43 protein-coding genes and 2 riboswitches (2 of these 45 only partly in view) are annotated in these 57,671 nt (G+C 34.2%); of the genes, 35 read left to right on the top strand and 8 right to left on the bottom strand.

Annotation, left to right across the window (positions count from 1 at the left end; all coding sequences use genetic code 11):
- Positions 1-798, bottom strand: partial view of an electron transfer flavoprotein subunit alpha/FixB family protein gene (locus tag M0M44_RS07595; protein ID WP_248729220.1) — the 5' portion only. The gene continues 171 nt to the left of window position 1, outside the view; 798 of the gene's 969 nt are visible here — the first part of the coding sequence; it begins with the start codon at positions 796-798; its stop codon lies beyond the left edge, outside the window.
- A gap of 127 nt (positions 799-925) precedes the next feature.
- The gene (locus M0M44_RS07600) at positions 926-1,672 is read right to left on the bottom strand and encodes an electron transfer flavoprotein subunit beta/FixA family protein (RefSeq protein WP_248729221.1); all 747 of its coding nucleotides are present in this window, start codon (positions 1,670-1,672) and stop codon (positions 926-928) included.
- Positions 1,673-2,173: 501 nt separating this feature from the next.
- On the opposite strand from M0M44_RS07600, the gene M0M44_RS07605 reads away from it, so the two are divergent.
- From M0M44_RS07605 to M0M44_RS07625, 5 genes are all read left to right on the top strand, one after another.
- Entirely contained in the window at positions 2,174-3,151 is a 978-nt protein-coding gene (locus M0M44_RS07605) for a pyruvate dehydrogenase complex E1 component subunit beta (RefSeq protein WP_008466560.1), read from the top strand.
- A gap of 69 nt (positions 3,152-3,220) precedes the next feature.
- Positions 3,221-5,722, top strand: coding sequence for a DUF5686 family protein (locus M0M44_RS07610; protein ID WP_248729222.1), 2,502 nt, complete (start codon positions 3,221-3,223; stop codon positions 5,720-5,722).
- Between the two features lie 154 nt (positions 5,723-5,876).
- Entirely contained in the window at positions 5,877-6,476 is a 600-nt protein-coding gene (locus M0M44_RS07615; protein WP_248729223.1) for a DNA-3-methyladenine glycosylase family protein, read from the top strand.
- Positions 6,477-6,587: 111 nt separating this feature from the next.
- The gene (locus M0M44_RS07620) at positions 6,588-7,118 is read left to right on the top strand and encodes an inorganic diphosphatase (protein ID WP_111288276.1); all 531 of its coding nucleotides are present in this window, start codon (positions 6,588-6,590) and stop codon (positions 7,116-7,118) included.
- 113 nt (positions 7,119-7,231) lie between these two features.
- The gene (locus tag M0M44_RS07625) at positions 7,232-9,751 is read left to right on the top strand and encodes a sodium-translocating pyrophosphatase (RefSeq protein WP_248729224.1); all 2,520 of its coding nucleotides are present in this window, start codon (positions 7,232-7,234) and stop codon (positions 9,749-9,751) included.
- 92 nt (positions 9,752-9,843) lie between these two features.
- Here the strand turns inward: M0M44_RS07625 and M0M44_RS07630 are convergent, their stop codons facing one another.
- Positions 9,844-10,458: a deoxynucleoside kinase gene (locus tag M0M44_RS07630; RefSeq protein ID WP_095928085.1), complete on the bottom strand. Its 615-nt coding sequence runs from the start codon at positions 10,456-10,458 to the stop codon at positions 9,844-9,846.
- Entirely contained in the window at positions 10,458-11,273 is an 816-nt protein-coding gene (locus M0M44_RS07635) for a hypothetical protein (protein ID WP_248729225.1), read from the bottom strand. Before M0M44_RS07635 ends, M0M44_RS07630 begins: the two co-directional genes overlap by 1 nt.
- A gap of 213 nt (positions 11,274-11,486) precedes the next feature.
- On the opposite strand from M0M44_RS07635, the gene M0M44_RS07640 reads away from it, so the two are divergent.
- The 3 genes from M0M44_RS07640 to M0M44_RS07650 all read left to right on the top strand — a co-directional run bounded on the left by M0M44_RS07640 (position 11,487) and on the right by M0M44_RS07650 (position 17,466).
- Positions 11,487-12,374, top strand: coding sequence for a GLPGLI family protein (locus M0M44_RS07640; RefSeq protein WP_248729226.1), 888 nt, complete (start codon positions 11,487-11,489; stop codon positions 12,372-12,374).
- Positions 12,375-12,422: 48 nt separating this feature from the next.
- Complete coding sequence (locus M0M44_RS07645; RefSeq protein ID WP_248729227.1) at positions 12,423-15,110, top strand: TonB-dependent receptor; 2,688 nt, start codon at positions 12,423-12,425, stop codon at positions 15,108-15,110.
- A gap of 91 nt (positions 15,111-15,201) precedes the next feature.
- Positions 15,202-17,466 (top strand): hypothetical protein, encoded by a 2,265-nt coding sequence (locus tag M0M44_RS07650; protein WP_248729228.1) that lies wholly within the window; start codon positions 15,202-15,204, stop codon positions 17,464-17,466.
- 109 nt (positions 17,467-17,575) lie between these two features.
- Here the strand turns inward: M0M44_RS07650 and metK are convergent, their stop codons facing one another.
- Positions 17,576-18,826: a methionine adenosyltransferase gene (gene metK / locus M0M44_RS07655; protein ID WP_035645622.1), complete on the bottom strand. Its 1,251-nt coding sequence runs from the start codon at positions 18,824-18,826 to the stop codon at positions 17,576-17,578.
- 551 nt (positions 18,827-19,377) lie between these two features.
- Between metK and M0M44_RS07660 the strand changes: the two genes are divergently transcribed.
- From M0M44_RS07660 to M0M44_RS07710, 11 genes are all read left to right on the top strand, one after another.
- Complete coding sequence (locus M0M44_RS07660) at positions 19,378-22,224, top strand: TonB-dependent receptor plug domain-containing protein (RefSeq protein ID WP_248729229.1); 2,847 nt, start codon at positions 19,378-19,380, stop codon at positions 22,222-22,224.
- Positions 22,225-22,561: 337 nt separating this feature from the next.
- Positions 22,562-22,738, top strand: coding sequence for a hypothetical protein (locus tag M0M44_RS07665; protein WP_248729230.1), 177 nt, complete (start codon positions 22,562-22,564; stop codon positions 22,736-22,738).
- An 87-nt stretch (positions 22,739-22,825) separates the two neighbouring features.
- Positions 22,826-24,130, top strand: a complete 1,305-nt coding sequence (locus tag M0M44_RS07670; protein ID WP_248729231.1) for an O-acetylhomoserine aminocarboxypropyltransferase/cysteine synthase family protein — start codon at positions 22,826-22,828, stop codon at positions 24,128-24,130.
- A 240-nt stretch (positions 24,131-24,370) separates the two neighbouring features.
- Positions 24,371-25,459 (top strand): homoserine dehydrogenase family protein, encoded by a 1,089-nt coding sequence (locus M0M44_RS07675; RefSeq protein ID WP_248729232.1) that lies wholly within the window; start codon positions 24,371-24,373, stop codon positions 25,457-25,459.
- 647 nt (positions 25,460-26,106) lie between these two features.
- Positions 26,107-26,307: a hypothetical protein gene (locus M0M44_RS07680; protein WP_248729233.1), complete on the top strand. Its 201-nt coding sequence runs from the start codon at positions 26,107-26,109 to the stop codon at positions 26,305-26,307.
- A gap of 190 nt (positions 26,308-26,497) precedes the next feature.
- Positions 26,498-26,605: riboswitch (SAM riboswitch) on the top strand.
- A 77-nt stretch (positions 26,606-26,682) separates the two neighbouring features.
- The gene (locus M0M44_RS07685) at positions 26,683-27,666 is read left to right on the top strand and encodes an alpha/beta fold hydrolase (RefSeq protein ID WP_248729234.1); all 984 of its coding nucleotides are present in this window, start codon (positions 26,683-26,685) and stop codon (positions 27,664-27,666) included.
- Between the two features lies 1 nt (position 27,667).
- A complete protein-coding gene (thrA, locus tag M0M44_RS07690) occupies positions 27,668-30,082 on the top strand; it encodes a bifunctional aspartate kinase/homoserine dehydrogenase I (RefSeq protein ID WP_248729235.1) in 2,415 nt (804 codons plus the stop codon).
- A gap of 78 nt (positions 30,083-30,160) precedes the next feature.
- Positions 30,161-30,586, top strand: coding sequence for an OsmC family protein (locus M0M44_RS07695; protein ID WP_248729236.1), 426 nt, complete (start codon positions 30,161-30,163; stop codon positions 30,584-30,586).
- A 119-nt stretch (positions 30,587-30,705) separates the two neighbouring features.
- Positions 30,706-31,878, top strand: coding sequence for a trans-sulfuration enzyme family protein (locus M0M44_RS07700; RefSeq protein ID WP_248729237.1), 1,173 nt, complete (start codon positions 30,706-30,708; stop codon positions 31,876-31,878).
- 161 nt (positions 31,879-32,039) lie between these two features.
- The gene (locus tag M0M44_RS07705) at positions 32,040-32,543 is read left to right on the top strand and encodes an RDD family protein (RefSeq protein WP_248729238.1); all 504 of its coding nucleotides are present in this window, start codon (positions 32,040-32,042) and stop codon (positions 32,541-32,543) included.
- 121 nt (positions 32,544-32,664) lie between these two features.
- On the top strand, positions 32,665-33,075 hold the full coding sequence (locus M0M44_RS07710; RefSeq protein ID WP_008466594.1) for an RrF2 family transcriptional regulator: 411 nt from the start codon (positions 32,665-32,667) through the stop codon (positions 33,073-33,075).
- Positions 33,076-33,172: 97 nt separating this feature from the next.
- Here M0M44_RS07710 and M0M44_RS07715 read toward each other — a convergent pair whose 3' ends face one another.
- On the bottom strand, positions 33,173-33,955 hold the full coding sequence (locus M0M44_RS07715) for a sulfite exporter TauE/SafE family protein (RefSeq protein ID WP_248729239.1): 783 nt from the start codon (positions 33,953-33,955) through the stop codon (positions 33,173-33,175).
- A 311-nt stretch (positions 33,956-34,266) separates the two neighbouring features.
- Here M0M44_RS07715 and M0M44_RS07720 point away from each other — a divergent pair, with 311 nt between their 5' ends.
- The 14 genes from M0M44_RS07720 to M0M44_RS07785 all read left to right on the top strand — a co-directional run bounded on the left by M0M44_RS07720 (position 34,267) and on the right by M0M44_RS07785 (position 52,811).
- Positions 34,267-35,169 carry a sulfite exporter TauE/SafE family protein gene (locus M0M44_RS07720; RefSeq protein ID WP_248729240.1) on the top strand — a complete coding sequence of 301 codons (903 nt, stop codon included), beginning with the start codon at positions 34,267-34,269 and terminating at the stop codon, positions 35,167-35,169.
- Positions 35,170-35,196: 27 nt separating this feature from the next.
- Entirely contained in the window at positions 35,197-35,907 is a 711-nt protein-coding gene (locus M0M44_RS07725) for a phosphoadenylyl-sulfate reductase (protein WP_248729241.1), read from the top strand.
- A 147-nt stretch (positions 35,908-36,054) separates the two neighbouring features.
- A complete protein-coding gene (gene cysD, locus M0M44_RS07730; RefSeq protein ID WP_057117574.1) occupies positions 36,055-36,954 on the top strand; it encodes a sulfate adenylyltransferase subunit CysD in 900 nt (299 codons plus the stop codon).
- 112 nt (positions 36,955-37,066) lie between these two features.
- Complete coding sequence (locus tag M0M44_RS07735; RefSeq protein WP_248729242.1) at positions 37,067-38,311, top strand: sulfate adenylyltransferase subunit 1; 1,245 nt, start codon at positions 37,067-37,069, stop codon at positions 38,309-38,311.
- An 82-nt stretch (positions 38,312-38,393) separates the two neighbouring features.
- Positions 38,394-40,484, top strand: a complete 2,091-nt coding sequence (locus M0M44_RS07740; protein ID WP_248729243.1) for a HEPN domain-containing protein — start codon at positions 38,394-38,396, stop codon at positions 40,482-40,484.
- A complete protein-coding gene (gene cobA, locus M0M44_RS07745; RefSeq protein WP_248729244.1) occupies positions 40,477-41,250 on the top strand; it encodes a uroporphyrinogen-III C-methyltransferase in 774 nt (257 codons plus the stop codon). The genes M0M44_RS07740 and cobA overlap by 8 nt, the downstream gene beginning before the upstream one ends.
- A 127-nt stretch (positions 41,251-41,377) precedes the next feature.
- Positions 41,378-41,959, top strand: a complete 582-nt coding sequence (locus M0M44_RS07750) for a precorrin-2 dehydrogenase/sirohydrochlorin ferrochelatase family protein (RefSeq protein WP_248729245.1) — start codon at positions 41,378-41,380, stop codon at positions 41,957-41,959.
- A 97-nt stretch (positions 41,960-42,056) separates the two neighbouring features.
- Positions 42,057-43,109, top strand: a complete 1,053-nt coding sequence (locus tag M0M44_RS07755; protein WP_248729246.1) for an NAD(P)/FAD-dependent oxidoreductase — start codon at positions 42,057-42,059, stop codon at positions 43,107-43,109.
- Between the two features lie 510 nt (positions 43,110-43,619).
- Positions 43,620-43,736, top strand: a riboswitch (SAM riboswitch).
- Between the two features lie 342 nt (positions 43,737-44,078).
- Positions 44,079-45,083 (top strand): homocysteine S-methyltransferase family protein, encoded by a 1,005-nt coding sequence (locus M0M44_RS07760; RefSeq protein WP_248729247.1) that lies wholly within the window; start codon positions 44,079-44,081, stop codon positions 45,081-45,083.
- 333 nt (positions 45,084-45,416) lie between these two features.
- Positions 45,417-48,092 (top strand): methionine synthase, encoded by a 2,676-nt coding sequence (gene metH, locus M0M44_RS07765; protein WP_248729248.1) that lies wholly within the window; start codon positions 45,417-45,419, stop codon positions 48,090-48,092.
- 77 nt (positions 48,093-48,169) lie between these two features.
- Positions 48,170-49,126, top strand: a complete 957-nt coding sequence (gene metF, locus M0M44_RS07770) for a methylenetetrahydrofolate reductase [NAD(P)H] (protein WP_248729249.1) — start codon at positions 48,170-48,172, stop codon at positions 49,124-49,126.
- A 113-nt stretch (positions 49,127-49,239) separates the two neighbouring features.
- Entirely contained in the window at positions 49,240-49,893 is a 654-nt protein-coding gene (locus M0M44_RS07775) for a class I SAM-dependent methyltransferase (protein WP_248729250.1), read from the top strand.
- A 172-nt stretch (positions 49,894-50,065) separates the two neighbouring features.
- Complete coding sequence (locus M0M44_RS07780) at positions 50,066-51,289, top strand: dicarboxylate/amino acid:cation symporter (RefSeq protein ID WP_248729251.1); 1,224 nt, start codon at positions 50,066-50,068, stop codon at positions 51,287-51,289.
- Positions 51,290-51,410: 121 nt separating this feature from the next.
- Positions 51,411-52,811 (top strand): pyridoxal phosphate-dependent decarboxylase family protein, encoded by a 1,401-nt coding sequence (locus tag M0M44_RS07785; protein WP_248729252.1) that lies wholly within the window; start codon positions 51,411-51,413, stop codon positions 52,809-52,811.
- 91 nt (positions 52,812-52,902) lie between these two features.
- Here M0M44_RS07785 and M0M44_RS07790 read toward each other — a convergent pair whose 3' ends face one another.
- On the bottom strand, positions 52,903-55,023 hold the full coding sequence (locus M0M44_RS07790) for an outer membrane beta-barrel family protein (RefSeq protein ID WP_248729253.1): 2,121 nt from the start codon (positions 55,021-55,023) through the stop codon (positions 52,903-52,905).
- Positions 55,024-55,406: 383 nt separating this feature from the next.
- Positions 55,407-56,303 carry a gliding motility-associated ABC transporter ATP-binding subunit GldA gene (gene gldA / locus M0M44_RS07795; RefSeq protein WP_248729254.1) on the bottom strand — a complete coding sequence of 299 codons (897 nt, stop codon included), beginning with the start codon at positions 56,301-56,303 and terminating at the stop codon, positions 55,407-55,409.
- 148 nt (positions 56,304-56,451) lie between these two features.
- Here gldA and M0M44_RS07800 point away from each other — a divergent pair, with 148 nt between their 5' ends.
- Both M0M44_RS07800 and M0M44_RS07805 read left to right on the top strand, forming a co-directional pair.
- Positions 56,452-57,036, top strand: a complete 585-nt coding sequence (locus M0M44_RS07800; RefSeq protein WP_248729255.1) for an outer membrane beta-barrel protein — start codon at positions 56,452-56,454, stop codon at positions 57,034-57,036.
- A 223-nt stretch (positions 57,037-57,259) separates the two neighbouring features.
- A protein-coding gene (locus tag M0M44_RS07805) for an outer membrane beta-barrel protein (RefSeq protein ID WP_248729256.1) crosses the window boundary here: on the top strand, positions 57,260-57,671 show its 5' portion. 176 nt of this gene lie beyond the right edge of the window; the window shows 412 of its 588 coding nt (coding positions 1-412); the start codon lies at positions 57,260-57,262; the stop codon falls past the right edge of the window.

Here is a 57,671-nt window from a genome sequence, read left to right on the forward strand (position 1 = left end):
TCCAGAAATACCAATTGCAATATATAAGTTTGTTGCTACTGGTTTTCCTGTTTGTCCAACGTGTTCGCTATGAGGTCTCCATCCTAAATCTGAAACTGGTTTAGAGCAAGCAGTTGCAGCACCAAGTACAGCAGCAAGATTTTCAACTAATCCCCAGTTTTCTGGACCTTTTAATCCACGTCCGCCAGAAACTACGATATCAGCGTCAGCGATAGAAACTTTTCCAGAAACTTTTTCTACAGATTCTACTTTTATTCCAAAGTCATTGTCTCCAACTGTTGGATTAAAGTCTTCAGCAGCAGCGGCTCCTGCGCTTTCAAAAAGACCGTAAGAGTTTTTGGCTAAACCAAGAACTTTTACATCTGTATCGATTTGAGTAATATTGAAAGCTTTGTTTGAGAAAGCATTTCTTTTTACTTGAAATGGAGAAGTGCTAATTGGCAATCCAACCACATTTGAAGCAAAACCAGCTTCTAGGCCTACCGCAACTAGTGGAGAAAGGTAAATACTATCTGTTGTAGAAGAAAGTAAAACTACTTTTGTCCCTTCTTTTTGAGCAGCTTGTTTGATAACATCAGCATAAGCTTTTGCATTAAAACCAGCTAATTTATCATTGCTTACTTTTAGAACTTTATCAACTCCGTATTTGCCTAATTCGCTTACATCGCTAATGTTTACAGTCAAAGCTGTAACAGTTGTTCCTAATGATTCAGCTACTTTTTTAGCGTAAGAAGCTAATTCGAAAGCAACTTTCTTAAATTTTCCTTCTGCAGATTCTGCATATATTAATATTGACATAACAATTTTGATTTTAGATTTGTGATTAACGATTTCAGATTTGTGATTAACGATTTCAGATTAACTAATTTTTTGATTCTAAATCTGCAATCAAAAATCGTTAATCTTAATTCATCAATAAAATATTTTAAATCACCTTTGCCTCGTTGTGTAATAAATTGATTAACTCATCTAAATTATCTGCAGAAACTAGTTTTACTGCCGATTTTGGGGCTGGTTTTTCAAATTTCACCGCTTTTGTATTTACAGTAGCATCAACTGGCTCAAGAATAGTAAGAGCCTTAGTTCTTGCCGTCATAATTCCTCTCATGTTTGGAATACGTAAATCTTTTTCTTCAACAAGACCTTTTTGACCTCCAATGATTAAAGGAAGAGTCGTGCTTACTGTTTCTTTTCCGCCGTCGATTTCACGGACCGCTTTTACATTATTTCCGTCAATTGTAAGAGATGTACAAGAGTTTAAGAAATTAGAACCTAAAATACCAGCGATCATTCCAGGAACCATTCCTCCGTTATAATCTAAAGATTCTTTTCCTGCAATTACAAGATCGTAACCTCCATTTTTAATAACTTCTGCTAATTGTTTTGCAACAAAAAATCCGTCAGTTGGATTTGCATTTACACGAATAGCTTCATTTGCGCCAATTGCTAATGCTTTACGTAAGGTTGGCTCAGTATCAGGACCTCCAACGTTTACAACCGTTACATTTGCACCTTGTTGTTCTTGGAACCAGATAGCACGTGTAAGACCAAATTCGTCGTTAGGGTTAATTACATATTGTACTCCATTAGTGTCAAATTCTGAATCACCGTTGGTAAAGTTAATTTTTGAAGTAGTATCAGGCACATGGCTGATGCAAACTAGTATTTTCATAAGTATATATTTTGAATTTATAATATGCTTTTACAAATTTAGAATTTAATTTGGAATAATTATACTATGCGTGCATAATATTTTTTAAAACTATTACGATTTCGCAGATTGTTCAGTTTTGGGTGATTTTCATCGTAATCTAAAAATAAAATAATATTCATTTTGTCTGATTGTTAGGAATTTTGCAATAACAGGCAATTGGAATATGAATTATTTTTGTCTGATAAATACTATTTTTTAGTTTTTTGCGTTTTGATGAATGAATTTTGGAGAGACAAAGAATTAAACAAATAGATAAAAGTTTGTCTGAAAAATATTTTAGAGCGATTAAGTGTGGTTTTTACGTTATTATATCGATTTCGTAATTATCACAATAAAGATTAAAAAGTTAAAACGGGAGAACAGATAGAAGTTCATGCGATTTTAAATTCAATTTATGCTTTTAAGTTATTTAAAATATTTATTTTTGCTCTTCAGAAAATTCAACATACAATATAAAATATGAGAACAATACAATTTAGAGAGGCCATTTGCGAAGCGATGAGTGAAGAAATGCGTCGCGATGAATCCATATATTTAATGGGAGAAGAGGTTGCAGAATACAATGGAGCTTACAAAGCTTCTAAAGGAATGCTTGCTGAGTTTGGTGAAAAGAGAGTAATTGATACTCCAATCGCTGAGCTTGGATTTTCAGGAATTGCAGTAGGTTCTGCAATGAATGGAAACCGTCCTATTGTAGAATATATGACATTCAACTTCTGTTTAGTTGGTATTGATCAAATTATAAATAACGCTGCTAAAATGCGTCAAATGACAGGAGGACAGTTCAATGTGCCTATCGTTTTCCGCGGACCAACAGCTTCTGCTGGTCAATTAGGAGCTACTCACTCACAAGCTTTAGAAAACTGGTTTGCTAACACTCCAGGTCTTAAAGTTGTTGTTCCTTCAACTCCTTATGATGCAAAAGGACTTTTAAAATCAGCTATCCGTGATAACGATCCAGTTATTTTTATGGAATCTGAGCAGATGTACGGAGACAAAGGCGAAGTGCCAGACGGAGAATACACAATTCCTCTAGGTGTTGCTGATGTTAAACGTGAAGGAACAGATGTAACGATTGTTTCTTTCGGAAAAATCATCAAAGAAGCTTTTATCGCTGCTGATGAATTAGCTAAAGAAGGAATTTCTTGTGAGATTATCGATTTAAGAACAGTTCGTCCAATGGACAAAGATGCAATCCTTAAATCTGTTAAAAAAACAAATCGTTTAGTAATTCTTGAAGAAGCTTGGCCAGTTGCCAGCCTTTCTTCTGAAATTTCTTATATCGTTCAAGAGCAAGCGTTTGACTTCCTTGATGCGCCAATTCAACGTATTACAACTGCAGATACTCCTGCACCTTATTCACCAGTATTGCTTAAAGACTGGTTGCCAAATGCAGGTGATGTAGTAAAAGCAGTTAAAAAAGTATTATACAAATAATACAAATACAAAATACTCATAAAACTTCATCAGACAACATGGATTGGTGAAGTTTTTTTTTACTTTATAATGAACAAATTAACTCTACTTCTCTTATATATTGTATTTGCATTTGCGAATGTTGTTACTGCACAAACTAAAGTGAGTGGAATTGTTTTGGACAAATCGAATCAGCCAATACCTTTTGCAAATGTGGTTTTTAAAGGTTCTAATATTGGAATCGTTTCAAATGAAGACGGACGTTTTTATTTAGAATCGCCCAATACCTATACTGCACTCTTGGTTACTTCGGCGGGATTTTCAGATAAAGAAGTTCCTTTAGAAAAAGCAGTTAATTATAATTTTAAAATTGTTTTAGGCGAAGCCGAAGCGCTAAACGAAGTTGTAATTTATACGGGGAAAACTTCTAAAAAGAACAATCCGGCATTAGATATTTTGAGAAAAATCTGGGAAAGAAAACGTAAAAATGGACTTTATCAGTTTAATCAATATCAAATGCAGAAGTATGAAAAAGTAGAATTTGACATGAACACTATTGATAGTGCATTCATGAAAAACAAGCTTTTTAAAGGAATGGAGTTTATCTTTAATCATGTTGATACTTCAGATGTTACAGGAAAAACGTATCTGCCAATTTTTATCAACGAATCTGTTTACGATGTTTACGGTGATAATAAATTAAAGAAAGTAAAAGAAAATATAACAGGAAATAAAATGTCTGGTTTTAACGGAAATCAGCAGATTTTATCTTTTGTAAAAGACCTTTATTCGGAGTATAATATTTACGATAATCACCTTAAATTTTTTGATAAAAGTTTTACAAGTCCACTTTCAAGAACAGGAATTGATGTTTACAATTATGTCTTAAAAGACAGTGCATTTGTAGATAAAAAATGGTGTTATAATATTGTCTTTTATCCTAGACGTAAAAACGAATTAACTTTCAAAGGAGATTTTTGGGTTAACGATACCACTTTTGCGATCAAAAAAATTAATATGGGTGTAACCAAAAGTGCCAATATTAACTGGGTAAAAGATATTTATATCGAACAGGAATTTGATGTGCAAAACGACTCAATTTTCCTTTTGACGCGTGATTACATGATGTCTGATTTTGCTTTAAATAAAAAAGAAAAATCAAAAGGAGTTTACGGTAAAAGAACAACTTTATATCGCAATCATAAATTCAATATTCAGAAACCAGAGAAGTTTTACAAAGAAGAAGTCAATTTTATTGATAATGCAGTTTATGATCGACCGCCAGAATTTTGGGAAGAAAATCGTTTTGAAAAATTAAACAAAGACGAACAGGGAATTTATAAAATGCTCGATACACTACAAACGGTCAAGCGATTTAAGCAGTTGTATAATCTCGTCTCTATTTTAGGAAGCGGTTATGTCGAGTTTAAAAACTTCGATTACGGGCCAATTTTTTCAACTTTTGGATATAATGAAGTCGAAGGTTTAAGACTGAGAGTGGGAGGAAGGACCTATTTTGGACCAAATGATCCTTGGCGTATTCAGGCTTATACAGCTTACGGATTTGATGATAATAAATTCAAATACGGAGTTTCTGGAAAATGGATGGTTGACAAGAAAAACCGTATTATTATCTCTGGAGGAAATAGGCGTGATATTGAACAAATTGGCGCAAGCTTAACTACAACAAATGATGTTTTAGGACGAAGTTTTGCTTCTTCTGCCTTGTTTACAACGGGAAGTAATGGTAAGCTAACCAATATTAATCTGAGTAATGTTTCGGTTGAAATGGAGGCCAAAAAGAATTTTATAGTTCAGGCAGGTTTTTCGTATCGTACATTAGAATCGGCATCAAAAACATTTAGTTTAGATTATTATTCGACTTTACCAACTCCTGAAAATCCAGCTGGTGTTATTGAAAGTGCAGTAAAACAATCTGAAGCAAATATTCAATTTGAATATATGCCTAACCGTAAAACTATTGGTTATGGTGTCGAAAGAGATTTAGTTGATAGTCCTTTTAGCCATTTCTTTGTGAATTTTAGTTATGGTTTAAAAGGAGTTTTTGACAGTGATTTTGCTTACGAAAAAATTCAAGTTTTTTACAGACAACCAATTATTATTGGACCTTTAGGAAGAACAAATATTACAGTTGAAACAGGAAAAACATTTGGTACAATTCCGTTAGGTTTGATGAGTGTAATTCCTGGTAACCAGACTTATTTTACTATTGAAAATACATTTAGTAACTTGAATTTCTACGAATTCGTTACGGATCAATATACTACTTTACAATGGAATCATGATTTTGGAGGAAGATTGTTTGCTAGAATTCCGTTTATGAGAAAATTGAATTGGAGAGAGTTCATTGGAGTTAGAGCAGTACACGGAACAATTTCTGATGCTAACCGTGCTATCAATGCTTCGGGATTACCTTATAACGCTCCTGAAAAAGTATATTATGAATACCATGCAGGAATTGGTAATATTTTCAAAGTTTTCCGTATTGATTTTTCTTGGAGAGGAAATTACCTAGATATGCCAGATGCTCACAAATTTGCAGTAAAAGGATCTTTTGGTTTTTATTTCTAATTGTATTTAAGTGAAAAGATTCAAAGTTATAGAGTCGCAAAGGTTTAAATCTTTGCGACTTTTTTTGTAGGGGAAAAAAAACTTAGCGATTTGGCATCTTTGCAAGAACTAATTTCATTTTTCTTATTTTTGATTTACTTTCAAATCCAAAACCATGCAAGAAGCCATTGATTTTCTTTCCTCTAAAAATCCAATATTTCTTGAAATCATAGAAAAATACGGATTGCCTCCAATTCCAAAACGTCCTCCAGGTTTTGAAACTTTGGTCTTGCTTATACTAGAACAGCAAGTTTCTATCGATTCGGCGAAAGCCACATTTTTAAAAATCAAAGCTTACAAAACTTGCAATCCTGAAAACATGGCGGTTTTGTCTGATGAAGAATATCGAAATTTGGGAGTAAGCCGTCAGAAAACAAAATACATCAAAATCTTAGCAGAAGCAGTTTTAAATAAGGATTTGGATATTGAAGGTCTAGCATCAAAATCGGCAATACAAGTCCGCGAAGAACTAATTAAATTAAAAGGAATCGGCAATTGGACAATCGATATTTATTTAATGTTTTGTCTGGAAGAGCCCGATTTGATTCCGCTTGATGATATTGCAGTAATCAATACCATCAAAGAATTACTTAATATTCATGATAGACAAGAAATGGAAATCCATGCAGAACAATGGAGTCCGTATCGATCTTATGCTACTTATTTACTTTGGCATTATTACCTGAAAAAAAGAAATAGAACAATTAGTTATTAAATGCTTGTTTTTTAAACCCTAATGCCGATAATTTAACCTTGTTTTTTATTGTAGAACTAGATTCTTTAGTTATTTTTGCAACCGAAATTATAGAAATAATAAAAAACGAAAATGACCGCAGACAAATTAACGACTTTCGATGTATTAATCGAAATACCAAGAGGAAGCAGAAATAAATATGAGTACGATTTTGAAATCAAAAGAATGCGTTTTGACAGAATGTTATTCTCTTCAATGATGTACCCAGCAGATTACGGATTTATTCCAGAAACTTTAGCTTTAGACGGTGATCCTCTTGACGTATTAGTTTTGGTAAACGAACCAACTTTCCCTGGATGTGTTATGGAAGTTAAGCCAATCGGTGTGTTCCACATGGCAGATGATAAAGGACCAGACGAGAAAATTATTTGTGTACCAGTTTCAGATCCAATTTGGAATTCATTAAATGATCTTTCTGATATCAACCCACACTTAGTAAAAGAAATCGAGCACTTTTTCCAAGTTTACAAAGATCTTGAGAACAAAAAAGTAGATGTAGAAGGTTGGGGAGACGTAAAAGAAGCTTACGACATTATCGCTGAGTGTACAAAACGTTTTGATGACATTGAAAATAAACCGGCTGGATTATTTAGTATTAAATAATTTTAACCGCATTCTAATATAAAAAAAGCAATACTGCCGTCAGGAGTATTGCTTTTTTGTTTAAATTCGTTTTAGTTAGATTGTTGACTATTAACCAAAACCATTAAAATATTATGAATGCATTTATGATTTACCTGCCCATTATAATGGCAGTTTTAGGATTACTTTTCATGGGAATAAAAAGGACTTGGGTTTTAAAACAAGATGCTGGAGACGGTAAGATGAAAGAGATTTCAGATTACATCTACGAAGGAGCCTTAGCCTTTCTAAAAGCCGAATATAAATTATTAACCATCTTTGTAATTATCGCCAGTTTAGCTTTGGCAGGAATTACTTTTATTCCAGGAGTAAAAACACATTTATTAATCGTAATAGCATTTATTTTTGGTGCTTTATTTTCAGCTTATGCTGGAAATATCGGAATGAAAATAGCAACTAAAACAAACGTTAGAACTACTCAAGCAGCTCGTACAAGTTTGCCACAGGCTTTAAAAGTTTCTTTTGGCGGTGGAACTGTCATGGGACTTGGCGTTGCGGGTTTAGCTGTTTTGGGCTTAACATCCTTTTTTATCATTTTCTTTCATTTATTCTCTGATGGAGTTTGGAAAGATACAGATACCATGACAGTTGTCTTGGAAACTTTAGCGGGATTTTCATTAGGAGCAGAATCAATTGCTTTATTCGCCAGAGTTGGAGGAGGAATCTATACTAAAGCAGCCGATGTTGGAGCCGATTTAGTGGGTAAAGTTGAAGCTGGAATTCCAGAAGATGATCCTCGTAATCCTGCTACAATTGCAGATAACGTAGGAGATAACGTGGGAGACGTTGCAGGTATGGGAGCCGATTTATTTGGGTCGTATGTAGCAACAGTTCTTGCCGCAATGGTACTAGGAAATTATGTTATAAAAGATATGGGCGGAAGTATTAATGATGCTTTCGGTGGAATCGGCCCAATTTTGCTTCCAATGGCAATTGCTGGTTTTGGGATTATATTTTCTATTATAGGAACACTTTTAGTGAAAATTTCAGATGATAATGCAAAAGAAGCACAAGTTCAAAAAGCCTTAAATATAGGAAACTGGGTTTCTATTGTTTTAACAGCCGTAGCTTGTTTCTTCTTGGTACAGCATATGCTTCCAGAAACGATGCAGATGAGTTTCTTTGGAGAAGGATCAAAAGCTATTTCGTCAATGCGTGTTTTCTACGCTACATTAGTTGGATTAGTTGTTGGTGGAGCGATTTCATCAGTAACAGAATATTATACAGGGTTAGGAACAAAACCAGTTTTGGCAATTGTTCAAAAATCATCTACAGGAGCAGGAACAAACGTAATTGCTGGTTTAGCAACAGGTATGATTTCGACTTTTCCAACGGTATTATTGTTTGCTGTGGCAATTTGGATTTCTTATGCTTTAGCAGGATTTTATGGAGTAGCTTTAGCGGCTTCAGCCATGATGGCAACAACTGCTATGCAATTAGCAATTGATGCTTTCGGACCTATCTCAGATAATGCTGGAGGAATTGCTGAAATGAGCGAACTGCCAAAAGAAGTTCGTACTAGAACCGATATTTTAGACTCAGTTGGAAATACAACAGCAGCGACAGGAAAAGGATTTGCAATTGCTTCTGCAGCCTTAACTTCATTGGCATTATTTGCAGCATACGTAACTTTTACAGGAATTGACGGAATCAACATCTTTAAAGCGCCAGTTTTGGCCATGTTATTTGTTGGAGGAATGATTCCAGTGGTTTTCTCCGCTTTGGCAATGAATTCTGTTGGAAAAGCGGCAATGGATATGGTGTACGAAGTTCGCCGCCAGTTCAAAGAAATTCCTGGAATTATGGAAGGAACAGGAAAACCAGAATACGGAAAATGTGTTGAGATCTCTACCAAAGCGGCTTTACGAGAAATGATGCTTCCAGGGATTTTAACGATTGGTTTCCCAATTTTAATTGTTCTTTTAGGAAAATTAGTTTACTCAGACAACAATCAGTTAATTGCTGAAATGTTAGGAGGATATATGGCTGGAGTTACGGTTTCTGGAGTGCTTTGGGCAGTTTTTCAAAACAATGCTGGAGGTGCTTGGGACAATGCGAAAAAATCTTTTGAAGCAGGAGTTATGATTAACGGAGAAATGACTTATAAAGGCTCTGATGCACATAAAGCTGCAGTAACTGGAGATACAGTTGGCGATCCGTTTAAAGATACTTCTGGACCTTCTATGAATATCTTAATTAAATTAACTTGTTTGATTGGATTGGTAATCGCTCCAATTTTAGGAGAAGGACATTCTTCATCAGATATTGCAGGAAAAGCTTCTTGCTGTGCTAAAACAGAAATGCATTCTGGAGTTTCTAAATGCGGTGATATGTCGGGAATGACAAAAGAAGAATGTATTAAAATGTGTAAAGAAAAAGGCTGTTCTGAAGAAGAAACAGCAAAATGTTTAGCTCATTTTGATTCAAAAGGAAAATACTCTCATACAGAGAGTCAATCAGTTCGCGTAGAGGTTAAAAACATAAACGGAAAAACGACTGGAACTGTTACTAAAACAGAAAATGGCAAAACAACAACCGAAGTTTTTGAAGGAACTGAAGAAGAAGTTTTGGCAAAAGTTGAAGCTGCAAAATAACAACTTTGACAAAGCTCCTTAAAATAGAAAATGCCTCTAAAGAAAATTTAGAGGCATTTTTTTATTTCGTGTAAATCTGTGTAATTAATGTTTTAAAACAATCCGTTCAATTCCGCATCAATTCTATTAATGATATCACCCAAATCTTCAGGATTGTCAACAAAATTGATATTATCCACATCAATAATCAAGAGTTTTCCTTTAGTGTAAGTCTGAATCCAAGCTTCGTATCTTTCGTTCAAACGGCTTAAATAATCGATCGAAATAGAGTTTTCATATTCGCGTCCGCGTTTATGAATTTGTCCTACTAAATTAGGAATAGAACTTCTTAAATAAATCAATAAATCTGGTGCTTTAACCAAAGATTCCATTAATTCAAATAACGAAGTGTAATTTTCAAAATCACGACTCGTCATTAAGCCCATCGCGTATAAGTTAGGAGCAAAGATATGAGCATCTTCGTAAATCGTTCTGTCTTGAATGATTCTTTTTCCGCTTTCGCGAATTTGCTGCACTTGACGGAAACGGCTATTAAGGAAATAAATCTGAAGATTAAATGACCAGCGCTCCATTTGATGGTAGAAATCATCCAAGTACGGATTATCAACTACATCTTCATAATGAGGTTCCCATTTGAAGTGTTTCGCCAATAATTTGGTCAGAGTGGTTTTTCCTGCGCCTATGTTTCCTGCTATTGCTATGTGCATTACGGTGTTACGATTTTATAATTTGATATATCTGTAGCTGTAAAAATAGATAAAATTTGGTCTTTGTAATAAAAATTGTCAAAGGTTTTTTCTAAAATTTTAATCTCAGAAATTACCTCTGGATTCGACTTATTCATACCTTTAAAGTACAGTAAACGATTCTTACTGAAAAGATATTGTGAAGGACTAATTATAACAATTTTATCAAAATCACCTATTGCGCCTAATGAAGTGATTTTTCCAAAAATATCACAAGAATACCCATTGTTTTTTTTGTCAATCCAATAGAAGGTATTAAAATCGGTTTGATAATATTGAATTGGTTCAGTCAACGGAATTGAAACCGTTTTGTATTCATTTTTTAGATAATCAAAAAGCCCAATTTGCTGATTTAAAGCATTGTAAATCCATAACTGGTTTTGCGTAGACATTCCGATGGCGCTTACTACAATTGGCGCTGCATTCTGCGAAAAGTTAATTTCGGTCATTTTATTCAATTGATTGTCTAGTAAAACAACACTATTGAAATCTTCATAAAACAACACAATTTTTAACGGATTCTGAAGATCGACTTTTGTTATTTTTCCCAAAGAAACATTTTTGTATTCGAAGATTTCTTTTCCTTTAATTTTGCTAAAAACGTTGTTCGTAATTTGATAGGAATATCCAAAAGAATCATATCCTAAAAATTCGTCAGAAGTGTTTTTATACCGCGAAATTAAAGTCGGATTTATGCTCAAGTCCTGAGCTGAAAGCGCATGAAAAGTGCAGAAAAGAAATATGGAAAATAAAATTTTTTGCACGTTTCTATACATTAGAAAATTAATTTACAAGAGCACCAAATTACAAAAAACTCTCCTTAAAATTTCAATTTTGAGACTTAAACCTTTTTTAAATCTAATAGTCTAAAAAATAAGCGGTTCTATCTATGCCTTAATGCCGTTTATATATTTAGTTTTTTGAATTTTAAAATAAATAATACATTTGAATGTAATCTTTATCCGATTTACTCACTTAAAGAAAATAAAATGAAAAAGATATTTTTTTATATGACTGTACTGCTTGTTTCTGTACAAATTCAAGCGCAAAAAGATTTTCAAGGAATGGCTGTTTACGAGTCAAAAACACAAGCGCCAAAGTTTGAGGGAATGCGCGGGAATAGAGATATTACCCCAGAAATGCAGAAAAACATGGAAGAGCGTATGAAAAAAATGCTCGAAAAAACATTCATTTTAAACTTCGATAAAACAGCGTCTATTTACAAAGAAGAAGAAAAACTAGAAACACCTGGTCAGCAGGGCGGTTTTCGCATGATGTTCGGTTCGCTTACTGGTGGAGGTGGCACTTTCTACAAAGATGTAAAAACAAAAACGTATACGGTCGATAAAGAGTTTATGGGTAAAGAGTTTTTGGTTGTGGACTCCCTTCCAAAATTAGAATGGAAATTGGAGCAGGAAACCAAACAAATTGGTGGTTACAATTGCTTCAAAGCGACAGCCGTAAAACAAGCCAGCAAAACCGATTTTAGAAACTTCAGGCCTAAAAAGGATGAAGATAAAAAAGAGGAGGCTAAAAAGACTTCAGGAGATACCAAAACGAATTTTGCTGATAATTTTGAAATCCCAAAAGAAATTGTTGTTACGGCGTGGTATACACCAGAAATTCCGATCAATCAAGGACCAGAAAATTACTGGGGACTTCCTGGTTTAATTTTAGAAATCAACGATGGAACTACTACGATTTTATGTTCTAAAATTGTTTTAAACACAAAAGATAAAGTGGAAATAAAACCTTCTAAAAAAGGAAAAGTAATTTCTCAGAAAGAATACGACGAAACAGTAATTAAAAAAATGGAAGAATTTAGGGAGATGAACCGAGGCAGAGCAGGCGGACCTCCTCCTCCAATGGGAAGATAAAATACAAAGAAAATAAATTCCAAATTCCAAACTTCCAATATTCTTATCATGAATAAGACCATTTTTTTATTTGCCTTACTTTTTACTTCTCTTTCCTTTTCGCAAAGTGTTCGTTTTGATGGTTTGATTCAGGACGAACAAAAAAATCCGTTAGAAATGGCTAATATCATGGCGATTAACAATGGCACCAAGGCAATGGATTCATACGGAATCACCAATGATAAAGGAAAGTTCCAGCTCACTTTAAAACCTAATTCGGCTTACACTATTAAAATAAGTTATTTGGGAATGAAATCTAAGGAAATTGCTGTAGTTACCAAGGCTGAGAACGTGACTCAAACTATTGTTATGGATGGTGCGGGAATCGAATTGGAAGGTGTAGAAATTGTTCGAGAAATGCCTGTTTCTATAAAAGGCGATACAATTGTTTACAATGCAGATTCTTTTAAATCGGGAACAGAAAAAAAGCTTGAAGATGTTCTGAAGAAATTGCCAGGAGTTGAGGTAAATGCCGATGGCGAAATCGAAGTGGAAGGAAAAAAAGTCAGTAAATTGATGGTTGAAGGAAAAGATTTTTTTGACGGAGATACCAAATTAGGCGTTAAAAATATTCCAGCCGATGCTATTGATAAAGTGCAGGTTTTAAGAAATTATAATGAAGTCAGCCAATTAAAAGGTTTAGAAAATGATCAGGAAAATGTTGCAATGAATATCAAATTAAAAGAAGGAAAAAAGAACTTTTGGTTTGGAGATGTGACTGCTGGAATTGGAGTGGCAGAATTGGATAGTCGGTATATTATTAATCCGAAATTATTCTATTACAGTCCAAAATACAGTATTAATCTAATCACCAATTTTAATAATATAGGAGAATTGCCACTTACTGCACAAGATTATTTTAAGTTCACAGGCGGATTTAAAAATATGATGAAAAAAGGCGGAAGCAGTTTTAATGTTTCTTCAAATGATTTAGGGATTTCGTTGCTTCGAAATAATCGCGCTAAAGAAATCGAAACCAAATTTGGAGCAACAAACTTCGCTTATTCTATAAATAAAGCTTGGAACTTAAGTGGTTTTGGAATTCTTTCGACTTCAAAAACAGATTTAGAAACTAAATCTCAAACCACGATTCTAGATTCTGGAGATCAGCAGAAACGTGATGAAATGACGCATCAAAAGAATAATTTGGGGCTTTTTAAACTGAGCTCGACTTACAAGCCAAACGATAAATTTCAGTTTGATTATGATATCTTGACCAAATTGTCAAAGCAGAATGAAGATACAGATTTGCTTCGTGAATCGGTTGTCGATAATGTTTCGGCGGTTGAGACCATTTTAACTGAAAAAAAACAAGATCCAACTTCTATCAATCAGAATTTGAGTTTGTATTATACGCAAAGCAGTAAAAATATTTTTGCTTTTGAAATGCAACATTTGTATCAAGACGAAAATCCATTTTATAATGCCAACTTAAGATCGCAACCTTTTGATTTATCAGGATATATTACAGGACAAAATCGAAATGATTTGAATCAAGATCGTTTTGTCAAAACCAATAAACTCGATGCCAAATTGGATTACTATTATATGGTAACGCCAAAAAGCAATTTTAATATTACGGTAGGAAATACCTATTCGTATCAAAACTTCAATTCTCACATTTTCCAAATGCTAGATAATGGAGATAAAAATGACTTAAATGATCCTGAAAACAATAATGATGTCGATTATCGTTTTAATGATGCTTTTTTAGGTTTTCATTATAAAATGCTAACAGGGAAATTTACATTTACGCCAGGTGTTAGTTTGCATACCTATCAGATGACAAATGGACAATTGGGAAGCGATTATTCTCAAAGCTTTACTAAAGTTTTGCCTGATTTTTTTGCCTTATATCAAATCAAAAAATCGGAAACGCTTACCTATAATTTCTCTTTGACAAACGATTTTACCGATATTAATCAATTAGCTTCGGGTTATGTTCTGTCAGATTACAGCAGTCTTTTTCGCGGAAATCGTTTCTTAGAAAATGCGACTTCGCAAGTGCATTCTCTTCGTTATTTTAAATATAATATGTTCAATTTTGAGAATATTTTTGCCAATGCAACCTATACAAGAAAAGTTGATGCCATTAAGACAAAAGCCAATTTTGACGGAATTAACCAATCTTCAGTTCCATACAATTCTAATTTGGCAGACGAAACTTTTTCTGGAATGGGAACTTATGGGCGTTCTTTCCTCAAAAACTATAAAGCATCTGCAAGTGCAAGTCTTAACTGGTCAAAATTCAACAATATTCAAAATGAAAAATTAGCAACGACCGAGAGTTTTGTGCAAAGCTATACTGTTAAAGCTTCAACAAATTATAAAAAGCTTCCAAATATAGAATTTGGTTATAATCTTTTGGTTAACAAATACAGTGGTTCAACTTTTTATACTGACAAACCATTTGCAAGATTGGACTATTATTTCTTGGATAGTTTTTCTTTTGTTTCTGAATACGAATTTTATCATTACTATAATGGAGATAAAACGGTCGATAATGAATATGATTTCTTAAGCGCGAGTTTGGTTTATCAAAAAAAGAATAGCAAATGGGAATATAAAATTTCGGCAGCTAATTTATTAAATACGACTTATCTTAATGACGATAGCTTTTCTCAGTTCTCTACACGAGTTTCTCAATATACGGTTCAGCCGCGTTACATCATATTTTCTATGAAATATAATTTGTAGTATTTTTGTTGCAACATTGTGTTTTTTGTGATTTGTTTAATGAAGAATCAAATATCTTTGTGATATATTATTAACGACAAAAAACGTAACCATGCGCAATTTTATCTGGAGTGTATCGCTCCTGTTTGCTGGAATTTCTATCTCTTTCGCCCAAACAAATGGCATCGAAAAAGGAACTTATTTATCTACAAATAAAGGAGCAAAGATTAAGTTAAATTTATTAGATGATAATAAATACGAACTGGTTTTTTATTCGGGAGGTTATGAGATTAAAGGCGATTCGCTAGTTTTTTTAAAAAGCACAGAGAATAAAACAAATAGATTTGATCTTGTTTTTGCTAAAGATAAAAAGGCAAAAAAAATTAAGATTAAATTCTTGAATCCATCTTATTATTCTTTTTATATTGGAACCCAAAAAGGAGTAGAATCGGTACAATATCAGAGACTTTCTGATATAAAAACGAAAGTAGATCCTGATTATATCAAAACAGATTTAGATTTTGAAATCGAGAAAACCGACTTCATTTATTTGGTTTACGAAGACTATGATGGAAAAAGTGATGTAAGTAAATATGCATTGCCAAAAGATGTTTCGGAAGTGACAATCAACTATGATATGGCAGTTTTGAGCGATTTAAATCTTGTTGGATCTTTTGATAAAGGAACAAAAGAATTGAAAGTTTCTGATCAATACGGAAAAGATCCTTTGGTATTTATAAACGAAAAAGAGGAGAAACCAGCTAAAGCTCCAACAGTTGTTCCTATAGAAAATCAAACCATAAAAAATTGGACTTATCCAGGAAAAGAAAATACTTTAATAAATGACGATTTTGGTTCTGGAGTAGCTGTGGATAGTGCAGCTGTAATAGTCGATGCTGCTGCCGTTGATGCTACAATTCCTCCGCCAGCATATACCAAATATGATTTTAAATTAAAAGTTGAAAACAATCTAAAAAAAGCAATAGAATCTACAAAAACTGCAAATAATAAATTTTTGGTTGTTGTAGTTGACAACAAGGATAAGACTGCAAAAGAAAATTTTGATGCTTTTGTAAAAGAGCAAGAAACACAGACGGGATATAATATGTACGATTCTTATAATGCTCTTTATGATATCTACAATTATTATTTGGCAGGAGCCGATGATAAGAAATGGCTTAAAAACAATAAAATTGCAAGTGACCAAAGTGTAATTATTTTAAATGGAGAAGGAAATCAGCTTGCTGTTGCAAAATCAGATTTAGCTACGCAACAATATCAATTTAGTTATTATGGAGATTTCTATAGAAAACTTCAGCGAGCAAATGCCTTCCTTTCTGTAGATAAAGTTTTAAAGAACAAAAAAGCTTCAGATTCAGATTTAATCGCAGCTTTTAATAAGGCAGCCTTGTTAGAAACATCTTACGATTATGATTCAGATTATGCAGTAAACGATCCTAATTCGACTGAATTTGTAATTACAAAAACGGCTTTAAACCAAAAAGAGGTGGCTCAAACGTGGAAAAAGTTAATTGAAGCACATCAAAAAGATAAAGTTGCAAATATGTATTTGGTAGAAACGATTATTAAAGAAATCAAAAACCAAGGATTTACAAAACAGCTTTTTAATACAGATAGAATTCTAAACGATACAGATTTCTTAGCAATCGATTATTTGCTAAATCACTCAGATGATATTGAAAGTAATCGTGCAGAATTTAATAGTAAACAAGGAGAACTTCATACTATTGGAAATGTGGTTTCTGAAGTTTCAGATGCATTGCAGCAAAATCTATATCTTTCTCAAGATGGAGTTTCTGGAGAAATGAATAAAGAAAAAATCAATTTGCTTTACAAGAAAATTATTGCTTCTGGAAAAGGGAATTTCGATTCGTACAAAAACTATTTTTATTATTTGAGCCAGCTTGAAGAACAGGACGGTTCAAACACAACTTATTTAAAAGAGTTCAACACTTATTTTGATAATACTTTGGCGGGAGGGAGTCCGATTGAAAAATTAGATGCAATCTTTTCGGGATTAGATTCTAGTTCCAGCTATTCTTATGATGGATGGAATTCATTCAAAATTTACCATTCAGACACTTGTAACAATGCGGCATGGGCAGTTGTATTAAAACCACAGAATTCAAACTTTATTAAAGATGCTATTAAATGGTCTGAATATAGTTTGGTTGTAACCAAAAACAATCCATATTATTTAGATACTCTAGCACAATTGTATTATAAAGACGGACAACAACAAAAAGCCATAGAAACGCAAGTTTTAGCAGTAAAATTTATCACTAGTGATATTGATAGTGAAACTGCAAATCAAATGAAAGAGGTTTTAACTAAAATGAGTAACGGGACATATTAATAGACTATATATACAATAAAATAAAAGCCGATTTCTATTTTAGAAATCGGCTTTTTTATGTTTGGCTAACTAAAATGTCTAACAATCTTAGTCAGTTATAAGTCTAGATTTACAATCCAAAAGCAGCTTTTACTTGGTCAACAAAATCAAGTTTTTCCCAAGTAAACAATTCAACAGTAACTGTTTTTTCATTTCCGCCTGGAGCAGAGAAAGTTTTAGTAACCGTTTCTGGTTTACGTCCCATGTGTCCGTAAGCAGCAGTTTCGCTATAGATTGGGTTTCTTAATTTTAAGCGTTGCTCGATAAAGTAAGGACGCATATCAAATATAGCTTCTACTTTTTTAGCGATTTCACCGTTAGTTAAGTTTACTTTTGAAGTTCCGTAAGTTTCAATGAAAATTCCCATTGGCTCAGCAACTCCAATTGCGTAAGAAACCTGAACTAAGATTTCGTCAGCAACACCGGCAGCAACTAAGTTTTTAGCGATATGACGAGTTGCATAAGCAGCACTTCTGTCTACTTTACTTGGATCTTTTCCAGAGAATGCACCACCACCGTGAGCACCTTTTCCACCGTAAGTATCAACAATGATTTTTCTTCCTGTTAAACCAGTATCTCCGTGAGGTCCTCCGATAACGAATTTTCCTGTTGGGTTAATATGGTAGTTGATTTTATCATTAAATAAGTGAGCGTGTTCTGGGTTTTTAGCGATAATTCTTGGAATCAAGATTTCGATAATATCTTTTTTGATTTTAGCCAACATTGTAGCTTCTTCATCAAAATCATCATGTTGAGTTGAGATAACAATCGCATCAATACGAGTTGGTTTGTTATCGTCGCTATATTCTAAAGTTACTTGAGATTTAGCATCTGGACGTAAATACGTGATTTCTTTGTTTTCGCGTCTTAAAATAGCTAACTCTTGTAATAATTTATGAGATAAATCTAATGCCAATGGCATGAAGTTTTCAGTTTCGTTTGTAGCGTAACCAAACATCATTCCTTGGTCACCTGCACCTTGCTCTTCTGGCTTAGCTCTGTCAACACCTTGGTTAATATCTGCAGATTGCTCATGAATAGCTGAAAGAATTCCACAAGAATTCGCTTCAAACATATACTCACTTTTAGTATATCCAATTTTACGGATTACTTCGCGAGCGATTTGCTGAACATCAAGATAAGTATTTGACTTTACTTCACCTGCTAAAATAACCTGACCTGTAGTAACTAAAGTTTCACATGCTACTTTAGAATCAGCATCAAATGCCAAAAAGTTATCGATTAATGCATCCGAAATTTGATCTGCAACTTTGTCTGGATGCCCTTCACTAACAGATTCTGACGTAAATAAATAAGCCATAATAATGTAATAATAAAATATTAGTTTTTAAAAATTTAAGCAGGGAAAGTAATTGCTAAAAAGGGCTAAAGGAGAGTTCCTGCTTTAGCATTTTTTACTACTGAAATGAATCTTTCAGCATTCATAACGAAATCATTTCATTATGAAGAGGTTGCAATCAGTTCAAATTTTTCCTCTGTTTCGGGTGCAAAGGTATGAAACCATTTTGATTTGCAAATTAAAGTTCAACTTTTTTTATTTTTTCTAGCAGAAATTTAACAATAACATACTATTTTGATAGGGTAATGGAAAATATTTTGTTTTTTGTTTGGTCGATTAAAAAATAGTTTGCAACTTTGCCCCGTTAAAACAAAAGAAACAAATGAAATTTACAGTTTGCAATATGATGTCTTGTAAGATGCCGGAGTTATCCGCAGAGACGCTATTGTAGTTATTTTTCAATAAAATATAAATAGAACCTCTGCTGAACCGCAGAGGTTTTTTTTATGCCAAAAATAAACCTGTAAGATTTTTTTTAAGCCAAAAACAATAATTAATCAGTAAAAAAAGAAATGAAGAAAAATGTACTAATCGTTTTAGGTCTTGTCACTTTTTCAGGACTTTATGCTCAGGACAATAAAAAAGAGCAGGATAGTTTAAAAAACAACGAACTGTCTGAAGTTACTATTATTGGATCAAGAAGTAAAAACAGAGTTAAAACAGATGTGCCAGTCCCAGTTGATGTTTTTAACGTATCAGAAATAACAAAAGGAGCACCGCAAACGAGCGTAACTCAAATTTTAAATTACGTTGCGCCGTCGTTTACGAGTAATCCAACATCTACAGCAGATGCAACAGACCACGTTGATCCTGCGCAATTAAGAGGATTAGGACCAGATCAGGTTCTTATTTTAGTAAACGGAAAAAGAAGGCATACAAGTGCTTTAGTAAATATAAACGGATCGCCAGGAAGAGGGTCTGTAGGAACAGACTTAAATGCAATTCCGTCTTTTGCTATAGAAAGAATAGAAGTTTTAAGAGATGGCGCTGCCGCGCAATACGGTTCTGATGCGATTGCGGGAGTTATTAATATTGTTCTAAAGAAAAACGCTAATTATTTGACAGGAGGAATTCAGTATGGAGCCAATCTATCTTCGGGATCAAATAATTTTGAAGGAGGAGCAGACGGTCAAACTGCCCAAATCGATTTAAACTACGGAACTTCATTAGGCAAACCGGGAAGCTTCTTAAATGTTACAGGGACTGCGGTGACAAGACAAGCAACCAGTAGAGCAGGAATTAGAAACAATGCTATTTTTAATGCCTACAATGCGGTTGAAAATAGAGCGGCACAAGATGGGGTCGAAATCAACTCTTTGTTTAGCAATATTAATACGACTGGAAACTCGACTCAAATTTTGTCTTCTTTAAAACAATATGCACCGCAAGTAAGTTATTTTACAACAGCACAGCAAAATGCTATTGCATCGGCTTCAACAATTGCGCAAATGCAGACTGCTTTAAATTTTGACGTAACTAATAACGAATTGGCTTACAGAGGTCAGCAGAGAAGTGATTATAATATGAGTGTTGGTCAATCAGAATTGGCTGCAGGACAATTGTATTTTAATGCTAAATATCCTTTGAGCGAAACCACTTCTTTATATTCCTTTGGAGGAGTTTCTTATAGAGGGGGTAAATCGTATGCGTTCAATAGATTGCCAAATGGTTCTGGTACTTTCACGCAAATGTACCAAAACGGATTCCTGCCAGAAATTGAATCAAAGATTTTAGATGCTTCCGCAGCTGTTGGTGTAAATACACAATTATTTGGGTTTGATACCGATTTAAGTACCAATTTAGGAACAAACTCTTTTAATTATGATGTGAATAATTCCATCAATGCAACTTTAGGAACTAATTCTCCTTTTAGTTTTGATGCCGGAAAAATTTCGTTTTTACAAAGCACAACCAATTTGGACTTTAGTAAAAAACTGGATGTTCTTTCTGGGCTGAACGTTGCTTTTGGAGGTGAATTCAGATATGAGAACTACCAAATTAAAGCAGGAGAAGAAGCTTCTTACGGATTGTATGATGTAAACGGAGATTTAGTATCAGGAATTTTACCTAGCAATTCACCATTGATTGTAACTGATTTCTTTGGAAATAAACGTGGAGCAGGAGCGCAAGGATTTTCAGGATTTCAGCCTTCTGATGCTAAGGAAAAAGATAGAAAAAGTGGTGCCGCTTATGTTGATTTAGAATTGAATGCCACTGAAAAATGGCTTATAAATGGAGCAGCACGTTATGAAAATTATTCAGATTTTGGAAATACAGTTACTTTCAAACTGGCTTCTCTTTTAAAATTAAATGATAATATCAATTGGAGGATTTCTGGACAAACTGGCTTTAGAGCGCCTTCTTTACAGCAAAGATACTTTGAATCAAGTTCTACTCAGTTTATTAACGGTTCTCCATATCAAGTGGGTTATTTTACAAACGATTCGCAAGCTGCAAAAAGTATTGGAATTGAAAGTTTAAGACCAGAGAAATCAAAAAGCATCAGTACAGGATTTACATTCAAAATTCCTGAAGCTAACATAACCATTGCAACTGATGCTTATTTTACAAGAATCAATGATCGTATTGTTTTGTCTGGACAATATTCTAGACCAACAGACGCGCAAATCGGTGCTGCAACTTCGCCAGAGCAGGCAGAAGCACTGACTTTATTTCAACAGGCATTTGATTTAAAAGGTGTAGAAAGAGCATCTTTCTGGACAAATGGAATTGATTCTGAAACAAAAGGAATTGATTTGGTGATTTCTCAAAAATATGATGTAATTCAGGATTTTGTAATTAGAAATGATTTGGCTTTAAGTTTTAATGAAACCAAAAGAGTAGGCGATTTACATATCCCAAAATCAATAATTGATGCAGGAGGAGAACCATATATTTATTCTTTCTTCCCAGAATCAAGCCGAGTGTATTTAGAAGAAGCGATTCCGAAACTGAAAGCCAATTTGATGACTACTTTCAATATTAAAAAACTGGATATCTATTTAAGAAACAGCTATTTTGGAAAAGTTACAGATCCAGGAGCAACAGATGTTAATCTTGACGGATTTTCTTCTGTGTATGAACATCCAGAATATAGCGCAAAATTGGTTACCGATTTGTCTTTAGGATATCAGATCAACGAGCATTTGAGAGCTACAATTGGAGTTAATAATATAGGAGATGTATATCCAGACAGAAATAATCCTGCAACTCCTGCATTTACAAACACAACTCCAACTTTGTCACCAGCGCCAAGTACAGATTTGACAAATGCGAATCAGTTTGCCTATTCAAGAGCAGTTTCTCAATTTGGATTAAATGGAAGATTTGGTTTTGCTCGTTTGAGCTTTAAATTTTAATGAAAGTTGCCTCTTTCAGGCCTTTATACAAAAGGCTTGAAAGAGATTTTAAAAAAATAGTATAAAATTTCAATTTTAATTTGGTCGTTAAAAAAATACTTATTACATTTACTCTATCGAATTAGTCGAATTTAAAAAATAGTCGAATTCAAATTTTAAATAAAAATGAAAACAATAGCAAAAAGAAATATGATGTGTTGTAAGATGATGCAAATGTGCATCCCAATTTGCTGTTGCCAAAAGTGAAAGAGACAATCTTTGTTATAGTTAAACTATAAGCCCTTTTGGTCGCCATCCGAAAGGGCTTTTTTATTTCCAACATTTTAAATTTTAAATTATGAATACACTAGATATAAATACAATCGCATTTCAATACTTATTAAGAAATAATAATTCGGAAGAATCATCAACTGAAACTCCAAAATATGATCCTGCACAGCAGATAAAAACGCAGAAATCATTACTGTTTCATCTATATGATCTTGAAGAAGAAGCTGAAGATATTTTAGCTTAAATCAATTTCAGATTCAAGAGCAATTTCAATAAGCAATATCAATTACAATATATAAACGTATTAAAAATACCTAAAAACTAAGAAATCATGAGTACACAAAAATTTGCAACAAACGCATTACACGCAGGACACGATGTTACTAAAAACGGAAGCACAAGAGCGGTGCCAATTTACCAAACATCATCTTATGTATTTAACAATTCAGATCATGCAGCCAATTTATTTGGTCTTGCCGAAGCTGGATTTATTTATACAAGATTAAACAACCCGACAAACGACGTTTTAGAACAGCGTCTGGCAGCACTTGAAGGAGGAATCGGAGCTGTGGTAACCGCTTCTGGAGCATCTGCAATTTCTACTACATTATTGACTTTGCTAAAAGCGGGAGATCATATCGTAGCTTCAAATAGTTTATACGGCGGGACTTATAATCTGCTTAAAGTTACATTACCAAGATTAGGAATTACCACAACATTTGTAGATCCTTTAAAACCAGAAAACTTTACCAAAGCGGCAAAAGAAAATACAAGAGCTTTTTTTGTGGAATCTCTTGGTAATCCAAAATTAGATGTGCTAGACTTAAAAGCAATTTCGGCAGAAGCCAAAGCATTCAAAGTGCCATTTATAGTAGATAATACAGTTGCGACACCTTATTTGTTGAATCCAATTAAATATGGTGCCGATATTGTAATTCATTCCTTAACTAAATATATCGCAGGAAACGGAACTTCATTAGGAGGCGTTATCATTGATGCTGGAAACTTTGACTGGGCAAACGGAAAATTTCCTGAATTTACCGAGCCATCTGCAGGATACCACGGATTAGTATATCATGAAGCTTTAGGAAATGCAGCTTTTATAGCAAAAGCTCGAATTGAAGGTCTGCGTGATTTTGGTGCTGCTTTAAGTCCATTTAATGCGTTTCAGATTATTCAGGGACTAGAAACACTTCCAATTCGAATTAAGAAACACAGTGAAAATGCTTTGGCTCTAGCCGAATGGTTAGAAAAACAAGATGAGGTGGTTTGGGTAAATTATCCAGGATTAAAATCAAGTAAATATAATGCTTTAGCTAAAGAATATCTGCCAGAAGGACAAAGCGGTATTATCACTTTCGGATTAAAAGGTGGTTTTGATGCCGCTAAAAAAGTAGTCGATGATACCAAATTATTCTCTCTGCTAGCCAATATTGGTGATACAAAATCGCTGATTATTCACCCTGCAAGTACTACACACCAACAGTTAACAGATGAAGAACAAATAGAAACAGGAGTTTCTAAAGATTTAATTCGTCTGTCTGTAGGAATTGAAGATATTGAAGATTTAATTGCTGATTTGCAAACTGTTTTTGAGAGCGTTTATGTTTCTCAATTCAGCATCAATAAAAATTAGGTTTTTTTGTTTTTTGTTTGAAAAATTGCCTTTAGCGAGTGGTTTTGCTAAAGGTAATTTTTTATGAAAAGCATCTCTATAAAATTTAAACCATATAAGGAATATAAGTGCATTTTAGAAGAAGCGTACTGTAAAAACGCACCGTAGAGACGCACTGCAGTGCGTCTAACTTTATAAATGTTGGAATATTAAATGAACTTACATTCCTTGTATGGTTTCAAAAATTAAAAAATAGAAATTATGTCAAAGCTTAAAATAAACATTATCCTTTTCGGAATTGGAAATATCGGAAGTACTTTGATTAATCAGATTGTCGAAAGTCAGGAGTTTTTTCTTGAAAGCAAAAACGTCGATTTTCATTTTCCAATAATAACCAATTCGACGGTTGCTTTTTTTGAGAAAGAAGGTGTTGGTTATGCATGGGAAACCAATTTTAGACAATTGGCAGTTCCTTTTAAAGTAGAAGATATTGTTGAATTTGCACAAGAAAACGAATTTGAAAACTTGATTGCCGTAGATGCAACAGCCAGCGATGAATTGGTAAAGCATTACAATACGCTAATCAAAAACGGATTTAATATTGTAGCGGTAAACAAAAAAGCCAATACGCTCCCGATTGATTTATATAAAGAATTACGAGCAGATCTTAAAAAGTATGGCAAAGAGTTTCTATATGAAACCTCTGTAGAAACTGGAATTCCTGTTTTGCAGACCTTAAGAGATTTGTATTATTCGGGCGAAAAAATCACAAAAATTCGAGGTGTTTTCTCTGATAATCTAAGTTATGTCTTTAATCGATTTTCATCAGAAGAAGTTTCATTTTCATCTGTTTTAAAAGATGCGAGTCTTTTAGGATTAATGAAGTCAAACTTTAAAGAAGATCTCTCAGGAAATGATACTGCGAGAAAACTTTTGATCTTGGCCAGAGAAATAGGAAAGGATTTTGAGCTTTCTGACATTGAAATCAAGCCATTTATAACCAAAGACCATTTGGAGAAAAACGGGGTGCTAAACAAAGATGCTCTCGATAAATCTTTTAAAATTACCAAAATTACTCAAGCTGAAAATCATGTGTTAAGATATGTGGGTGAGTTTGATGTAGAAAAAGGCACTTTGGAAGTTAAGTTGATTTCAGAACCAGTAGATTCTCCAATTGGACAATTGAAAGGTTCTGATGCCATTTTTGAAATTTTCACTCAATCTTATGCCGACATTCCTATCGTAATTCAAAGTGCTCCACCATGTAAACAAGCAATTTCAAGAGGAATTATAACCGATATTCTAAAAATTGCGGAACGAATTAGGAGCAAAGAAGCCGTTTGGCTTTAATTTTTTAGTTAAAAAAAAGAAAAAAGAGAAAAAAGTTCTTTGATAAATTGATTTGTCAAATGGAGTCATGAAGAAAAAATTAGCTTTTTTGTAGGTTTTTTACCTTTATTATTTCGTTTTCGTTTTTGTAAGATGTTTTTTGTCGTTAAAAAACACATTTTCAACGAATTTTGTAATTAAATTCTTGAATTTTATTTGTGTAATAAAAAAAATATTTGCATATTTGTTATACCCAAAAACTACTAGAAATCAAATGAACTTAAAAGTCAACAAAATGTTTTGTGCCATTTCGGTTAAGGCCGAGGCTGGGGTGTCTATTGCTTAAAAAAATTGTAAGAATACAATAAAAATATAGTAAGAGCCTCCGATAGAAATATTAGGAGGCTTTTTAATTTAATAGAAATGCAAAAATTTAAAATACAATATAAATCACAGATGAATAAATCCTTACAGATGAACAAGATGTTTACTGTCGCGCTTATTTGCGCGTACGTCTGTTGATACTAAAAGTATATATGAGTGTAAAAACTTAAACCCTTTTGGTATCTAAAAATCCAAAAGGGTTTTTTTATTCGGTAAAACGAATTAACAAAAAGATAAACGAGAAATAAAGATTATAAAACACAACTTAACTAAAACTTAATATCATGAGCAAATTGAACTACTTCGCAGAAAAAATTTCTAAATTGAAAAATAGAAGAACAAAAAATAGTAATCCGCCGCCAACAAACGAATTGGCTCACCCTAGGTTCGGAATCACAGAGGAAGATAAAAGCGCTGAGAAAAAAGCACCAAATTCTTTATTGTTTTTGATGTATTCAAAAGAAAATGAAACGCTTTTTATCTAAACAGAAAAGTATCATAAACTAGGTGAAAACCTGCTTAATTTTACTGGGCATTTTTGTTCGGTAAATTTTTGCGTATAATAGTTTTTGCTAAAGTAAGTCGCAGAAATTTAACAAACACTTTTGCATAAAATTTGTTTGTTAGCGAAATTAGTAGTTAATTTGCACTCGTTAAGTTCAAACACGTATTGAAATGTTATAAAGAAAGGACGAGGGATTAGACCCGATGAAGCCTTAGCAACCCTTCGGTAAAACGAAGAAGGTGCTACATTCTACCACGCCAAACGTGGAAAGATAACAACAAGATTTTTTCTAGTTAAACCTAGTTTTTCTTTCTAATATTTCCATATACAAATCAATAATACAACAGATTTGAAATTGGAAAATATACCAAATCCCATTATAATTCAAGATTTCATCACAGAAAGTGGTGCAACTTATCATTCTATACCATTAAGTTTTACGCTGGCAGGACAACCTTTGCACAGCGCGCCTATTGTTTTGGTTAATCATGCTTTAACTGGAAATTCGCAAGTTACTGGCGAAAACGGCTGGTGGAATGACTTGATTGGCGAAGGTAAAACCATTGATACTACTGTTTACACCATTCTAGCTTTTGATATTCCAGGAAATGGGAGCAATTCTTTCCTAATCGAAAACTATCTAGATTTTACTGCAAGAGACATTGCCAGAATTTTTATTGAAGGAATAAAAGCTTTAAATATTGAAAAGCTTTATGCTATCATTGGAGGTTCTGTTGGAGGTGGAATTGCTTGGGAAATTTTAGCTTTAGCGCCAAATATCACAGAAAACCTTATTCCGATTGCGAGCGACTGGAAATCGACTGATTGGCTTATTGCAAATTGCTTCTTACAAGAGCAAATTTTGAATAATTCTTCGAAGCCAATCGAAGACGCCAGAATACATGCAATGCTTTGTTACCGTTCGCCAGAATCTTTTAAAGAAAAATTTCAGCGTACGATCAATCAAGATCTTTTGATTTTTAATATCGAAAGCTGGCTGGCACATCATGGGAAAAAATTGCAGAAAAGATTCCAATTGTCTTCTTATAAATTAATGAATCAGTTGCTTAAAACAATTGATATTACTAGAAATAGTCAAAGTTTTGAAAATTTATTGTCTAAAACGACGGCTTCAATTCATATCATCGGAATCAATTCGGATTTGTTTTTTACAGCAAAAGAAAACGTAGAAACCTACGAAGAATTGAAGAAATTTAAAGACAATGTTTTCTATAGCGAAATTGATTCGGTTCACGGACATGACGCTTTTTTAATCGAGTACAAACAATTAGATCATTTACTTGCCGATATTTTTAAGGCAGAAACAATAAAGAAATAAAATGAAAGTATTAAAATTTGGAGGTAAATCGTTAGCAAACGGAGAAGGACTTAACAAAGTTGTTTCAATCATTTCTGATAAAGTAAGTCAAGGTGAAAAAATTGCCGTTGTGGTTTCTGCACGCGGAAATGCTACAGACGAATTGGAGTTTATTTTGAGCATTGCTGCTAAAAACGGCAGTTACAAGGAATTATTAGAGAATTTTAAAAAATATCAAATATCAGATTATCCGAATGTAGATTTATCGGAAGAATTCAATGTCTTAGATAAGCTTTTTGAAGGCGTAAGTTTAATTGGAGATTACAGCAAAAAAATCAAAGATCAGATTTTGTCAAAAGGAGAATTGCTTTCGGCTAAATTATTGACGGCTATTTTATTGGAAAAAGGAATTCCAGCCAATTTTGTAGATACAAGAGAATTGTTGAAAACCGATTCTAAATTTGGTGATGCACAACCTTTGGAACAGCTTTCAAAGAAAAACGTAGTCAATTATTTTAAAGAACATAATGGCGAAACGGTTAATATAGTTACAGGCTTCATTGGCTCAAACAACAACAACGACACAACTACTTTAGGTAGAAATGGCAGTAACTATACCGCTTCGTTAATCGCAAATTATTTAAATGCTGAAGAATTACAAAACTTCACGCATGTAGACGGAATCTATACGGCAAATCCAGATTTGGTTGCCGATGCTAAGAAAATTGAATATTTATCTTTCAATGAAGCAAATGAGCTGGCAAATTTTGGCGCAACGATTCTGCATGCCAAAACGATTATTCCTTTGTTGGAAAAGAATATTCCATTACGTATTTTAAATACATTCAACCACGAAAATCGCGGCACCTTAATTACTTCAGATTCTTCTAAAGAAGGAATTAAAACGCTTTCTGTTTTAGAAAATGTTTCTCTTGTAAATTTGGAAGGACGTGGATTACTAGGAAAAGCAGGCGTCGATGCCAGAATTTTTAAAGTAATGGGAGATCACAATATCAGTGTGAGTATCATTTCGCAAGGATCTTCAGAAAGAGGAATTGGCTTGGTTGTAGCGACTGAAAAAGCTACACTTGCAATGGTGGAATTAGAAAAAGAGTTCGAAAACGACTTTTATTCAAAAGACGTAAACCAAATTACCGTGACAGATAATGTATCGGTAATTTCGATTATCGGGCAGGATTTGAGCACTTTTCATAAACCATACACCGCTTTAATCAAAAATAAAATTGTTCCGATTTTGTTTAACAATACTGTAACGGGCAAAAACGTGAGTTTGGTTGTTAAAAAAGAAGAATTAAATAAAGCCTTAAATGTAATTCACGGAGAGATCTTTGGTGTTTCTAAGAAAATAAATATCGCGATTTTTGGCCACGGATTAGTAGGCGGAACTTTAATCAATCAGATTTTAGAATCGGCTGCGGCAATTGAAAAGCGTAAAGATATTAAGCTGAATGTGTTCGCTATAGCAAATTCTAAAAAACTGCTTTTAAACAAATATGGCGTTACTAGCAATTGGAAAAATGATATCGCGGCTAAAGGTGAAGCTTACACCATTAAAGATATTATAGCTTACGCAAACGAACATCATTTAGAGAACTTAATTGCAATTGATAATACTGCAAGTGCAACTTTCGTTGAGAATTATATTCCGCTTGTAGAAAGCAGTTTCGATTTGATTTCTTCGAATAAAGTGGCTAATACTTTGACGTACGGTTTTTATAAAGAATTAAGAAAAGCTTTGGCAGAAAACCAAAAGAATTACTTATACGAAACCAATGTTGGTGCAGGTTTACCGTTAATTGATACCATTAAATTATTGCACCTTTCAGGAGAAAATATCACAAAAATTAAAGGAGTTTTCTCTGGAACATTAAGTTATTTATTCAATAATTTCTCTGCGAAAGATGCGCCTTTCAGCGAAATCTTGCAAGAAGCAATTGATAACGGATATACAGAACCAGATCCGCGTGAGGATTTATGCGGAAATGATGTTGGTAGAAAATTATTAATTTTAGCTAGAGAATTAGATTTGCAAAATGAATTTGAAGAAATCTCAATTCAGAATTTAATTCCAGAACACTTACGTGAAGGAAGTGCTGCCGATTTCTTGACGAAATTAAAAGAATTCGACCCAATTTATGCTAAAATAAAAGCAGAACAGCAGCCAAATCACGTGTTGAGATATATTGGGGAATTGTCTGGAGATTTGCAGAATGACAAAGGAAATCTTGAAGTAAAATTAGTTTCAGTGCCAAAAGATACTGCATTAGGCGGATTAAAAGGTTCTGATTCTTTCTTCGAAATTTACACAGAATCTTACGGAGATCGTCCAATTGTTATTCAAGGAGCTGGTGCAGGTTCTGCGGTAACGGCAAGAGGAGTTTTCGGAGATATTTTGAGATTGTCGGATAAAGGATAACACGATTTTAGATTGCAGATTTTAGACTTGAGATTTTAGATTTACAAGACTATAACAAAACAAAAAAATAACAACACAATGAAAGTAACCTTAAACAGAGTAAATGACGCATTTCATTTTAAACTAAAAAATGAACGCGGACATATAGTTGACGTTGACAGCAGAGCCGAATTTGGCGGAAGCGATTTAGGAGCAAGTCCAATGGAATTGGTATTAATGGGGGTTGCAGGATGCAGCGCTATAGATATGATTTCGATTTTAAAGAAACAGCGTCAGGAAATTACTTCTTTTAACGCTGAGGTTGAAGGAACAAGAGTTCAAATCGAAGAAGCAAAACCTTTTAAAGAAATCGATGTGGTTTTTTATTTAGAAGGAGAAATCAATCCAGAAAAAGCCAAAAAAGCAGCGCAGCTTTCTTTCGAGAAATACTGTTCTGTTGCCAAAACAGTTGAGCCAACGGTAACAATTAAATACAAAGTTGTCCTGAACAACGAAGCTTTGTAAGAATTAGAAAATTAGTTAATTAGAGAATTAGATAATTTCTCTAAAAAGTTTGAATTTTAAGTTCATTGATAACCTGAAACTTTAAACTTGAAACAAAAAAACAAAAACAAAACAACACAATGAATACAGAAGAATTTGGTTTTGAAACACAAGCCATAAGAACACAATTAGAGAGATCTCAATATTTAGAACATTCGGTGCCTTTGTACCTTTCATCAAGCTTCGTTTTTGAAGATGCTGAAGATATGAGAGCTTCGTTTACAGAAGAAAAAGAAAGAAATATTTACAGCCGTTTCAGCAATCCAAACACTTCGGAGTTTGTAGACAAGATCTGCAAAATGGAAGGTGCCGAATCTGGTTACGCTTTTGCAACAGGAATGGCAGCAGTATATTCTACTTTTGCAGCATTGTTAAATTCTGGAGATCATATTGTTTCTGCAAGCAGTGTTTTTGGTTCTACTCACGCTTTGTTTATGACTTATTTTCCAAAATGGAATATCGAAACTTCTTATTTCGAAATCAATAAGCCAGAAACAATCGAAAGTTTTATTAAGCCAAATACCAAAATATTATACGCCGAATCTCCGACAAATCCAGGAGTGGATGTAATCGATTTAGAACTGTTAGGAAATATTGCTAAAAAACACAATTTGATTTTAATAATCGACAACTGTTTTGCAACACCTTATTTACAGCAGCCAATTAAATTTGGAGCACATTTGGTTATCCATTCAGCAACAAAATTAATCGACGGACAAGGACGCGTCTTAGGCGGAGTTACTGTTGGAGACGCAGAATTAATCAGACAGATTTATTTGTTCTCTAGAAACACAGGTCCAGCTTTATCACCTTTTAATGCTTGGGTTCTTTCAAAAAGTTTAGAGACACTTGCCGTTCGTGTTGACAGACACTGCGAAAATGCTTTAAAAGTTGCTGAGTTTTTAGAAAGTCACCCGAATGTAAACAGCGTAAAATACCCATTCTTGAAATCGCATCCGCAATATGAAATTGCTAAAAAGCAAATGAAAGCTGGTGGAAACATCATCGCATTCGAAATTAAAGGTGGGATCGAAGCGGGAAGAAAATTCCTGAATTCAATTCAACTTTGCTCATTATCTGCAAATATTGGAGATACAAGAACAATTGTTACGCATCCGGCTTCAACAACACACAGCAAATTATCTGAAGAAGATCAATTGGCAGTTGGAATCACACAAGGATTAGTTCGTGTTTCTGTTGGTTTGGAAACTGTTGAAGATGTAATTGCAGATTTGAAACAAGCGTTGGCTTAAAATTTTAGATTTTAGACTTAAGATTTTAGATTTTCAATTTCTAATATATAAAGACGATTTTTGATAGTAAGTTTTACTGTTGAAAATCGTCTTTTTTTTAAAATTGTTCTCTAAAAAATATACTTTTGTTTTGGACTGAGAATATTAATGACGATTAGTTTATGAGTGATAGAGTTTACATTCTTGATAAAAAAATACTTGCTTCAAATAGAAAACGTTTTGAAGGTTTTATTATTGATTTTATTTTTACAATTATTTTAATTTTTATTTCTGGTTTTGTAATTGTAATAACAGGAAATATTTTTAATTGGGATATATTCTCCATTTGGCAAAGATTTGTTACTGATTCTACTTATGTGGCATTTTTTACTTTTTTGATGCTTAATTATTTTTTTATGGAGTGTTTTTTTGGTGCGTCTATGGGGAAATTTGCTACAGGTATCGTGGTCGTTACTGAAAAGGGTACAAAGCCAAATTTTATTAAGATTCTTATTCGTACCTTTTGTCGCTTAATTCCTTTTGATGTATTATCATTTTTAGGAAAATCTGGCACTTTCTGGCATGATTCTATATCAAAAACTCATGTTGTAGTGAGAAGTGAACTTGAAAAAGATATGGAAATCTTTTATCAGATCGATTTGATTGGAGTAAAAGAAGTAATTTGATAGAATTAGTAGAATTTAACTTTATTCTTTTGTGATTGTTCAAACAAAAAGCATATTTTTGTTGTTTAATAATTTACAGCAATCAATTAACTCTTGAAAAGCTGGAATCTAAAACATAAAGATGCTTTCAAAAAAGACAAAATACGGAATCAAAGCTTTGACTTATTTAGCAAGACGCGAAAATAACGAACCAGTTCAGATTGCCGAAATTGCGAAAAGCGAACACATTTCGATAAAATTTTTAGAAAGTATTTTACTGCTGTTGAGAAACTCGGGTTTTCTTGGAGCAAAAAAAGGAAAAGGTGGAGGTTATTATCTGATAAAAGACCCAAAAGATATCAGCATGGCTAAAGTATATCGAATTCTGGAAGGGCCAATTGCATTATTGCCTTGCGCGAGTCATAATTTTTACGAAAGATGTGATGATTGCGATGATGAATCTACTTGTGCTGCTAGGCGTTTAATGACAGAAGTTCGTGATAATACACTTAAAATATTAGAAAGCAACTCTTTGGCAGATATAGCATTCTAAAAAAAAATAAACCATATAAGTCATATAAGTTCATTTTAGTCTTTGCGGAAAGCTTGTTAAATGAACTTATATGACTTATATGGTTTAAAAAATTGCCTTAAAAAATCAATTTATATCCAGCTAAGAAAAGCATTACTGCAATTGCATTTCTAAGAAACTGGTCAGGCACTTTTCCGCTTAACATGCTTCCCATGTATATTCCAGGAAGCGATCCCATCAACAATTGACCAAGTAATCCTAAATCTAAATTTCCCATAGAAGCGTGGCCAATTCCAGCAACCAAAGTTAAAGGAACAGCATGTGCAATTTCAGTTCCAACTAAACGTGGTGTTGGCAATAATGGATATAGGAAGAATAAAGTTACAGTTCCTAAAGCTCCAGCTCCAATAGAAGTTAAGGTTACAGTTGCTCCTAATAAAACTCCGATTGCGATTGTCAGCATATTTTGAGTGGTGCTTTCGCTGTGAAATTTATCTCCGGCATGTTTTTGAGAAAAAACTAAAAGCTTCTTTTTGAATATTATCGCTACCGAAGTAAATAATAAAGCCCATCCTAAACTGTACTTAATAACTCGATTTACAGTTTCTATATCGGTTTTAATGCTATGTAAAATCCATAAAGTTACTAAAGCAGCGGGAACGCTCCCTAAAGTCAGCCAGCCCGTAATTTTCCAGTTGATGTTCCCTTTTTTATTGTGTACAAATATTCCTCCAGCTTTGGTAAAAGCAGCGTATAGTAAATCGGTTCCTACTGCAGTTGTTGGAGAAATGCCGAAATATAATAAAATAGGAGTCATTAAAGAGCCTCCTCCAACACCTGTTAACCCCACAATAAAACCAACTGCTAAACCTGCTATTACAAGACCGATCTGAAAATCCATGAAAAAATATTTGCCGCTAAAATAACAACAATTTTATAATTATCCTATAGATTTTGTAGAGATTAAATGTGTATTTTTGTGGATCACAAAATTGGAGCATCTTGTTAAAATAGTAAGAGGTAACATTTAATTTGTTAAAATAATCACTAATTCTTTTTTAAATCTCTTTTAACTTGGTTTATAAGATGATAGCTTATGTAAAAAAGTAAATATATTGTTTTGATATTTCGAAATATATAGTACTTTTGCAAAGTAATCTACTAAGCCGATAGGGTAATGGATTTTTAAGAACAAAAAACAATTCTTAAAATATGGAAAATGAACTTAAGTTAAACAGCACTATAGTAAAGTCTGATTCTTTATTAAAGGAAAAATTGTGGGTTGTAATACCTGTTGTTTTGTTGTTAGGTTTGGCAGTTACATTAATTTATAATCATCATGCTGAATTTTCGTGGGATGGTTTCGTTCAGGGGCTTGATGAAAATCTTTTAGCATTTTTTTTAATTGGTGCTTTTGCTCAATTAGTAGATGGCGCTTTAGGAATGGGATATGGAGCAACTTCTACGTCATTTTTATTGGCTTATGGAGTTTCGCCAGTTTTGAGCAGTACGGCAGTTCACGTTTCAGAGATGTTTACAACTGGAGCATCGGCGCTTTCGCACCACCGCTTTGGAAACATCAATAAAAAATTGGTCAAACATTTATTGATTCCTGGGGTTTTAGGATCAATCACAGGAGCTTATTTATTATCAGATGTTATTGACGGAGATATTATTAAGCCTTTTATTGCGGTTTACATGATTATTCTGGCAGTTGTAATTATCAGAAAGGCTCTTAGAAAAAGTGTTGTAAAAAAGAAAACCAAAAAACTAGGAGTTTTAGCAGTGTTTGGAGGTTTTATGGATTCTGTTGGAGGAGGAGGCTGGGGGCCAATCGTGACTTCAACATTGTTAGGAAGAGGAAGAAATCCAAAATATACGATAGGGTCTGTAAATGCGGCCGAGTTTGCCATTTCGTTTGCAAGTGGAATTACTTTCATGCTTTTTGGTGGAATTCACGGCTGGCAGATAATTATCGGATTGATTTTAGGAGGAGTTATTTCAGCGCCAATAGCAGCTTATTTGGTAAATAAAATCAAAAGAAAACCAATGATGGTTGCGGTTGGAGTTCTAATTATAATATTGAGTTTAAAAACATTATCTAAATTATTGTAAAAGATAATTTTAGAAAGGAAAAGAATTATGAGTGCGATTATTGTGCAAGAATTATTAGAGAAAACTAAAGATCTTTCGCTTGACGAAACCTTAGTTTTTTTAGCAAAAGAATTTCCGGGAAAAGTAATTTTCTCAACTTCTTTCGGTCAGGAAGATCAGGTAATTACTGATTTTATTGCAAAAAGTAACACAGATATTACTGTTTTTACTCTAGACACCGGAAGATTATTTCAGGAAACTTACGATGTTTTTCATAAAACATTAAAAAAATACAAAAGACCAATCGAAGTTTTTTTCCCAGAAGCTGCTTCAGTAGAAAATCTTCTGAAAACAAAAGGACCAAACAGCTTTTACGATTCGGTTGAAAACAGAAAAGAATGCTGTTTTATTCGAAAAGTGGTTCCGTTACGAAAAGCTTTAGCAGGAAATTCAGTTTGGATTACAGGTTTAAGAGCAGAACAATCAGAAAACAGACACGATTTAAGTTTGTTTGAATACGACGGAAACTTCGAAATCATCAAATTCAATCCGTTATTAAAATGGACTTTAGAAGAAGTTGAAACGTATTTGTCAGAAAACAATGTACCTCAAAATGCTTTACACAAACAAGGTTTCGTAAGTATTGGCTGCGCGCCTTGTACAAGAGCCATTTTTCCAGGTGAAGATATCAGAGCTGGAAGATGGTGGTGGGAATCTAGTCATAAAGAGTGCGGGCTTCATAGTGCTAAGAAAGAGTAGTAGAAGAAAGAAGCAAGAGGCAAGACTTCTGCAGAGAATAAAAAATAGATTTATAGAATAAAGAGTGGAGATTTTAGATCAGGTTAAAAACTTGAAACTTGAAACCTGAAACAAAATTTTCACAACAAAATATCAAACAAAAAAACAATGAGTTCAGTATTAAAAACAAACGCTTTAGAGAGTGAAGCGATATACATTTTCAGAGAAGTAATTTCACAGTTTGACAAACCGGTTTTGCTTTTCTCAGGAGGAAAAGATTCTATTACATTAGTGCGTTTGGCACAAAAAGCATTTTTCCCTGCTAAAATTCCGTTTCCTCTATTACACGTTGATACGGGGCACAATTTCCCTGAGACAATTGCTTTCAGAGATAAATTGGTTGAAGAATTAGGTTTAGAGCTAATCGTTCGTAATGTTCAGGATGCTATTGATGAAGGAAAAGTGGTAGAAGAAACTGGTAAATATTCAAGCCGTAACAGCTTACAGACTACAACACTTTTAGATGCAATTGAAGAATTTAAGTTTGATGCTTGTATTGGTGGCGCCCGTCGTGATGAAGAAAAAGCAAGAGCTAAAGAGCGCATTTTTTCTGTTCGTGATGATTTCGGACAATGGGACGAAAAAAATCAAAGACCTGAGTTGTTTGATATCTTGAATGGAAAAATCGAAAATGGACAAAACGTTCGTGTTTTCCCAATTTCAAATTGGACAGAATTAGATGTTTGGAGTTATATCGAAAAAGAACAAATCGAGATTCCATCAATCTATTTCTCACATAAAAGAAAAGTTTTTTTGAGAGACGGTTTAATCTGGTCGCATTCTCCTTTTGTGTATCAGGAAGAAGACGAACAAATCGAAGAACGAATTGTTCGTTTCAGAACCGTTGGAGATATGAGTTGTACAGCTGCTGTTGAATCTTATGCAGCAACAATTGAAGAAGTGGTAGGTGAAATCAGATCATCAACCATTTCTGAAAGAGGAGCCAGAATCGATGACAAACGTTCTGAAGCTGCAATGGAAAAGAGAAAACAACAAGGGTATTTTTAATTGGATAATTAATAATTGACAATTGATAATTAAAAAGTAGAATCAAAAAAACATACGGATTATAAGTTTCAAACAAAACCTGAAACTTTAAACCTGAAACAAAAATATTAGAATGGACGTTTTAAAAATAGCAACAGCAGGAAGTGTAGATGATGGAAAAAGTACTTTGATCGGAAGATTATTGTACGATACAAAATCATTGACTACAGATAAAATAGAAGCAATCGAAAAAAGCAGTAAACAAAAAGGTTACGATTATCTTGATTTTTCGTTAGCGACAGACGGTTTAGTAGCCGAAAGAGAACAAGGAATTACAATTGACGTTGCGCATATTTATTTTTCGACTGCAAAGAAAAGTTACATTATTGCAGATACTCCTGGACACGTAGAATATACAAGAAACATGGTTACAGGAGCTTCAACTTCTCAGGTTTCAATCATTTTAATTGATGCCAGAAAAGGAGTAATTGAGCAGACTTACCGTCACTTTTTTATCAATAATTTATTGAGAGTAAAAGAGGTAATTGTTGCCATTAACAAAATGGATTTAGTGGATTATTCAGAAGAGGTTTTCAATAAAATCAAAGCTGATTTTCAGGCATTAAATGCAAAAAGCACTTTTAAGGAGCAAAACGTAAGTTATATTCCGTTAAGCGCAATCAACGGCGGAAACGTAGTTGATAAATCAGAAAATATGCCTTGGTACGATGGTCAAACTGTTTTAGAACATTTAGAAGGATTGCATGCTTCAGATGTTTTTGAAGCTGGAAAAGCACGTTTCCCAGTTCAAACCGTTATTCGTCCAAAAACAGAAGAATACCATGATTTTAGAGGTTACGCAGGAAAATTATACGGAAATTCAATTAAAGTTGGAGATGCCGTAACGGTTCTTCCTTCTTTAACAGAATCAAAAGTATCTAAAATTCACTTTTTCGATAAAACATTCGATGAGGCCGTTGCAGGATCTTCAATTACAATCGAATTAGAAAATGATATCAATGTAACGAGAGGAGATATGATTGTAAAATCAGATGAGCTTCCAAAAATTGAAAAAGATATTACAACGACAGTTTGCTGGATGGATAGTAAAAAACTGGTTCCAGGAACAAAGTATTTAGTACAACATAATACGAATAGGGTTTTGGCAAAAGTAGAAAGTATTAAAAATACGATTGCAACTGATTATTCAGGAACGACTGAAGCTTCACAATTAGCAATCAACGAAATTGGAGAAGTAAGCATTAAATTAAGCAAACCGTTATATTTTGATTCTTATAATGAAAACAAATCAAACGGAGCTTTTATCTTAATTGATACTGCAACAAACACAACAGCAGGAGTAGGATTCATTCGCTAGTTGATAGTTGATGGTTTTTAGTTGATAGTTATTCTGCTAGTAAACCAACAACCAACAACTGACAACCAACAACTAAAGAGAAATGGAAAGTTTTAGAACAGAAATAGAAAATCCGGTAGTTCAGAAAGAGATTATCGAATTAGAAAAAAAGATTCATTTATTCCGTGGAGGAAAAATTGATGATGAGCGTTTTCGCAGTCTTCGTTTAGCGCGCGGAATCTATGGACAGCGTCAGGAAGGCGTGCAGATGATTCGTATCAAATTGCCTTATGGTAAAGTTACCAGTGAACAATTAGTGCGTATTACTCAGGTTTCTGATGAATATTCTACTGGACGTTTACACATTACAACGCGTCAGGATATTCAGATTCATTACGTAAGCTTAGACAGAACACCAGAACTTTGGGCTGATTTAGCTAAGGATGATATTACGCTTCGTGAAGCTTGTGGAAATACCGTTAGAAATATTACAGGAAGCGAATTGGCGGGTGTAGATGTAAACGAACCATTTGATGTTTCGCCTTACGCACACGGACTTTTTCAATATCTATTAAGAAATCCAATCTGTCAGGAAATGGGACGTAAATTCAAAATTTCGTTCTCTTCTTCAGACGAAGATACGGCTTTGAGTTATTTGCACGATTTAGGATTTATTCCTAAAATTAAAGACGGACAAAAAGGTTTTAAAATCATGTTTGGAGGAGGTTTAGGATCTCAGCCAGCACATGCTGAATTGCTTTCGGAGTTTGTTCCGGTAAACGAAATTATTCCAACAGCAGAAGGAATCATTCGTATTTTCGACAGATACGGAGAACGTGCCAAAAGAATGAAAGCGCGTATGAAATTCTTAATCAAAGAAATGGGGAAAGACGCTTTCCTTGATTTAGTTGAAAAAGAGAAAAAAGCCATTGCTTTTGAAACATACGAAATAGATACAACCGCTTTTGATGGTCCAATTCCAGAACCAGTTTTAGAAGTTCCACAAGTTACAATTGAAGATACCGAAGCTTACGAAGCTTGGAAAAAATCGAACGTAATTAAGCAGAAACAAGACGGTTATTATGCTATCGGAATCAAAGTTTTATTAGGAGATTTTTATACTGATAAAGCCAGATTATTAGCAGCATTAATTAAAAATTACGCAGCAAACGAATTACGTTTTTCATTGCGTCAAAATATTGTAATACGTCACGTAAAAGAAGAGAATCTTCCTTTCTTTTATCAAGAATTAGCCAAGCTTGACTTTGTTCAATTAGGATATAATTCAGTTGGAGATATTACGGCATGTCCGGGTACTGATACTTGCAACTTGGGGATTGCAAGTAGTACCGGTATTGCAGAAGAATTAGAAAGAGTTTTAACTGCTGAATATCCTCAGTATTTAAACAACCGCGAAATCGAAATTAAAATTTCGGGTTGTATGAATGCCTGCGGACAGCACAATATGTCGGCAATTGGATTCCAAGGAATGTCTATTAATTCAGGAAAATTAGTTGCTCCGGCTTTGCAAGTTTTATTAGGCGGAGGAAGATTAGGAAATGGCGCTGGACGTTTTGCTGATAAAGTAATCAAAGTTCCTAGTCGTAGAGGTCCTGATGCGTTGCGTACCATCTTAAATGATTTTGACGCTAACGGAAGCGGACAAAAATTCCTTGATTATTATGATACAAAAGGAGAAAAATATTTCTACGAAATCTTAAAACCTTTCGCAGATGTAACCAATTTAACAGAAGCTGATTTTGTAGATTGGGGTAACGCAGACAACTATGTAAAAGCAGTTGGAGTTGGAGAATGTGCGGGAGTTGTGATCGATTTAGTAGCGACATTATTGTTTGAAGCGAAAGAGAAATTGATTTTGGCTCAAGAATCTTTCGACGAGAAAAAATGGTCAGATGCTATTTACCATGCTTATGCAGGATTTGTAAACGGTGCTAAGGCTTTATTATTGGCAGAAAACCAAAAAACAAATCACCATGCAGGAATTGTCGATTTGTTTGACACTGTTTTTATTGATACCAATAAAATCGAATTGAATTCAACTTTTAAAGATTTGGTTTACCAGATCAATAAAAACGAACCATCTGAAGCTTTCGCTAAAGATTATATTGCTCAAGCAGTAGTTTTCTTTGACAAAATTGAAACTTTCAGAGCTCAAGAATTAGCAAATGCTTAATATAAAACCAAAAATAACTTTAGTCGGTGCAGGTCCGGGAGATCCCGATTTACTTACGCTCAAAGCTGTAAAAGCATTGGCTGAAGCCAACGTGGTTTTATATGACGCTTTGGCCAATGAAGAAATTCTGGATTACGCACCAAAAAATGCAATTAGAATTTTTGTTGGAAAAAGAATCGGCAATCATGCCTATACGCAGGATCAAATCAATCAATTGATTGTGGATAATGCGCTGACTTACGGAAACGTAGTTCGATTAAAAGGTGGAGATCCGTTTATTTTTGGAAGAGGTGGTGAAGAAGTGGAATTTGCAGAAAGTTTCGGAATTGAAACTATCGTAGTTCCCGGAATTTCATCTGTATTGGCAGTTCCTGCAAGTCAGGGAATTTCGATTACAAAACGTGGCGTTTCAGAAAGCTTTTGGGCTATTACAGGAACAACATCTGATAGAAAATTATCTGCAGATGTAGCTTTGGCAGCTCAATCTTCTGCAACAGTTGTAATCTTGATGGGAATGCACAAATTGCCTCAAATCATCGATTTGTTTCAAAAAGAAGATAAAGGAAATTTACCAGTTGCCATCATTCAAAACGGAACAACTGCTGAAGAAAAGGTTGGTGTAGGAACAGTAGATTCAATTTTAGAAGTTGTAAAAGAAAAAGAATTAGGTTCGCCAGCGATTATTGTTCTTGGAGAAGTTGTAAGAGAAAGCAATAAACTAAAAGGATTTTACGAAGAATTTCTATCAAAAGAAGAAATTCGTTAGAATTTATGTTCTGTTAGGAACATTTCATCGGTAGTAGAAAAAAAATAAATGTTCCCAACAAAAATGTTCCGTTAGGAATATTTGATTGGTAAATCGTCTAATTTTGGTTAGATGAAAAAAGAGTAACATGGAACAAAACGAATTATATCCCATATTTCTAAAACTTCACAATCTAAATGTCTTGATTGTGGGCGGAGGAAATGTAGGTCTGGAAAAGCTTTCTTTCTTGCTAAAATCAAGTCCAAATGCAAATGTTGAGGTTGTAGCGCCCGATTTTCATTTAGAAATTAAAGTTTTAGCCGAAAAGCATCCTTCGATTAAATTGACAGAATCGAAGTTTAAAAAGAAAATGCTCAAAAAACGTCATATGGTAATTGCCTGTACAGACAATTTAAAAGTGAATAAAAGAGTATACGATTTGTCACGTAAGCGTTATTTGATTTGTAATATCGCCGACACGCCAGATTTATGTGATTATTATTTGGGCGGAATCGTAACAAAAGGAAATGTAAAAATTGCCATTTCGACTAACGGAAAATCGCCAACAACAGCCAAAAGACTTCGAGAGTTTTTTGAAGAAGTAATTCCAGAAGATATCAATCAAATGGTTGAGAACCTGAATGAATACCGAAAAACGCTCAAAGGTAATTTTGAAGAAAAGGTTAAAAGAATGAATGAGATTACCTCTTCATTAAAAAATAAAGAGTAAAAAAGTTTCGGAAAGAAATTAATGATAAAAATCATTGATAGTACAAGGATTTATTCGTTTCTTTGTGTTATTAAGAATGATTATAAACAACAACATAATGATTAAAACAGATATACTTATAATTGGAGCAGGACCAACAGGTTTATTTGCCGTTTTCGAGGCAGGATTGTTAAAATTAAAATGCCACATTTTAGATGCTCTTCCACAAGCAGGAGGACAACTATCAGAGTTATATCCAAAAAAACCAATTTATGATATTCCTGGATTCCCAGAAGTATTAGCTGGAGATTTAGTTGATGGATTAATGGAGCAAATCAAACAATTTGAGCCAGGTTTTACTTTAGGCGAGCGTGCAGAAACCATCGACAAACAAGAAGACGGAACATTTATCGTAACTTCAAATAAAGGAACTAAATTCCACGCGCCAGTTATCGCAATCGCTGGAGGTTTAGGAAGTTTTGAGCCTCGTAAACCACTTATCGAAGATATCGAGTTTTATGAAGATAAAGGAGTAAAATACTTCATCAAAAATCCTGAAAAATTCAGAGATAAAAGAGTAGTAATTGCAGGAGGAGGAGATTCAGCTTTAGACTGGAGTATCTTCTTAGCAAATGTAGCTTCAGAAGTAACTTTAATTCACCGTAGAAATGAATTTAGAGGAGCTCTAGATTCTGTAGAAAAAGTACAGGAATTAAAATCAGCTGGAAAAATTAAATTAATCACTCCAGCAGAAGTTATCGGAATTAATGGTGCTGAACACGTAGAATCATTAGATATTGAAGAAAACGGAGCACACCGTAAAATCGAATGCGACTATTTCATCCCGCTTTTCGGATTAACTCCAAAATTAGGTCCGATAGGTGACTGGGGATTAGAAATCGAGAAAAATGCAATTAAAGTAAACAATGCATTAGATTACCAAACGAACATTCCGGGAATCTTCGCCATTGGAGACGTTAATACATACCCAGGAAAATTAAAGTTAATCCTTTGCGGATTCCACGAAGCGACTTTAATGTGCCAGGCAGCTTACCAAATCATCAACCCAGGTAAAAAATACGTATTGAAATATACAACAGTTTCTGGTGTTGACGGTTTCGACGGAACTCGTAAAGAAGCTCCAAAAGCGGTTGTGAAAGCGATTGTTTAATCTGAGATGCTAAGATACTAAGGTGCTAAGGGACTAAGATTTTTATATAGAAAGCTCAAACTAAAAGTTTGAGCTTTTTTAATTAATCCCAGAGGGATGAAATATTTATAGAAAAGAAATTATTCGTTTGCAAAAGAGCTCCAGAGGAGCGAAATATATGTCGTCGCTCCGCTGGAGCTTTTGCTTGGTTAAATAATTGTTTTTCTATAAATATTATGCTCCTCTGGAGCTCAACGAATATGTATGGATTTATTATTAAAGCATAATTTCTAGGAAAAATACATAAAAAACATAGCCAGTGGTTTTAACCACTGGAACCCAACGCATGAACAACGTGCAACGAATTAACACAATACGTGTCCCGCGGTTGAAACCGCGGGCTATATTTGAAAATCAAAGTCAAGTTTTAACCTTAGAATCTTAGCGACTTAGAACCTCAGAACCTTAGAAAAAAACATTTGCAAATCGTATCCCTATTTCATACCTTTGCACTGTTCTTAAAATTATTGTCAGTTATCACGAAAGGCGGAGGGATAGACCCGATGAAACCTTAGCAACCCTTTATCATAAAGAAGGTGCTAAATTCTACTTTATACGACATTTTCCAGTATTAAAGATAGATAACACAAATACATACTCGTATTTCTCAAAACTTTTCCAGACAACACACAATATTTACTGAAACAGATTCTGTATCAGGAGCGAATCATTGGCGCATTTTTGCAGTCAATAGTTCCCGCTTTTCGTTGCAATCTTTTGTTTTTTAAAGAAAAAACAAAAGGATTTCCACTTCAATCGGGGCTAATGAGCCAGCAATAGTGCACTTTTGGAATTAATGTGAAAAAAATATCGAAGGTTAAACCAGACTGGTTTTCAATCCCGAAGCTTCGGGACTGTCAGGTTTAAATAGAGTCTTCAAAATTATAATTAAAAAAGCTTTGTGCCTTAGTGGCTTAGCGGCAAAAGAATATGGCAATTACGATACAAGAAGCAATAAAGAAAAATATCCTAATCCTAGACGGAGCAATGGGAACGATGTTGCAACGCTATAATTTCTCAGAAGAAGATTTTAGAGGAGAGCGTTTCAAAGATTTCCTGCATCCGTTAAAAGGAAACAACGATTTATTATCCCTAACACAACCACAAGCCATCCGCGCTGTTCACGCTGCTTATTTTGAAGCTGGTGCTGATATTGTAGAAACCAATACTTTTTCAGGAACGACAATCGGTATGGCTGATTATCATATGGAAGATTTGGTTTACGAGTTAAACTACGAATCAGCAAAGATCGCACGACAAGTTGCTGATGAGTTTACCGCAAAAAATCCAGAGAAACCACGTTTTGTAGCTGGTTCAATCGGACCAACAAACCGTACGGCAAGTATGTCACCAGACGTAAACGATCCAGGTTACAGAGCCGTAACGTTTGACGATTTGCGAATTGCATACAAAGAACAAGTAGAAGCGTTAATGGATGGAGGATGCGATTTACTTTTAGTAGAAACGATTTTCGATACCTTAAATGCGAAAGCAGCACTTTTTGCAATTGAAGAAGTGAAGGAAGAACGTAATCTGGATATTCCAATTATGGTTTCAGGAACCATTACAGATGCTTCAGGAAGAACACTTTCTGGACAAACTGTTGAGGCATTTTTGATTTCAGTTTCGCATATTCCGTTGTTAAGTGTTGGTTTCAATTGTGCTCTTGGAGCCGATTTATTGAAACCGTATTTAAAAACATTAGCACATAATACAAGTTTTAATGTTTCGGCACATCCAAATGCAGGATTGCCAAACGCTTTCGGACAATACGACGAAACGCCAGAGCAAACGCAAGCTTTTATCAAAGAATATTTAGAAGATAATTTAATCAATATTATCGGTGGCTGTTGCGGAACAACGCCAGATCATATTCGATTAATGGCTGAGGTTGCGAAAGATTATAAGCCGAGGGTTGCGCCGGTTATTGCCTAAAGTTTCGCTTATGCAAGGTTTTAAAAACCTTGCAGGTTGAATTCAGAATAAAATGTTCCGTAGGAACAAATCATCGGTAGAAAAAAATGACAATTGAAATCGTGGAAAATAGATTGTTTGTTTTAACCGAGTCTGCGTGAGGGATAGAAGTGAAAAGCCCACAGCCTGACGAAGGAAGTGCGAGGACTTGTAACGGATAGCCCGGCCCGGAGGGACACGCCCAAATTAATAAACATAAATACCTACAAAGTTTTCAAAACCTTGCAGGAAACAAAAGAGAATAAAAAAAACTCAGAATCTAGGCATCTTAGAATCTTAGTAACTTAAAAAAAAATGGCAGAAAAAAGAAGAGACCTTGTATTATCAGGATTAGAACCATTGATTATTACGCCCGAAAGTGTTTTTGTAAACGTTGGGGAACGTACGAATGTAACAGGTTCAAGAAAATTCTTGAGATTAATCAAGGAAGAGAAATATGACGAGGCGCTTGATATTGCAAGGCAGCAGGTAGAAGGAGGAGCACAAATCATCGATATTAATATGGATGAGGGAATGTTGGATGGCGTTACTGCAATGACTAAATTTTTGAATTTAATTGCTGCAGAACCAGATATTTCGCGAGTGCCGATTATGATTGACAGTTCGAAATGGGAAATCATCGAAGCGGGTCTTAAAGTAGTACAAGGGAAAAGCGTTGTAAACTCGATTTCGTTAAAAGAAGGAGAAGAAGCCTTTATTCACCATGCTAAATTAATCAAACGCTACGGAGCGGCGGCGATTGTAATGGCTTTTGACGAAGTAGGTCAGGCCGATAATTACGATCGTAGAGTCGAGATTTGCCAACGTTCTTATGATATTTTGGTAAACAAAGTAGGTTTTCCTCCTCAGGATATTATTTTCGATTTGAATATTTTCCCAGTTGCAACAGGAATGGAAGAACACCGCCTGAATGCTTTGGACTTTTTTAGAGGAACAAAATGGGTTCGTGAGAATTTACCACACGCACATATTAGTGGAGGAGTGAGTAACGTTTCATTCTCGTTTAGAGGGAATGATGTTGTTCGTGAAGCGATGCACTCGGTGTTTTTGTATCACGCAATTAAAGAAGGAATGACGATGGGAATCGTGAATCCAGAGATGCTTACGATTTATGATGATATTCCGAAAGACTTATTAGAACACGTTGAAGACGTAATTTTAGATAGACGTGATGATGCTACAGAACGACTTTTAGATTTTGCAGAAAATGTAAAAGGTGAAGTAAAAAGCGATGAAAAAGCCATTCAGGAGTGGCGTTTAGGATCTGTTCAGGATCGTATTACACATTCTTTGGTAAAAGGAATTGATGCTTTTATTGAAGAAGATGTAGAAGAAGCCCGTTTGGCAGCAACAAAACCAATTGAAGTTATCGAGATCAATTTAATGGCTGGAATGAATGTCGTTGGAGATTTATTCGGGAGCGGAAAAATGTTCCTGCCACAGGTTGTAAAATCGGCTCGTGTAATGAAAAAAGCGGTTGCTTATTTGCTGCCTTTTATTGAAGCAAGCAAACAAGCTGGAGATAAACAAGGAAACGGAAAAATCCTGATGGCAACCGTAAAAGGTGATGTTCATGATATTGGAAAAAACATCGTTTCGGTGGTTTTAGCTTGTAACAATTATGAGATTGTAGATTTAGGTGTAATGGTTCCTCCAGAAAAAATCATTGCAGCGGCTATTGAACATGAAGTAGATATTATCGGATTAAGTGGACTGATCACACCTTCGCTTGACGAAATGGTTTATTTGGCCAAAGAATTAGACAAACAAGATATTAAAATCCCGATTATGATTGGTGGTGCAACTACTTCGCGCGCGCACACCGCGGTGAAAATTGCTCCTCAATATAGAGAAACTGTAATTCACGTAAACGATGCTTCGAGAGCCGTTACCGTTGCAGGAAATCTATTAGATCATAACCGAAAAATATATGCAGCCGATATTCGTGCAGAATACGATTCGTTTAGAGAAACATTTTTAAATCGTTCGAGAGATAAAAACTTCTTAACGATTGAAGATGCGCGTAAAAATAAATTACCATTGGATTGGAGTGAATATACTCCAGTTAAACCAAAAGTAATTGGTGCACAAACCATAGAAGTTGAATTGGATGTTTTGGTTCCGTATATCGACTGGACGCCATTTTTTCAGACTTGGGAATTGTACGGAAAATATCCGGCAATTTTAACGGATGAGGTTGTGGGCGAACAAGCAACATCTGTTTTCAAAGATGCTCAGGCGATGCTTAAAGTAATCTTAGAAGAGAAAAAACTAAAAGCAAAAGGTATTTACGGAATTTTCCCTGCGAATCAGGTGGATGATGACGATATCGAATTGCGTGATGAAAACGGAAAAGTTTTAGAAAAATTCTTAACGCTTCGCCAGCAGTCACAAAAAACAAAAGGCGCTCCAAACATCGCTTTAGCCGATTTTATTCTGCCAAAAGAAAGCGGAATAGAAGATTATATGGGAGCTTTTTGTGTAACCACAGGTTTTGGTGTTGACGAATGGGCTGCGGAATATGAAAAGAATTTAGACGATTACAATTCGATTATGGTCAAAGCGCTTGCAGATCGTTTTGCTGAGGCTTTCGCCGAATATCTTCACGAAAAAGTTCGTAAGGATTTCTGGGGTTATGATTCAGAAGAATCTTTAACCAACGAAGAATTGATTAAAGAAAATTATAAAGGAATTCGTCCTGCGCCAGGTTATCCGGCTTGTCCTGATCACTTGGAAAAACCAACGATTTGGAAGCTTTTAAATGTAGCCGAAGAAATTGGAGTTACTTTGACAGAAAGTATGGCGATGTGGCCGGCTTCTTCGGTTTCAGGATATTATTTCGGAAACCCAAAGAGCCGATATTTCGGATTAGGAAAAATAAAAGAAGATCAAGTCACAGATTACGCCAAACGCCGAAATGTACCACTTGATTACGCAATGAAATGGTTAAACCCTAATATAGCAGATTAAATTAGTCTAAAGTCAAAAGTCTTAAAGTCCGAAAGGAAAGACTTTCGACTTTCGACTTTCAAACTTTAAGACTTAAAATGAAAGTAACAGAGCATATAGAAAACGCCAAAGGAAAAACATTATTCTCATTTGAAATTATTCCGCCTCAAAAGGGGAAAAGCATTCAGGAATTATACGATAATATTGATCCGTTAATGGAGTTTAAACCGCCGTTTATTGATGTAACAACTTCTCGTGAAGAATATATTTATATTGATAAAGGAAACGGACTTTTGGATAAAAAGCTAACTCGTATGCGTCCGGGAACGCTTGGGATTTGCGCTTCTATAAAACATAAATACAATGTCGATACAGTTCCACATTTACTTTGTGGCGGATTTACGCAGGAAGAAACAGAGTATATGTTGGTTGATTGTCAGTATTTAGGAATCAACAATGTGATGGCGCTTCGCGGAGATGCCATGAAAGATGAGCAGTCTTTTACGCCAAAAGCGGGAGGAAATCATTATGCAATCGATTTGGTTCGTCAAATCAACGATTTAAATTGTGGAAAATATCTTCATGAAGTAATGGATGTTGACAATAAAGCCGATTTTTGTATTGGCGTTGCAGGATATCCAGAAAAGCATTTAGAATCACCATCTTTACAATCAGATTTAAAAAGATTAAAAGAAAAAGTAGATGCAGGAGCAGATTATGTTGTAACACAAATGTTTTTTGACAACTCGAAATATTTTGCCTTTGTAGAAAAAGCAAGAGAAATAGGTATTACAATTCCGATTATTCCTGGAATAAAACCTATTGCGGTTCAGAGACATTTACAGGTTTTACCACAGATTTTTAGAATCGATTTACCAGAAGATTTAATCGATGCTGTAGATAAATGCAAAAACAATGCTGAAATCAAACAAGTCGGAATCGAATGGGCGATTCAGCAGTCATTAGAATTAAAAGCCGCTGGAGTTCCGTTTTTACACTATTATTCAATGGGTAAATCTGAGAACATTCGCCAGATTGCAAGTCAGGTTTTTTAAGGTATGTGTGATGAACTTTGTCAAAGTTTTAAACTTTGACAAAGTTGTTGAGAACTAAGAAGGCAGTCTTGGAATTTGGTATTTTTAAATTTTGGAATTTAACTTTTACAATCATGAAACAAGAAGAACTACAAGCCATAGCTTCTCAATTAAAACATCCATCGGGAGAAAAAGGAATCGAAATGGGCAATATGATGAACGAGACGAACATCAACATGACCAAACATTCGATTCAGAATTTGAATATAGCAAACGAAAACAGAATTTTGGAACTAGGCCACGGAAACGCTGGTCATGTAGAGTTTTTGTTTGAACAAGCTGAAAGGCTAAAATATTACGGACTGGAAATGTCGGAACTGATGTTTCAGGAAGCAAGACAAATCAACCGAAATTTCGTTTCTCAAAAACAGGCCTTCTTTTCACTTTATGACGGAAATACTATTCCGTTTGAAGCTGAATTATTTGATAAAATATTTACGGTAAACACCATTTATTTTTGGCAGAAGCCTGAAGAACTACTTTCAGAAATCTACAGAGTTTTAAAACCAAATGGAAATTTCTGCCTGACATTTGCCGAAGAAGATTTTATGAAAAAACTGCCTTTTACACAATTCGAATTTGAATTGTACAGTACAGAAAAAGCGCAGGAATTAATCAAAAAATCGGATTTTAAAATTGTGTATACAGAAACACAGACCGAAAAAGTAAAAAGCAAAACAGGGGAATTAGTCGACAGAGCTTTTACTACGATTGTTCTGGAGAAATAATTTTTTTTGCTACTCCCGATAGCTATCGGGATAAAGATTAGCACAGATTAGAAAATCATTTTAATCCCTATAATCTGTGGCAAAAAAATTACCAATCAATTTTTGCAATCCTTTTTTGAGTACTTTCATTCTTTATTATTAATCTTTTCCGAATTTTAATTCTCTACAACTTATGGAAGTTAACAAAATCAATTTTTTGCAGAGTTACAGCAGTATTTTATGGCTTCTTGGCGGTATTATAATAGGAAGTGTTTTCGGATTGGTGTTTGGAGAAGATGTTTTGATTATAAAACCACTTGGCGATATATTCCTGAATTTACTTTTCACAGCTATTATTCCGCTTATTTTCTTCACAATCGGGTCTTCGGTTGCGAATCTGGAACGAACAGAAAAGCTAGGAAAACTGTTTGTTATAATGTTATTGGTTTTTCTCGCTACCATTCTGATTTCTGCTATTGTAATGATTTGTGCGGTTTATCTTTTTCCGATTCATGAAGATATCGCAATTGCAAAAGTTCCGTTTGAAGAAGTAGCATCAGGATCAGCAGGAGATCAAATTGCAAAACTGCTTACGGCCAATGATTTCTTCGAATTATTGTCTCGAAAAAGTATGCTGGCGTTGATTATTTTTTCTTTTTTAGTTGGTTTCGCCACATTACAATCAGGAGAAAAAGGAAACGCATTCAAAAGTTTTCTGGATTCTGGAAACGAGGTCATGAAACAGCTTTTAAACATCATCATGAAATTGGCGCCAATTGGTTTAGGAGCCTATTTTGCTTATCAAGTTGGAGTTTTTGGACCGCAATTGTTAGGAGTTTATGCAAAACCAATGGCAGTTTATTATGCCGCCTGCATTTTCTATTTCTTTGTTTTCTTTAGTTTATATGCCCTTACCGCTGGCGGAAAAAGAGCTTTTAAAGTTTTTTGGAGCAATAACATCATGCCTTCTTTGACAGCTGTAGGTACCTGTAGTAGTATAGCAACCATTCCAGCCAATTTAGCGGCAGCAGAAAAAATGGGAATCCCGGCACATGTACGAAATTTGGTAATTCCGCTTGGTGCGCCTCTGCACAAAGACGGTTCGAGTATGTCATCCATCTTAAAAATAACCTTTTTGTTTGCTATGTTTGGCAAAGATTTTTCAGATCCGATGACCATTCTTTTGGCATTAGGAATAACTGTAATTGTTTCAATTGTCGAAGGTGGAATTCCAAACGGAGGTTATATTGGGGAAATTTTAGCCATTACTGTTTATGGTTTTCCGATGGAACAAGCTTTGCCAGTTGCCATGATTTTAGGAACGTTAGTTGATCCAATTGCTACTTTACTAAATGCTAATGGAGATGTAATCTCTTCTATGATGGTTTCACGGTTTTCCGAAAAGACAAAGTGGTAGCTTCTCTATAAATTTTCAATTAAAATAAATACTAAAAACAACTTATTTCGCGTGAAATGGCTTCTCCCGAAGTCTCGGGATCGCTCAGCCTGATAATGCGTGATGTAAATAACTATATACTATGAATTCAAAATTACAGCACGATCTCGACAACTTTGAGAATATCTTACAAAAAGCAAAACAACAGGGAATTGATTTTTTGAATAATATTGATAACATTCCAACCTCTAATACTTATTCAATCGATCCTAAAACTGAGCTAAATGAATTAGGTTTAGGATCTATTGAAGCTTTGAAGGAATTTAATGAAAGATTGGCTCCATTAATGGTTTCTTCGCCTGGGCCAAGATATTGGGGATTTGTAACCGGCGGATCAACCCCAGCTTCTATTGTTGGAGATTGGCTGGCATCGGTTTACGATCAAAACACACAATCTGTGACTTCGCAGGGCGGTAATTCGGCTTTAATAGAGTTTGAAACTATTAATTTATTATTGCAGTTATTAGAACTTCCAGATTCGTTTTTAGGAGGATTTGTAACAGGCGCAACAATGTCTAATTTCACCAGTTTAGCAGTTGCGAGACAATGGTTTGGAAAACAGTATGGAAAAGATTTTGCTAAAAACGGAATCTCTGAAACCCTTACTATTTTAACGGCAACACCACATTCTTCTTCTATAAAATCATTATCGATGTTAGGAATTGGAAGCCAGAATTATACGGTTGTAAAAACAATTGAAGGCAATCGTGAAGCTTTGGACATTGCCGATTTAGAAGAAAAGATTAAAGCTCTAAACGGAAAACCTTTTATTCTAATTTCAAGTGCTGGAACGGTAAACACCGCCGATTTTGATGATTTTGAAGCAATCGCCCAACTACGAGAAAAATACAAATTCTGGTGGCATATTGACGGTGCTTTTGGCGGATTTGCTGCAGTTTCAGAAAAATACAAACATTATGTAAAAGGCTGGGAAGGAGCAGACAGTATTACGATTGATTGTCATAAATGGTTGAATGTTCCGTACGAAAGTGCTTTTTATTTAGTTAAAAAAGAACATGTTAATCTGCAGATTGAAACATTCCAAAATTCAAATGCGCCTTATTTAGGGAATCCGTTGGAAAATTTTAATTATCTAAATGTAGTTCCAGAAAATTCTCGCCGTTTACGTGCGTTACCTGTATGGTTTTCGCTTAAAGCCTACGGAAAAGAAGGTTTTAGAGACCTTATTGAGGATAGTACAGCATTGGCTTTACATTTTGCAAATGCTTTAATAGAAAATGATTTTGAACTTTTAGCTCCAATTCGTTTAAATAATGTTTGCTTTACACTAAAAGGAGAAAAAAATCAGGAAAAAGTAAGTCCGTTTTTATCTGCTTTGAATGATACTGGAAAAGTATTTATGACGCCAACAGTTTATCAGAACAAAAAAGGAATTAGAGCTTCATTTGTAAATTGGAGAACTACAGAAAATGATGTAAAACTTGTAATAGAGAAAATGCGTGAAGTGATTTCGGAAATATAATCTATCTAAAAATAGAAGAGCCTGTTTGAAGGAACAGGCTCTTGACTAACACAAAAAAAAACAAAAAACAAGGTATTTAAAGAACGAAACTTTATATACGGTATGTAAATGCAATTGTCGCTATACGATTGTCAAGATCATATCTTTTATCAATAGTAGTTTGCGCGACAGCAGATTTAATATAGAAATTATTGGTGTTGAAAACATTGGTAAAATTGAGTTTAATATTTCCTTTTTTAGCCAAAACTTGTTTAGAAATCCCAATGCTGAAATCAAAGAAACCGTCTCTTTGGTAAATTCCAAGATTAGATTTTGACTGATATTGTGCGTTCCCTTCTGCTTTTAAGGTTTCGGTTATTGTAAAGGAGTTTTGAACACTCAGATTTATTGTCATAATAGGATCAATCGTATTGCTGTTTAAAATTTGTCCCATAAATTTATTTTCAAAAACATTGAATAAAGTGTTGACAGACCACCACTTGCTTAACTCAGAAGTATTGGTAATGTTAACTCCATAATTGTATGATTTATCAACGTTTATTTGAGTGGTAACGGTTGTATTCGTGTCTGGATTGTAGTTGTATACTTCCGTAAAAACATCTTTGGTGCTATTGAAATAAAGAGAAGCCATGAAATTGCTTTTCCAAGCATAACCAATTTCCATAGCGTGCGTAATCTCTGGAATCAAGTTCGGATTTCCTTGCGAATAATTGAATGAATCATCGTAAAAACGGAACGGATTCAAATCAAACTGACTGGGTCTATTGATTCTTTTGCTATACGATGCATGTGCAGAATGATTACTCGTGAATTCATATTTTAAAGAAAGACTTGGAAACCATTTCAAATAATCATCTTTGTGTTCTTCATTCAATGTTTTCTGATCAATATTGATTGCAGTGTATTCGCTTCTTAAACCAGCCTGAATATTTAATTTTTCTAACTGATATTTGTAGTTGGCGTAAGCAGCGTAAATCTGTTCATTATATTCAAAATGATTGGTAGAGTTAAAATCAATAAGCCATTGGTTATTTTCATAATATTCGTAAACAGATGGATTGTCATTGTTTTTAATGCTAGCTTTGAAACCCCACTCAATAGATTGTTTTTCCTTGAACGGATTTACAAAATCGACTTTTCCTGTAAAGACTTTTAATTGAGAAGGAATATAACCGCGACGATCGTTTACAACAGTAGCGTTTGCAGTATTATCTGCGCTCTGAAATTGATTAGATTTAAACTTCGAAGTTTCATATTCAAAATCAAAAATCATATTTTTTCCTTCGTCATTGAATTTATGCGTACCAGAAAAAGCATACGTATAATCGTTCCATTTTTCTTTACTATCATTATAGGTCAAAGCATCAAAAATGGGCTGATTTGAAGTGTTGAAGACTTTATTTGTTCCGTCAGCCATATTTTCATAACGTCCAATTTTGGCATCAACATAGAATTCTAAATTGGTTTTAGGCGAAACTTCATATTGAGTACCAACCTTGAAATTATTAGAAGTCAAAGGTTCATCTGTTATAGAAGTTTGGTGATTTGTAGAAGCAATTTCTTGATGCGTAAGGCTTGTATATTGAGTCTGGTTGAATTGTTTATGCTCTTCTTCACCACGGAAAGTATAGCTGTAATTTCCGAAAACGCCCCATTTATCTTTATTGTAATTTAAATTGAAGCCCGAATTGGTTCTGTTTTTTCGTCCTCTTCCGTAACTCGCAAAAGCGGTACCTTTTAAACCAGAGGAGTTTGGTTTTTTAAGTATGATGTTAATAATTCCAGCTTTTCCGGCTGCATCGTATTTAGAAGAAGGATTTGTAATTACTTCAATTTGTTTGATGTTGGATGAAGTCGTAGCTTTTAGATAATTGGCCAATTCTTTTTGAGAAAGCTGCGTTAGTTTACCGTTAATCATTACGGCAACGCCTTGTTGTCCGCGAATTGACAAATCGCCATCTTGAGACACAACAACGCCTGGCGCACGTGATAAGACGTCAAGCGCGGTCCCGCCTTCAGAAACGATGCTGTTTTCTACATTAAAAACAAGGCGATCCGATTTTTGAGTGTAAAGTACTTTCTTTTTACTAATCACAATTTCATCTAAAGCATTTATAGCGGTTTCAACAATACTATCTGTTTCTTTTTCTGTTTGAGAATATCCATCATATACCGAAAAAGCGAGCATAAGAGAGGTTATAATTTTTTTCATGTTGTTTAAATTTGGCTAATTCTAAACGGAGATTTAGAACCTAATAATCTTTTGTAGTTTTTAAAATCAGAATTTATTGCAGTACAATTTGCTCTAATTTGTCCGAAAACCTTTTTTGAAGATTTATTGCTTGATTTGAAACAACATACATAAGTTTTTTGAGGGTAAGGAGAATAGGTAACATACCGTGGCATTTAAAATTTGATTTGCCAAATATAACACTATTTATAACAAGTCTAAATAAAAATAGAAATTATTTTTATTGAAAAACCCTTATTTTACTGATTTTCAGAGAAGAGAAGAAGAAATAAGAATTAAAAAAGGGTTTGTTTTAAATAAAACAAACCCTTTTTTAAGTGAAAATGATGACTGTAACAGAAAACTTATTTCGTAATTTCTCTAAAAACAGCTTCCAGATTTTTATTTTTCTGATTAAGTTGTAAAGTTTTTAATCCATTTTCGTTGGCAAAGTCAAAAATAGCGGGGCGCATATCTTTCTCTGTAACAAAAGTGAGTTCCCATGTCATGTCATGCGTATTTACATAAGAAGAAATATTTTCTAGTCTAGCCAAAAGCTGCTCTTCAACTTTGTAATCAAACTCTACTTCAATTACTTGCTCTTTATTGGCAGTAACCAAATGGTCCAATTTATTGTCTGCAACGATTTGTCCTTTGTCAATAATTATGACACGATCGCATATTGCTTCAACCTCCTGCATAATGTGTGTCGACAAAAAAACAGTTTTATTTTTTCCTGCATTTTTAATCACATTTCGAATTTCCATTAACTGGTTAGGATCCAGTCCAGTAGTTGGCTCATCCAAAATTAAAACTTCTGGATCATGAAGCAGAGCATTTGCCAATCCAACGCGCTGGCGATACCCTTTAGAAAGCTGTCCAATCTTTTTATGGCTTTCTGGTGTCAGTCCTGTCAGTTGAATTACTTCTTCAATTCTTGATTTTGGCACGTTATAAACATCGGCATTAAATGCCAAATACTCACGAACATACAAATCCAAATATAACGGATTGTGCTCTGGTAAGTAACCAATCGAGCGTTGTACTTCTTTTGCGTTTGTCATGACATCGTGACCATTTACAAGGGCTGAGCCACTGTCGGCAAGTAAATAAGTGGTCAAAATTTTCATCAAAGTAGATTTTCCAGCTCCGTTTGGACCAAGAAATCCTACGATTTCCCCTTTCTCAATTTTAAAAGAAATTTCATTTAGAGCTTTTTGCTCTCCGTAACTTTTTGATATACTGTTTACTTCTATCGACATGACTTTTTATTTGTTACAAAAGTAACGAGAAATAGTTTCGATTGCTAAAATTTTATCTCTTAAAGTAATTATAAAAAAATTGAACAGCCCAGTATTCACGGCATCGTTATTGTTAAAGGAATGCTAAAATTAAAATAAAACCCAAATCATGAAAAAAATTCTAGTGATGGCTGCTTTAGCTATCTGCAGTTTTGCAAACGCACAAAAAGGTACAATCTTAGTTGGTGGAAACATCGGTTACACTTCTGAAAAATCAGAATACAGATTTAGCGAAGACAAAACAAGTACATTTACTTTTTCTCCAAAAGTAGGTTACCAATTTAACGATAACTGGACAGTAGGAGGAGAATTTGCAGTAAGTTCATCTAACAACGAAACAACAGCGGGTATCGAAGAAAAAAACAACAACTTCAAATTAGGAGCTTTTGTTCGTTATTCTGTGCCATTAAGCCAAACTTTTGCAGTTTTTGCTGATATGGGTGCAGGTTTCCAAACTCAAAAAGATAAAGTGTATGGTCCTGGAAATGCTTTCTCAAAATACAAAGGAGACGGTATGTATGTTGGAGTAACTCCAGCTCTTTTCATCAACATGAAAAAAGGTTTTGGTCTTAACTTCAGCATTGGTGGTTTAGGATACGAAACTTTAAGCTATGACAATAATGGAGCTGATTACAGTAAATTCTACTTCAACTTTGGTCAAACATTTAATATTGGAATCTCTAAAAACTTCTAATCTTAGTTTTTATATTCAATTTCAGAAAGCGCTCCATTTGGAGCGCTTTTTTTATGCTCTAATGTAAATTTATTGTTTGCGAATTTGTAATAAAAAACGCAATTAGTGTTGAGGTGTTTAGAATTTATTAAATAACTGTAAATGATTGGTTTTACGATTATTATTGATTGTCTGGTGGCATTGTTGTTGGTTAATGCCTACAAATTTTAAATTATAGACCATTATGAAAAAAATGCTACTTATTCTTGCATTGTCAGTTTTTGGCTTTGCAAATGCCCAAAAGGGAACAATTTTAGTTGGAGGAAACATTGGTTATACTTCTGAAAAAACTGAAAGAGAAATTACATCAGCAAAAAATAATGTTTTTCAGTTTTCTCCAAAAATTGGATATCAATTTCACGATAACTGGACAGCTGGAATTGAATTTTCGGTAGTATCTTCAAAAAGTAATCTTGGAGAGGGTGAAGGTAAAGCTACTACTTTTAAAACAGGAGCTTTTGTACGTTATACAATGCCATTGAACGAAACTTTTTCAGTTTTTGCTGATTTGGGGGCTGGGTTTCAAAATCAAAAAATTAAAAATTACGAAAATGGATCGCTGGTATCAGATAATAAAGCTGATGGTTTTTATACAG

Source organism: Flavobacterium humidisoli, from assembly GCF_023272795.1.
Classification (GTDB): Bacteria; Bacteroidota; Bacteroidia; order Flavobacteriales; family Flavobacteriaceae; genus Flavobacterium; species Flavobacterium humidisoli.

Coding starts and splice junctions, on each gene's coding strand:
- M0M44_RS07640 (WP_248729226.1), top strand. CDS start 11,487: ATGAAAAAGATATTTTTTTATATGACTGTACTGCTTGTTTCTGTACAA.
- M0M44_RS07750 (WP_248729245.1), top strand. CDS start 41,378: ATGGAACAAAACGAATTATATCCCATATTTCTAAAACTTCACAATCTA.
- M0M44_RS07780 (WP_248729251.1), top strand. CDS start 50,066: ATGGAAGTTAACAAAATCAATTTTTTGCAGAGTTACAGCAGTATTTTA.
- M0M44_RS07755 (WP_248729246.1), top strand. CDS start 42,057: ATGATTAAAACAGATATACTTATAATTGGAGCAGGACCAACAGGTTTA.
- metK (WP_035645622.1), bottom strand. CDS start 18,826: ATGGCTTATTTATTTACGTCAGAATCTGTTAGTGAAGGGCATCCAGAC.
- M0M44_RS07800 (WP_248729255.1), top strand. CDS start 56,452: ATGAAAAAAATTCTAGTGATGGCTGCTTTAGCTATCTGCAGTTTTGCA.
- M0M44_RS07620 (WP_111288276.1), top strand. CDS start 6,588: ATGACCGCAGACAAATTAACGACTTTCGATGTATTAATCGAAATACCA.
- M0M44_RS07725 (WP_248729241.1), top strand. CDS start 35,197: ATGAGTGCGATTATTGTGCAAGAATTATTAGAGAAAACTAAAGATCTT.
- gldA (WP_248729254.1), bottom strand. CDS start 56,303: ATGTCGATAGAAGTAAACAGTATATCAAAAAGTTACGGAGAGCAAAAA.
- metF (WP_248729249.1), top strand. CDS start 48,170: ATGAAAGTAACAGAGCATATAGAAAACGCCAAAGGAAAAACATTATTC.
- M0M44_RS07675 (WP_248729232.1), top strand. CDS start 24,371: ATGTCAAAGCTTAAAATAAACATTATCCTTTTCGGAATTGGAAATATC.
- M0M44_RS07645 (WP_248729227.1), top strand. CDS start 12,423: ATGAATAAGACCATTTTTTTATTTGCCTTACTTTTTACTTCTCTTTCC.
- M0M44_RS07660 (WP_248729229.1), top strand. CDS start 19,378: ATGAAGAAAAATGTACTAATCGTTTTAGGTCTTGTCACTTTTTCAGGA.
- M0M44_RS07610 (WP_248729222.1), top strand. CDS start 3,221: ATGAACAAATTAACTCTACTTCTCTTATATATTGTATTTGCATTTGCG.
- M0M44_RS07625 (WP_248729224.1), top strand. CDS start 7,232: ATGAATGCATTTATGATTTACCTGCCCATTATAATGGCAGTTTTAGGA.
- cobA (WP_248729244.1), top strand. CDS start 40,477: ATGCTTAATATAAAACCAAAAATAACTTTAGTCGGTGCAGGTCCGGGA.
- M0M44_RS07605 (WP_008466560.1), top strand. CDS start 2,174: ATGAGAACAATACAATTTAGAGAGGCCATTTGCGAAGCGATGAGTGAA.
- M0M44_RS07740 (WP_248729243.1), top strand. CDS start 38,394: ATGGAAAGTTTTAGAACAGAAATAGAAAATCCGGTAGTTCAGAAAGAG.
- M0M44_RS07760 (WP_248729247.1), top strand. CDS start 44,079: ATGGCAATTACGATACAAGAAGCAATAAAGAAAAATATCCTAATCCTA.
- M0M44_RS07615 (WP_248729223.1), top strand. CDS start 5,877: ATGCAAGAAGCCATTGATTTTCTTTCCTCTAAAAATCCAATATTTCTT.
- M0M44_RS07775 (WP_248729250.1), top strand. CDS start 49,240: ATGAAACAAGAAGAACTACAAGCCATAGCTTCTCAATTAAAACATCCA.
- M0M44_RS07705 (WP_248729238.1), top strand. CDS start 32,040: ATGAGTGATAGAGTTTACATTCTTGATAAAAAAATACTTGCTTCAAAT.
- M0M44_RS07790 (WP_248729253.1), bottom strand. CDS start 55,023: ATGAAAAAAATTATAACCTCTCTTATGCTCGCTTTTTCGGTATATGAT.
- M0M44_RS07710 (WP_008466594.1), top strand. CDS start 32,665: ATGCTTTCAAAAAAGACAAAATACGGAATCAAAGCTTTGACTTATTTA.
- M0M44_RS07735 (WP_248729242.1), top strand. CDS start 37,067: ATGGACGTTTTAAAAATAGCAACAGCAGGAAGTGTAGATGATGGAAAA.
- M0M44_RS07700 (WP_248729237.1), top strand. CDS start 30,706: ATGAATACAGAAGAATTTGGTTTTGAAACACAAGCCATAAGAACACAA.
- cysD (WP_057117574.1), top strand. CDS start 36,055: ATGAGTTCAGTATTAAAAACAAACGCTTTAGAGAGTGAAGCGATATAC.
- metH (WP_248729248.1), top strand. CDS start 45,417: ATGGCAGAAAAAAGAAGAGACCTTGTATTATCAGGATTAGAACCATTG.
- M0M44_RS07785 (WP_248729252.1), top strand. CDS start 51,411: ATGAATTCAAAATTACAGCACGATCTCGACAACTTTGAGAATATCTTA.
- M0M44_RS07635 (WP_248729225.1), bottom strand. CDS start 11,273: ATGTATAGAAACGTGCAAAAAATTTTATTTTCCATATTTCTTTTCTGC.
- thrA (WP_248729235.1), top strand. CDS start 27,668: ATGAAAGTATTAAAATTTGGAGGTAAATCGTTAGCAAACGGAGAAGGA.
- M0M44_RS07670 (WP_248729231.1), top strand. CDS start 22,826: ATGAGTACACAAAAATTTGCAACAAACGCATTACACGCAGGACACGAT.
- M0M44_RS07695 (WP_248729236.1), top strand. CDS start 30,161: ATGAAAGTAACCTTAAACAGAGTAAATGACGCATTTCATTTTAAACTA.
- M0M44_RS07680 (WP_248729233.1), top strand. CDS start 26,107: ATGAGCAAATTGAACTACTTCGCAGAAAAAATTTCTAAATTGAAAAAT.
- M0M44_RS07715 (WP_248729239.1), bottom strand. CDS start 33,955: ATGGATTTTCAGATCGGTCTTGTAATAGCAGGTTTAGCAGTTGGTTTT.
- M0M44_RS07650 (WP_248729228.1), top strand. CDS start 15,202: ATGCGCAATTTTATCTGGAGTGTATCGCTCCTGTTTGCTGGAATTTCT.
- M0M44_RS07665 (WP_248729230.1), top strand. CDS start 22,562: ATGAATACACTAGATATAAATACAATCGCATTTCAATACTTATTAAGA.
- M0M44_RS07720 (WP_248729240.1), top strand. CDS start 34,267: ATGGAAAATGAACTTAAGTTAAACAGCACTATAGTAAAGTCTGATTCT.
- M0M44_RS07600 (WP_248729221.1), bottom strand. CDS start 1,672: ATGAAAATACTAGTTTGCATCAGCCATGTGCCTGATACTACTTCAAAA.
- M0M44_RS07630 (WP_095928085.1), bottom strand. CDS start 10,458: ATGCACATAGCAATAGCAGGAAACATAGGCGCAGGAAAAACCACTCTG.